The sequence below is a fragment of the Shimia sediminis genome (genome assembly GCF_003990645.1).
Taxonomy (GTDB): Bacteria; Pseudomonadota; Alphaproteobacteria; order Rhodobacterales; family Rhodobacteraceae; genus Shimia; species Shimia sediminis.
Genome location: NZ_RYZK01000015.1, coordinates 1 through 57252 on the forward strand (window position 1 = coordinate 1; position 57252 = coordinate 57252).

Genomic DNA, 57252 nt, shown 5'->3' on the forward strand with positions numbered 1-57252 from the left:
CCATGGTCAACGTGACCGATGGTGCCGATGTTGCAGTGCGGTTTGCTCCGCTCAAACTTTTCCTTAGCCATGTGAGGCGCCTTCCATCTAGAAATTTAGGACCCGATGGGCCCGGACGTATGTCTACCGCGCGCGACATATTGGGTTGCGGGACAAAAATCAAGCGCGACTTGTGCGAAGCGTGGTTATTCGCCGAGGTTGTCGCGACGGGCCTGCGCCAGCCGCTCATCCTTGTTGTCTTTCCAACATTTTGCCAGCTGTTCAGCGGTGGCGTTGTCGGTCAAACAGGCCCGGTTATCATACAGCCAGTCTTCGATCTGTTTGGCGACATTGTAGCTCAGATTCGCCATCTGCTCTTGTGCCGACAACGTATAGCCTGTGCCCACCAGAGAACCGCCCGAGACGGTCTCTAGCACGATGAAGTCCTTAGGTTCTTCGTTGAACTTGCCGCCTGCGCGATCGTCCCAGGCCGTGACCGAGATCCCCAGCACGGACTTGGGCGACATCAACAGTGGTACGCCGGGCTGTGCGAGCACGTAGCCCCCGACGTTCACGCCAAGGTGTACGAGGCGGTCGCCCTCGTAACGTCCCAGCCGTGCATCAATCGCCGCCTTCACCGCCGATTTCCATTGCTCTGCACTGGCTTCGCGCGACAGTGGCCCTTTGACGATTTCAGGCGCCACCACGATATTGTGGCCCAAAACAAAGTCTCCCAAATCCCGCTGCGGATCACTCACTTCGGCCGTTGGCACGGCGCAGGCAACCAGCGCCCATAGGGCAGTCAGCAGAATCGCGATACGGAACATATGCTCGGGTCCTCAAAAACCAGTCTTATCCGGGCAATACCGCATGTTAGGTGCCCCTGCAACGACAACGCGATTTGTCAGCGATTTGTCGGGGCGGCTGCGCCCACCTATGTTGTCAGGGAACGGAGGAAATCATGCACGAGTCATCGCTGCCCGCCTATGTCCCCTTTGCCACCGAGCCCCTGGGAATTCTGGGATCGCTCAAGGCCGCGCGCCGCAACCTTCTGGAGATCCTGCCGGAACTGGCCGTGCGTCAGCCCATGGTCTCGGGCAAGACCGGCATTCGCTGGCATATGGTGATGGATCCCGACGCCATTCGCCGCGTGTTGCTGGAAAAGGTTGACGACTATCCCAAGTCGCGCGCCACCAAGAACATCCTGCGTCCGGCCATCGGCGACAGCCTGTTTGTTGCGGAAGGCGCGCACTGGCGCTGGCAGCGCCGCGCCGCGGCCCCGGTGTTCTCGCATCGCAATGTGCAGGCCCTGGCGCCGATCATGACCGCCGCCGCGGAACGCAGTGTGGAGCGGATCGCATCGGCTGGTGATCGTGCCATTGATGTGCTGGACGAAACCGTGCGTACCACGTTTGATGTGATTGCCGAGGTGACCTTTTCCGGAGAGGGGTCATTTGACCCCGATGCGGTGCACCGCGCGATTGATTCCTATATTGCCGCCGCCGGGCGTATTTCGCTGATGGACATGTTGGGGTTTCCCGATTGGCTGCCCCGCCCGTCCCGCATGTTCTCGGGGCCGGTTGTGAAACAGATGAAATCGGTGGCCGATGAAGCCATCGAAGCCCGCCGCCACCGGGGGGCGGGTGATATCCCAGATCTGCTGGATCTCTTGCTGGCAGGCGTTGACCCGGAAACTCAGCGCCGCATGAACACCTCGGAACTGCGCGACAATCTCTTGACCTTTATCGTGGCGGGTCATGAGACCACTGCCCTGACACTGGCCTGGTCGCTCTATCTCTGTGCCTTTGATCAAGATGTGCAGGCACGCGCGCGCGCAGAGATCGCAGCCGTGGCAGGCGATGGCGCGATAACCGGCGAGATGGTGACCCAATTGCCCTACCTGCGCCAGATCGTGGATGAGGCTCTGAGGCTTTATCCCCCCGCCGGTATTTTGTCGCGCACCGCGCAACAAGAGGACCGTCTCTGTGGCCGCGAGATCCGGCGCGGCGACACAGTGATGATCCCGGTCTACGCCCTGCATCGCCACCACCAGCTCTGGGAGGACCCAAACGCCTTTCGGCCCGAACGCTTTGCCAACCGCGATGCGATCAATCGCTATGCTTATCTGCCGTTTGGCGATGGTCCGCGCATCTGCATTGGGGCCAGTTTCGCCATCCAAGAGGCCGTGCTGATTTTGGCGGTACTGCTCAAACGGTTCCGGTTCGACCTTGTCGAGGGGCGCCCGCCTGAGCCCGTGATGATCCTGACCCTGCGCCCCGACACCGGTGTCTGGCTGACGGCTGAGGCGCTTTAGCCCCCTGCCCGCGCGCCTCGCGCGGGCCACGCCCAACCGGGAACATCCCATCTGTGATGGGGTGGTTCCGGGCGGGAGCCCTACCTGTCGCAGATAGTCTGCAGAGCCCGCCATTCCGAAGGGGTCAGAATGTCGACATGGCGAAAATCGCGTGGGGTCGCGGCATGGGCGGCCTCGATGCGTTCGCTCATGCGCGGATGACTGAGGAAATGCGACTTGACCCCCTGGGCATCGCCATAGGCCTGCAACATGCGTTCGAACATGTCGGCGATGGCCGAAGGTGCGATGCCGCTGTCCTGTAAAACCCCATAAGCAAAGGTGTCCGCGTCGGTTTCCGCCTGCTGGCTGTACTGCGCCGCGATCAGCTGTTCGGTCAGGAACAGCACCAGAGCGCCCCCGGCAAAGTCGCCAAACAAAAGCCCCAGAACGCCGATTGATCCGGCGGACCGCAAGGCATGGCGCGTCGGATCACGGCTGACGACGTGACCGATCTCGTGGGCAAAGACCGCTGCGACCTCTTCTGCGCTTTCGGCCTGTTCGATCAGGCCCCGCATGAACACCACATGCCCACCGGGCAACGCAAAGGCATTGATCATCTCGTGATCCAGAACATGCACCTTGAGCGGGACCGGTAAGTCCGTTGCGCGTGACAGTTTTTGCTGCATCTTGCGCAGCGCTGCCATGCCTTCGGGGGCCTCGCAGAACGGCAAGGGGCGCAACCCGCTTTGGTCCAGAGCGGAGCGAATACTATCGAGGGTCGTTTCGCCCAGCGCCTGTTCCCCTTCGGGCGGGATGAACTCGGCCAGCTGGTCCGCCATGAGCGGCACCAACACCAGAATAATCAGGGCAACCGAAGCCACCGCCCCAAACGCCCAGGCCATGAGGTGGGAACGTTTGATGTCGGTGGTACGTTTTTTCAGAGCCGGAAACCGCTGCGCCAGAACACGGTCCTTGGTGAAGAGACGCGCCAGCGGGTCATCACCCCGCCGCAAAACCAACCCTTTTACCCCTGCCTGATCCGGCACCAGTCTGATGACACCCAGAGGCCAGCTCTGCGATACATCTTCACCCGAAATGTGCAGAGCCTCGGTGGTCTCGTCGATCCTGAGTGTCACCGGATGCGCGCGCGCTGTCTCGCCATCAAAGTACCGCCCGTCGGCGTCGGGCGCTTTTTCACGTGGCACCACGGGAATGATCGTCGTCATATTGCGGCCCCCACATCCAGAGCTTCGGCAAATCCTTCGGCCTGCGAAGAGTCATCGCGCGGGCGCTGAGAAATCCCGTCGATGGCATCGGGATCCAGCACGGTCAGGGTCTCGGCAAAGTGCCGCCACAGCGGCATGGTGACAAAGGCGTGCCGCATCGAGGACCAGATCAGGAACATCGAAAAGTAGGACACCACGCCCAGAACGATCAAGGCGCCGCGTGGGATATCGTCAAGCGTAAACGCGTTCAGGCTGATTTCTGGAAAGATCGAAAAGAACCGCGCGAACACCAACCCAATCGGAACCAGCAGGACGGAGGACGCCAATGACGTCAGCCCATATCCCAACGTGTAGATCCAGAACACACGCCAGACCCTGGGCGCGGCCTGAAAGCGAATGGAGCCTGCCTGCTTCAGGCTGGTCAATCTCTGCCAGGTGCGGGCGCGATAAAAGGCCACGGCGTAAACCAGCCAAATCGGAAAGGCGAGAATGGCCAGCCCCGCAGCCTCGACCCCCAACGCGACCAATCCGGCGAGCACACCCCCGGCAAGGGCCAAAAGAAACAGGTGTCGCAGCGGGTGGTACAACGTTGTCCATTTCCCGGATTGCTCGAACTTCTGATCGCCAAACCATGTCCGGTCCGTGCGGTACTTCTCGAGCCAGAACACCATGCGTGGCCAGAGAATGCCAAGGGACAGGATGGACAGCCCCCAATGCACCAATGCACGCCACGCATACCCCCAGGCGCCGGGCTCCAGCCCAAAGCGGATACCACGCCATCGCGTGCGGGCCAGAACATAACGACGCGCCCGGTAAGAGGCATAGAACCACAGCGGCACGACCCCGACAAAGCTGAGCAGATAGGCTGCGAAATTGCCCTGAAACAAGGAAAAGCTGGCAAACATCAGCAAAAGGTTCACCACGCCGATGTAAAAGGCGAGAAACACAACGGCGATCAGGAAGCCCAGCAGCTTCTCCAGCGGATCACCAACATACTCGCCCGGCGTGCCGTCCAAACGCACCGAAGACCAGTACCATCGACGCAGACGTGTCTTCATCCAGAATCGGTATATTCCCAGCGTCAGAATGGTCAGAATACTGGTACGCACCGAGAGCCAGAACACCCGCCCGCGCCGACCGATAAAACCACCCTGCAAAGCCCTGACGCCTTCATCCAGAACGACGTTTTGTGGTGTGTGTGAGCCTGATCTGTTCGGAGAATACGTTTCGACCGCATCCGGATCACGCGCGGCATCCCACGGGTTCGAAGGTACATGCGAGGGTTTAGGGGGCGTGTCGTCAGTCACGTGTCGGTCCAGAACAAAAAAACCGCCCCTCAAATTGGGGGCGGCTTTAGCTTAACACCAAGTCATCGGTCAGGTGAACTTGTGATTGCGCGGGAAACCATAAGGGGGCTTTTTCCCGACCCCGGCGCGCTTGCCAACCCAGTCGGACATATCGGGTTCGTGGCGGGTCTTGCCGCCGCCCATCTCCCATTTCAGCCCCTCTTCGAGGTTGAAGGTGGTGAGATCGGACAACCCGCCATCCAACTCCAGCGTGCCCTGACGGCCACGGGCCATGTTGTATTTCTGGATGCGCACACCCTTGCCGCGTCCCATCTCGGGCAGTTCCGTCACCGGGAACACCAGGAACTTGCCGTTCTCTGACACCACGGCCACGTGGTCTCCGGCGACCGGAATACAGATCTTGGCCTTGTTGCCGTCTTTGACGTTCAACACCTGTTTGCCGTTGCGGGTCTGGGCAATCACGTCTTTTTCCGGAACCACAAAACCATCGCCCGCCGTCGAGGCGACAAGCAATCTGCGTTCAGGATCGTGGATCAGAATATCGATAATTTCGGCCTCGTTCGGCAGGTCCACCATCAGGCGCAGCGGCTCGCCCATGCCCCGCCCGCCGGGCAAGTTGGCCGCGCTGAGCGTGTAGAACCGGCCATTGGTCCCAAAGACCAGCAGGCGGTCTGTGGTCTCGGCATGGAAGACAAAGCGCGGGCCATCGCCGTCCTTGAACTTTAGCTCGCGGGTCAGGTCGATATGGCCCGACATGGCGCGAATCCAACCCATTTGCGAGCAGACAACCGTGATCGGTTCCTTGTCGATCATCGCCTCGAGCGGCACGTCTTCGACCTCGCCAGCTTCGGCAAACACAGTACGGCGAGCGCCGCCTTCGTAGTCTTTGCCAAACAGCTTTTTGGCTTCTTTCAACTGGTCGCCAATGCGATCCCATTGAAGGTCTTCGCTTTCCAGCAGATCTTCGAGTTCGGCGCGTTCGGCCATCAACTCTTCCTGCTCGCGGATCAGTTCCAGTTCCTCAAGACGACGCAAAGACCGCAAACGCATGTTGAGGATGGCTTCGGCTTGAACCTCGGTCAGCTCTCCGGCGCCTTCGGCGGCAGGCAGAGGCGAGCGATAGTCATGTTCCGACGTCGCGCGCACATGGTCGCGGCCCCAGTCTTCGGCCATCAAAGCCTGTTTCGGAGCGTCATCGTAGCGGATGATATCAATCACGCGGTCGAGGTTCAGAAAGGCAATGATAAAGCCTTCGAGCACCTCAAGACGGTGGTCGATCTTTTCCATGCGGTGCATGGAGCGGCGGATCAACACCTCGCGACGGAAATCGAGGAAGGCGCGCAGCACCTCTTTCATGCTGCAAACCTTGGGCGTCACCCCGTCGATCAGCACGTTCATGTTCAGGCTGAACCGTACTTCGAGATCGCTGTTGCGATACATCATGCCCATCAGAACCTCGGGATCGACGTTCTTTGAGCGCGGCTCAAGCACCATGCGAATGTCATCGGCGCTTTCGTCGCGGATGTCGGCAAGGATCGGGATTTTCTTGGTCTGGATCAGCTCCGCGATCTTTTCGATCAGCTTGGATTTCTGAACCTGATAGGGAATTTCGGTCACGACGATCTGCCATTGGCCGCGGCCGAGATCCTCGATCTCGTACTTGCAGCGCAGCCGGAAACCGCCTTTTCCCGTGCGATAGGCCTGAGCGATCTGCTCCCTGGGTTCCACGATGACACCACCCGTGGGAAAATCCGGGCCGGGGACGTAATTCAAGAGCGTGTCGTCGCGCACGTCCGGCGTCTTGATCATGTGCAGGCAGGCGTCACACAGCTCCGAGATATTGTGCGGCGGGATATTCGTCGCCATGCCCACCGCGATACCGCTGGCGCCATTGGCCAAGAGGTTCGGGAACGACGCCGGCATGACCACAGGCTCGGTCAGGGTGCCATCATAGTTCTCGCGAAAATCGACCGCGTTTTCATTCAACCCTTCGAGCAGGGCTTCGGCAACCGGGGTCATGCGAGCCTCGGTATATCGGGCCGCCGCCGGGTTATCGCCGTCGATGTTGCCAAAATTGCCCTGGCCGTCGACGAGCGGATAGCGGACGTTAAAGTCCTGCGCCAGACGCGCCATCGCATCATAGATCGCGGCATCCCCGTGCGGGTGATAGTTGCCCATCACGTCACCGGAAATCTTGGCCGATTTTCGGAAGCCGCCATTCGAGGCCAGTTTCAACTCGCGCATGGCATACAAGATGCGCCGGTGCACGGGCTTTAACCCGTCGCGGGCATCGGGCAGCGCACGGTGCATGATCGTGGAGAGCGCATAGGTCAGATAGCGGTCGCCAATGGCGCGACGCAGCGGTTCAGTCACTTCTCCGAGGGGGGTGTCGTCATCGATCAGGTCAGTCATGCGCTTGGTGTATCCAATGGACAGGGAACGGTAAAGCGAGCGAGGGGGAAAAGGGGCGGATTTTTTCCATTAAGCAATTTGAGCCGATTTGTGATAAGTTAACAGCGTATTTTTGGAACCTTTGATACGTGCGTGTTGTGTGAACGGGAGTTTTCCCAATGAAGAAGTTTGTGCTGCTAAGCCTTATTTTCATGGGCTGGGCCTTTTACGAGATGAGCGGCGGCAAGGATTTTGCCCCCGAAGAACCCGCCAGAATCGCCAAGTACCAGGCGCTGGAAGCCGAACGGCAAGCAGCCGTGCGCGAGGCCGAACGCGCCCGAAAAGCCGAAATCGCCGAAAAAGCCCGCCAACGCGAAGCAGAACGGGCTGCGATGCAGGTCGCTTCGCTCGATCTGGCGGCAACCGGGGCTGCATTAGAGCAGGCCTCGTTCACCACGACTCCGGCTTTGGCGCGACGTCAAAGCTTGTTTTCTACCCCAACGCCAACCCCGAATGCAGAACGCGCGGCAATTGGGCCTGACCCGTCTTCTGTCGACGTACAAGCCGCTGCCGCCGTTGCCACACCCGAGCCCCCGAAAGACCTGCGGACCGTGCGCGGCAGCCGCGTCAACATGCGCGGTGGTCCGGGGACAAACTATAGCGTCCTGGCAAGGCTAAAGCGCGGTGACGAAGTGATGGTTCTGCGCGATCCCGGTAATGGGTGGGTCAAGCTGCAGGTCATCGAAAGTGGCAGGATCGGCTGGATGTCTGCCCGGTTGCTGATCAAGGCCGAATAACACACCAAAGTCAGCGTTGCCCTGCCGCGTATTTCGCCCTAGCTAAGGAACCGGGGCAAAAAGGGCGCACAAATGGCAGGCAAAACTCTCCTTATCACCGGATGTTCTTCGGGCATCGGATATGACGCCGCGCATGGCATGCGCGCCCGTGGCTGGCGGGTGTTTGCCTCTTGCCGTCAGGAAGAGGATTGCGTCCGCCTGCGCGCCGAAGGTTTTGAAAGCCCACGCATAGATTATGCGGATTCCGACAGCATCCATGCGGGCCTGGCCGAGGTGCTCGCGGCCACGGGCGGAACGCTGGATGCGCTGTTCAACAATGGAGCCCACGGATTGCCGGGGGCGGTCGAAGACCTGCCGACCAACGGCCTGCGCGAAATCTTTGAAAGCAATGTCTTTGGCTGGCACGAGCTTACCCGCGCCGTGATCCCCGTGATGCGGGCACAAGGACACGGCAGGATCGTTCAGAACTCATCTGTCCTGGGGTTTGTCACCTACCCCTGGCGTGGGGCTTATGTGGCCACAAAACACGCCATCGAAGGGCTGACGGATACACTGCGAATCGAGATGCGTGACACCCCGATCAAGGTGATCCTGATCCAACCGGGACCGATCGGGACAAAGATCAGGATCAATTCGATCCCGCATTTCGAACGCTGGATCGACTGGGAGAATTCAGCGCGGGCCGAACAATACCGCGGCGGGCTGCTCAAGCGTCTCTACGACACACCCAAGGGGCCCGATCCCTTTGAGCTGAGGCCCGAAGCGGTGACCAACAAGCTCGCGCATGCACTGGAGTCGCGGAACCCGCACCCAAGATACTTTGTGACAACCCCAACCTACATCTCGAACCTGGCCCGCCGCCTGTTTTCCACAAGAATTCTGGACTGGTTCATTGCCAAAGGCTGAATCGCTGTTATTTCCCCTGCAAGCGGCCTAAACACACAGACATGACGCCAATCGGAGACGAATCATGAATCCTTCCGGTCTTGCCAATGACCCTTTGTTCTGGGTCGTCGCTGCTGTCACGCTGGGCGTGGCGGCCATTTTGATGGTCGGAATTGGCGGTTTTGCCAAGGGTGGTGACTTTAACCGCAAACATGCCAACAAAATCATGCGCTGGCGGATCGCAGCACAGGCTGTGGCCGTGGCCCTGATCCTGCTGTTTGTCTGGCTGCGTCGCGGAGGATAATCACGTGGTTGTTTTGAACAAGATCTATACCCGTACCGGCGACAAGGGCACCACGGCGCTGGGTAACGGGGACCGTGTTGCGAAACACGACGCGCGCGTCAACGCCTATGGAACTTCTGACGAGCTGAACGCCACGGTCGGCGTCGCGCGCCTGCATGCTTCGGGCGATATGGACGTGTGGCTTTCTGCCATACAGAACGATCTGTTTGATCTTGGCGCTGACCTCTGTCGGCCCGACCTTAGCAAGGATGCCACATCAGAATACCCCCCGCTCCGCATGGTTGAGAGCCAGGTAAAGCGCCTGGAAACCGAGATTGACGCCATGAACGCCGATCTCGAGCCGTTGCGCAGTTTCATTCTGCCCGGTGGGTCGGCCCTGGCGGCGCACCTTCACGTGTGCCGCACCGTTGCACGGCGGGCCGAACGGCTGGCGACAGAGCTTGCCGGAGTGGCTGAGGTGAACGTCCACGCGGTGACCTATCTCAACCGGCTGTCCGACTGGTTCTTTGTCGCGGCGCGGGTGGCCAATGACGGCGGTAAGGCGGATGTTTTGTGGGTGCCCGGCGCGAATCGATAGTGCGGCGACCTATTTGTACCGCGCAAATTCGTCCCTCAGCGCGACAGGCTCAATTGTCCCGCCAGAGCGCAAAAACTTGCGGCGGCGCCAGAGCGCGTTTGGGTAGCGATCTGTCAGGCGCACCTGAACAAGGCGTTTGATCTTGAACCACCAGGGTTCCATCTCGAACCGTTCTTTGTGGCCCGGATCCTGTTTACGCTGACCGCCGATTACTGATTTTGGCAAGCCTGCCCGGTCGGCATTGCACAGGAACATGCCCTGTACGCAGATCGCAGGAAACAACTGCCACATGCGCCAGCCCTTGCGCGGCGTGAACATCTCCAGGTCAAGGCCCATGTTGTAGCTTTTGGACTCGTCCAGCAGCCGTTTGGCACCCTTTCTGGACAGCAGGTATGCTGCAGAACTGTAGGAGACATTGTTGATGCTTTTCAGGGTGAGCGCACCACAGGGCTGTGCCGGACCAAGACGTTGGCGTGAGGGAATTCCATCAAGCTTGATCAGGTCAAAGTCCTTGGCATGCGCACAGACCTCATCCAGCACCTCTTTGAAATCCGGAGAGAAAACCACGTCGTCTTCGAAAATGACCGCGTGCTCAAGATCGCAGTCGAGCATGTGTTGCCAGGCCTTCCTGTGGCTTTCCCAACAGGCGATTTCTGTAGGGTCCAAGGCGTAGCACAACGAGGACGGCCCGCGTTTGAAACCGTTGCGAATACTGTCCGTTCTGGAATCCAACGCCGGCACGCGTTCAGTTGTGTCGGCTAGCCCCGCTTTTTCAAGGCAGGCCCACATATAGGCCGCCCGATCCTTGGCCCGATCCAGGTTGATGAAAAAGATATATGGGCCGCTCATGACAAGATGCCTTTTGCACAGGTGTCAGGCCTGCTGGTGTAGCAGACCCGGGGCCGGTACGAAAACACCTGAATGGGCGGATATCAGCGGCCTTTGAACACCGGCTTTTGCTTTGTCAGAAAGGCGGCAATCGCGTTTCCGGAATCTTCGGAATTGGCGCATTTCATCTGAAATTCGCTTTCCAGCAAGGCGATCTGATCGTGGCTCGAGGTATGAGCCGCCCGCATGATCTGTTTGCTGTAAGCCAGGCTCAGAGGCGCGCGCTCGGCAAGTGTCGCTGCCCAGGTCTGCGCCTCGGCCAAAACTGTCTCATCCGGGGCAAGCCTGTTGACGATGCCCAGATCAAGACTGGTCGCGGCGTCAATGTGCTCGGCTTCGGCAATGGCTGCAAAGGCCCGTTTCGACCCCATATGCTGCAACAAAAGCCAGCTCAGGCCACCGTCCGGCACCAAGCCAATGTTGGTAAAGGGCACAAAGCACGTCGCGCCCTCTGCCATGATCGCAAGGTCACAGGTCAGGGCAATTGACAGGCCAACGCCGCCCGCGACGCCATTGATCGCGGCGATGTAGATTTTGTCGCTTTTTGAAATACCATCAAGGATCGGTTTGTAGTCGCGGACCGAAATGTCGAACATGCCCTTTTTGGTCACGAAATCGCCGAGCTCTTTCAGGTCTGTGCCAGACGTAAAGGAATTGCCCGAACCAGTCAGGACCACAACCCGTACGGCACTGTCCTGCTCGGCTTTGGCCTGCGCGTCTCGGATGGCCATGCGCAAGGCGTGGTTCATGGCATTCATGGCTTTGGCACGGTTCAACTGGATCGTCGCGACATGGCCATCGACAGAATAGTTCACCAGGGCTTCGTCAGTCATATCGGTCTCCTGTTTTCTGAAGTGCCATAAAACACTGCAAAACCCTGCCCCGCCTAGCCCCCAGTCGGCACGACGTTGGGGAACTTACGCCTGCCCTGACGTCAGTTAAATTTCCCCTGCGGCAACATTCCTGCAAAATTTTGTCCTCAAATCCTGAAACGCGACGTCGCCAGACTGTGACGTGACGATTTTGCGCTGTTTTACGAGCGCGCAAGAATATATCACGTGCGGGAGAGCAAATCGCCGAGTCGTTTCACGGCTCATCCATATTAAGGAGTCTAACGCTTATGAAGGTACTTGTGCCTGTGAAGCGCGTGATTGACTACAACGTGAAGGTCCGGGTTAAGGCGGACGGGAGCGGAGTTGATCTCGCCAACGTGAAAATGTCGATGAACCCGTTCGACGAGATTGCCGTCGAAGAAGCCATCCGCCTGAAGGAAGCCGGCAAGGCTGATGAGGTTGTTGCGGTTTCGATCGGTGTGAAGCAAGCCCAGGAGACCCTGCGTACGGCGCTGGCGATGGGGGCGGACCGCGCCATTCTGGTTGTGGCGGCGGACGACGTGCACACTGACATCGAGCCTCTGGCGGTTGCCAAGATCCTGGCCAAGATTGTCGAAGAAGAAGAGCCCGGCATCGTTCTGGCGGGCAAGCAGGCGATCGACAACGACATGAACGCCACCGGTCAGATGCTGTCGGCGCTCCTGGGCTGGTCGCAGGGCACCTTTGCCTCTGAGCTGGACATCGATGGCGACAAGGCCGTTGTGACCCGCGAAGTGGACGGCGGTCTGCAGACCATCAACGTGACGATGCCGACCATCATCACCGTCGATTTGCGCCTGAACGAGCCGCGGTATGCGTCGCTGCCGAACATCATGAAGGCCAAGAAAAAGCCGCTGGATGAGAAGACCGCCGCCGATTACGGCGTCGACGTCACCCCGCGTCTGGAAATCGTTTCGACCACGGAACCCGAAGCCCGCGCTGCGGGCATCGTGGTTGGGTCGGTCGACGAGCTGGTAGAGAAACTCAAAGAAGCGGGGGCTGTGTAATGGCTGTTCTTCTTCTCGCAGAAGTCAACAACGGCGAACTGGCGATGGACGCCACCGCCAAGGCTGTCACCGCCGCGAAATCGCTGGGTGATGTGACTGTTCTGGCCGCGGGTGGCTCTGCCGCCGCCGCCGGTGAGGCCGCCGCACAGATCGACGGCGTGGCCCGCGTTCTGGTTGCCGAGGATGACTCGCTGGGTCATCGCCTCGCGGAATCAACCGCCGCGCTGATCGTCAGCCTGGCAGGGGATTATGAACATATCGTTGCCCCCGCCACCACCGACGCCAAGAACGTGATGCCCCGCGTCGCGGCGCTGTTGGACGTGATGGTGATCTCGGACGCCACCGCGGTTGTCGATGGCAACACCTTCGAGCGCCCGATCTACGCCGGCAACGCCAACCAGACCGTGCGCTCATCGGATGCGAAAAAGGTCATCACCTTCCGCACCTCGACCTTTGACGCGGCGGGGACCGGTGGCTCGGCCTCGGTTGAGACCGTCTCGGCAGCCGCCAACCCCGGCCTGTCAAGCTGGGTCGAAGACAAGGTTGCCGCAAGCGACCGGCCCGAGCTGACCTCGGCTGGCGTTGTTGTGTCCGGTGGTCGTGGCGTCGGCTCGGAAGAGGACTTCAAACTGATCGAAACCCTGGCCGACAAGCTGGGTGCCGCCGTTGGCGCCTCGCGCGCGGCCGTCGACTCGGGCTATGCGCCGAACGACTGGCAGGTGGGTCAGACCGGTAAGGTTGTTGCACCAGACCTCTACATCGCTGTCGGCATCTCGGGTGCAATCCAGCACCTGGCGGGCATGAAGGACTCCAAGGTCATCGTCGCGATCAACAAGGACGAAGAAGCCCCGATCTTCCAGGTCGCAGACTTCGGCCTCGTCGCCGACCTCTTCGCAGCCGTGCCAGAACTGACCGAAAAACTCGGCTAATCGCACCCTGCATTCCAAAATTGAAAAGGCCCGCCAACCGGCGGGCCTTTTTTATTGCAACCTCTTGATCAGGACATCCGCTGCCTCTTGATGTGCAGCCGCCCCCAACAGCCGGCGGGCGGCCACCTTTTCCATGTCGGAGAACACCATGCCGTCGGTGCCTTTCTCCAGGGCGTCAGGGCTGACCACAACCTCGATCACATCTTCGACCAGGGGTTGCAGCACATCAAGCATGGCACGATCCACAAAGACCGGATCGGGCCCAAGCCCAAGAAATCCGGGGTCTCCGCCAGGGGCTTGTGTTGAGAACCACAGGAGATAGGTGCGCCCTGGGATGCTGTTCAGCAACAGGCGCATCCGGGCGACCCAGGCTTGCTTCAGCTCATCTCGTAACATCGAGTAACGGTCTGGCGCGCGGGCACACAGGGTACCCAGCATATGACGCGTGAAATGAAACTCGGTGAAATCGATGTCCCGAAACACTGTCTTCATAACCGAACTGGCGTCCAGAAACCGGTCGTTTCGGCGCGGATGCACGCGATAGAACCGGTTCGACATATTGTGTGCGCCCATCACCTGAATGACCACTGTCTTGGCATTGCGCATAATCTCTAGTGATGTCGCGTCGCTTAAGAAGGCGTCAACACCCGCATTGATACACCCATAGTTCACACAGGTTGTGCCAGTCGCCTCTTCCACAAGCGCGGGAAAGGGGCTGAGTAGAAATTTGCCATAGGTCTCGGTCCCGCCGACAAACAGCGTGTAATCGCCGTCAAGGTCACGCTCAGGACCCCGAAAGATCAAACGGGAGTCTCCGTATCTGCACGGCATGTAGTCTAGGGCGCCGTTCCCCATTTTTTCATAGGACATGTTTCCCACCATCAATGTCTCACCCAAAGAGAGATTCGCCGAAATCTCTTTCAAAACCGTCAATGTTCGACCTTGTCTCAAGTTTTCAACGTCTGCGCCCCTTGCGGCCCCGTAACGCGCAGGCCTATTGTCGGACGACAGACAAAGGGACGAACCATGGAAATCAAAACGGTTGGAGTTGTGGGTGCAGGCCAGATGGGCAACGGGATTGCGCATGTTATGGCGCTTGCCGGGTATGATGTACTGCTGAACGACATCGACCAGGATGCACTGAACGCAGCCGTTACACGCATCGACAAGAACATGGCCCGGCAAGTGTCACGCGACCTGATTTCAGAGGCCGAGAAGTCCGATGCTTTGGCCCGGATCAAATCCACATTGCAGCTGCCTGACCTGGGGGGCACGGATTTGGTGATCGAGGCGGCCACCGAACGTGAAGAAATCAAGCACAAGATTTTTGATGCGCTTCTGCCCCACCTTCAGCCCCATACGATCTTGACCTCGAACACCTCCTCTATCTCGATCACGCGTCTGGCCAGCCGTACAGACCGTCCCGAACGGTTCATGGGGTTTCACTTCATGAACCCTGTGCCTTTGATGAAACTGGTTGAGCTGATCCGCGGCATTGCCACGGATGAAGAGACCTACCAGACTTGCCATAGCATTGTGGATCGCTTGAACAAAACCGCGGCCAGCGCCGAAGATTACCCTGCCTTTATCGTCAACCGCATCCTGATCCCGATGATCAACGAAGCCTGTTACGCGCTTTACGAAGGCGTTGGCAATGTGGCGTCGATTGACAACGCGATGAAGCTGGGCGCCAACCATCCTATGGGGCCACTGGAACTGGGCGATTTCATTGGGTTGGACACCTGCCTTGCGATCATGCACGTGCTGCACGACGGGCTTGCCGATACCAAGTATCGCCCCTGCCCGCTGCTCACGAAATATGTCGAGGCCGGATGGCTGGGACGCAAGACCAAGCGTGGCTTTTACGACTATCGCGGCGAAACGCCTGTACCGACCCGGTGATCACGAGCGCAGACCTTCTTGGCGCCAAAGGGCCAACATGCTTTTGGTTTTTTAGTTAGTTGATTGGCTCAGGCTTTTTGCCCGAGGCCAAGTGTGTGCTCCCGCAGCCAGGCCATAAAGCCACGCGGATCTTTGGCCAATGGGGCCATTTGTTCGTCCGTCAGCGGCTTACCGACGACTGGTGCCTGCGGCTTGTTGCAGGAGCGCACGATTTCATGCAGCAACAGGCCCTGGCGCAGGATCGGCGAAATCTGACAGGCAATCTGATAAGCCCGAGAGTTGCGCCCAGGGAAAAATATCGGAACAACCCGTGCCCCGGATTTGCGGATCATCTTGGCGGTGAAAACATTCCACTCGCGTTCGATCGGATCCCCCCACCAGCTGTCCGACGACATCACCACGCCCGAAGGGAACAGGGCAACAACGCCACCCTCGGCCAGATGAGTCATCGCGTTTGATCGCATTTCCACCATCTTGCGCTGAGCTTCGGGGTCATGTGGAAACGGCACCGGAATCATGAATGAGGTTGCCGCTTCATCCAATCCGGTGAGGACGGACCGGGTCAGAATTCGGTAATCCTGCCGCACGCGTCCAATCAGATCGGCAAAGATCATCCCGTCAACCATGCCATGGGGATGGTTGGCGACAACGATCACCGGACCCTCTTTGGGAATGTTGGCAAGCTGTTCTTCAGGGGTTTGCAACTCAATCCCCATGGTGTTCAGCGCACCACGCCAAAAGCGCTGACCGCGGTAATCTGCGTTGGTCTTTTCGAACTTGTTGACCATGCGCAGAATCGTGATCTTTCCTGTCAGCCATTCAATTGCCTTGATGGCGTTGGCAGTCCAGGGATCGTCAAAGCTGTTTGCATAGGTCAGGGTGCGTCGATCATAGATCTCGCCCTGTTCAACCTTTTCTGGCGATTCTTTTGCCAAAGTCTTCATCCTGACCGGAGCTTTTCGCCCCTCACATGCCTTCGCCAAAGTAGTCGGCTACCAGCGCTTCTATTGCGTCGGCCAGCGGTCCCGCATCGGGTCCGGAAGTCTGTACATCGATCATCGTGCCCTTGGACGCCGCCAGCATCAGCAATCCCATAATACTGTCTCCGCAGGCACTCAACCCATCCCTGCTCACTTCTGCTGTGGCATCAAAGCCTTCAACGACTTCAACCAGCTTGGCCGAGGCACGGGCATGGAGCCCCTTTTCATTAATGATCTTGAGCGAGCGGGTCACCAATTCGGTCATAAGTGTCAATCCGTATTAATATTCTGGCTGTCAATGTACTTGCGGCCCGCATCAAGCGCGGCGCGCACGGCGTCCGGTACGGACATGTGACGGCTCTTGGCCAGCTTGATCAGCATGGGCAGGTTGGCACCATAGACGATGCGGCGGTTTTCCGGACGGCAGGCCCTCAAGGACAGATTTGAAGGGGAGCCACCGAACATGTCGGTCACAACGACAACCCCATCCCCCGTGTCGACCGAATCGGCGGCGGCGCAAATCTCTTCCTGCTTGGCGCTTCGGTCGTGCTCGTTTTCGATTGTGATGGCCTGGATGCCATTCTGGCTGCCCACGACATGTTCAACGGCCGCAAGATACTCTTTGGCCAACCCGCCATGTGCCACAATCACGATACCGATCACTCTTGCGCGTCCTTTTCATCCGCCTGCGGTCCAACCGGCAGTTTCAGCTCTGCCCGACGGTCCAATTCGCGGTGCCTAATTGACACCTGCCAGCCCTGTTGTGCAAGGGCCTCAGACACTCTTTCGGCGCAAAAAACGCTGCGATGCTGCCCGCCGGTGCACCCAAAGCCTATGGAAAAATGCGAACGGCCCTCTTCGACATAGGCAGGCAGCAACGTCAGCACCATATCCAAGAGCCGTTCGTGAAACGGTCGAAAGCGCCGATCCTGCTCAACATACTGCGCGACTTCCGGGTCCAGACCATTCAGATGCCGCAAGTCAGCATTCCAATAAGGGTTTGTCAAAAAACGGCAGTCCAGAACCATGTCCACCCCCAAGGGCACACCACGTTTGTAGCTGAAGGACTGGATGGTCAGGCCCAGTTTCTGGGCGCCTTCCTTGGCAAACCAACGTTCGATCTCAGCCCGCAGGCCATGGGGCGTCAGCTCGGTCGTGTCGATCAGGATATCGGCGCGTGTGCGGATCGGGTGCAACAGATCCAGCTCGCGGGAAATCCCATCGGTCGGCGACTCTCCGGGCGCCATTGGGTGACGGCGGCGCGTCTCGGAATAGCGTCGCAGCAAGACATTGGGCGCGCAGTCGAGGTAAAGAAGCTCTGGTGAGAGCCCAGCCGTGGTTTCCAACATGTCCAGCGCGGACATCAATGCCTGTTGCGAAAAATCCCGGTTACGTACATCCAGCCCCAACGCCAAGGGACGGTCATGCCCGGGACCCGCGATCAGCCGATCCAGCAGACCGAGTGGCAGATTGTCGATTATCTCATAGCCGATGTCTTCCAGCGCTCGCAGGGCCGTTGAACGCCCGGCCCCAGAAGGGCCGGTCACGAGAACCAGCCTTGGCTGCGGTTGATTGAGGTTACGGCTCATGGGCTATGCCTTCCACATGCGAGCATTTGCATCAGGGCTGCTGGGAAATGTGGGGTCGCAACGCCCGCAAGCAAGGGGACCGATTGCCCCAGAACACGAAACAAGCGCTTCTCAGGGAGGCGATCACTCTCATTCTCATCCAGGCTGACCACCAACGCAACCGGCGCCGGCCCAACAGGGTCTGCCCGCAGTATACCAACACCGCGCGCCTCAATCAGCCCCGAAATAGCCTCGGGAACATCGGCAATCACTTGGTGGCCTTCGCGTGTCAGCCGGGTGCGGTCGTCGGCAACCAGCCCCGCGCCCAGCGCCATCAGCTGCAAGGCAAGCGATGACTTTCCACTGCCCGAGGCCCCCAGAATCAAAACCGCGCGGCCCTGATGGGCCACGCAGCTTGCATGCAGGATACAGTCAGCGTCCGGTGTCAATTGCCCAGAGTCGCCCGGATCCGGCACGCCTAGACCGGCAGACCAACGACAAAACGCGCACCCAGAGGATCGGATGTCGGGTCGGCGTCAGTGGGGCGAATGTTTTCAGCCCAGATCACGCCGCCGTGCGCTTCGACAATCTGTTTTGAAATTGCCAGACCCAGACCCGAGTTGTTGCCAAAGTCGTCCTCGGGGCGTTGCGAATAGAAGCGGTTGAAGATTTTGGAGAGTGCCTGATCCGGAATACCCGGACCTGTATCCTCAACCACAACCAAGACCCGGTTCTCACGGCGACGCGCCCAAATGCGGATGGCATCGCCGTCTTCACAGAAGCTGATGGCATTTGTGATAAGGTTCACGAAAACCTGTGCCAGCCGTGCCTCGAGACCCTGAATGTGGATGGCTGATTCCGGCAGATCGGCGATAAAATCAATGCCCTTCGACTTGGCATCCTCACCCAGATACTGGGCCAGATTGCCAATCATCTCGAGCAGGTTAAAGCGTTCTTCTTCTTCCTTCACCAGCTCACTATCAAGCCGGGAAGCGTTGGAGATATCGCTGACCAACCGGTCCAGGCGACGCACATCATGTTCAATCACATCCAGCAGCTTTTCGCGGTGCTCTTCCTTTTTGACCATGCGCAGCGATCCAACCGCGGACCGCAATGAGGCCAGTGGGTTCTTAATCTCATGCGCCACGTCAGCCGCGAACTGTTCGTTGCTGTCGATACGGTCATAAAGCGCCGACACCATGCCTCGCAAAGCGCCCGACAATCTTCCGATTTCGTCAGGGCGCGCCGTAAGGTCAGGAATACGAACCCGGCCAGGGTTCACAGTGCGCTGGTCATTGTCACGCCCAATTTCTGCCGCCGCGGCCAGATCTGACAGCGGGTTGGAAATGGTCGAGGCCAAAACCATCGACAAGCCAATGGAGACCACGGTCGCAATGGCAAACATCTGCAGCACGCGCTCGCGTTCGCTGCGCACCATCTGGTCCAGCTCACCGGCAGCGCTGGTCAGGACCACAACGCCGACGACGGTGCCGTTCTGCTCGAAGGGGGTTGCCACCGCAAACACGGTGCTGTCTTCCGGGCCACGAAGAGTTGTCAGGATTTCTTCGCCTTGTGCGGCTTTGCCAGACAGGATCGTCGCCTGCTCTGCCACGGTGGGCAAGCGCAGTTCAACAAGGTCTTCTTCGCCGGCGACCTTGCCCCAGATCCAGTTCATTGCCCCTGTCAGAGGCGTGCCGTCGGGTCGTTCTGCCAACCGTTTGGCCGCCTCGGCGCTTTCGGTTCCCTGCGCCATGCCCACCAAGGTTTCATTGGCATCAAAGACATACAGGAACGTGCCCTGGTTCATGGGGAGGTGGCCGAGCGTTGTGTCGACATCCACACCATCACCGGTTGCCAGATTGACAGGTGCCCCTGCAGGCATCTGCGCCTCGATGGCGCCCGCGATCAGCCGCGCTTCGGACATCAATCCAGCAGCCCGCTGCACCGCGAGGCTGTCGCGGGCAGAGTTCAGGTACAGGATTCCGGCCACCAGAACGCACAATGCGATCAGGTTGAAGGTGATGATCTTGCGTGTCAGTGGCGACTTAGACAGCGGCAAAAGGCGCCGCCGCTCGCGTCGCCCCCGCATCTCGTTTTCAACATTGGCTTCGGGCGCGACCCAATCGTCGCCCAAAACAACGTCGCCATCCCGCCCTTGGGCCATGTCGCGCACGTCTATCCTTTCGGCCAGAGCCATGTCACCGCTTACTCTTCGTTGTACCTATAGCCGATGCCATACAGCGTCTCAATTGCCGAAAAATTATCGTCGGCTGTGCGCATTTTCTTGCGCAAACGCTTGATGTGGCTGTCGATCGTCCGGTCGTCGACATAGACCTGATCGTCATAAGCGACATCCATCAACTGATCGCGGCTTTTCACGAAACCGGGCCGTTGTGCAAGCGCCTGAAGCAAGAGGAATTCCGTCACAGTCAATGTGACGTCATTGCCCTTCCAACTGACCGAGTGGCGCAGCGGGTCCATGACCAGATCACCGCGCTCCATCACCTTGGCGTCTTCGGTATCGCCAGTGATGGTGCCGTCCATTGCGTCCTGCCGGCGCAGCAGCGCCCGAATACGCTCGACCAGCAAACGCTGTGAGAAGGGTTTCTTGACGTAATCGTCCGCCCCCATGCGCAGGCCAAGCACCTCGTCGATCTCATCATCTTTCGAGGTCAGAAAGATAACCGGCATCGATGTTTTCTGGCGCAGGCGCTGCAGCAGATCCATGCCATCCATACGCGGCATCTTGATATCCAGAACGGCCATATCCGGCAGCTTCTTGTTGAAAGCATCCAGAGCTTGTTGGCCGTCATTGTAAGTCTCGACTTCAAAACCCTCTGCCTCGAGGGTCATGGAAACGGATGTGAGAATATTCCTGTCATCATCCACCAAAGCGATCTTCGACATTGGTATGAGTCCTTATACTGCTCTTATTTTATTGTCTGTTTTTCCGGCCATTATGAGCCTTTTGAGGGATTTAGATCAATCCCAAAGTGCGAATCATGCCTCAAACACCCCTCATTTCAGCCCGAATTCCCTTAGGAATGGCTAAAATGACTCACTCTTCTGCATACATTCCGGCCAATCTTTGCCGTGATGGCGCTAACTTCGACTTGGTTGCGCTAACTGCGCTAAAGCGTCCTGTTCTTTCACAGAAGCGTCATGTTAAGAGCGCCCCATCAGCCATCCGAGTCTGGCTGAAGGGTGCAAAGAACGCGCCCAAGAACAGGAAAACCGCCGCCTCACTGGACGCGGCTACAGGAGTTAGAGCATGACATTTGGACGGGTAAACCCGGAATTCCGCCTCGAAGATCAAGGGATCGATGGGCTGGGCAATGTCTATTATAACCTCATGGAGCCCGCGCTGATCGAAGCCGCGCTCAAGAACGGAGAAGGCACACTGGGCAACGGCGGCGCGTTCCTCGTCTCTACCGGCAAGTTCACTGGCCGGTCGCCCAAGGACAAGCACGTCGTCAAGTCCCCCAGCGTCGAAGACACCATCTGGTGGGACAACAACGCGCCGATGTCTTCAGAAGGCTTTGACAACCTCTATGCCGACATGGTCGAGCATATGAAGGGTAAAGACTATTACGTGCAGGACCTCGTTGGTGGCGCCGATGCGCGCCACTCGATCAACGTACGCTTCGTTCAGGAACTGGCCTGGCATAACCTCTTCATCCGCCACATGATGCGCCGTCCCGACCGCGAAGACCTGAATGATTTTGTGTCTGACTTTACCGTTATCAACTGCCCGTCGTTCCAGGCGAACCCAGAGCGTCATAACTGTCGGACAGAAACTGTGATCGCGATGAATTTCGACAAGAAACTGATCCTGATCGGCGGCACCGAATATGCCGGTGAGAACAAGAAATCGGTCTTCTCGCTCTTGAACTACCTCCTGCCCGAAAAAGGCATCATGCCGATGCACTGCTCGGCCAACCACGCCAAGGGCAATCCCGTCGACACCGCCGTCTTCTTCGGCCTGTCGGGCACCGGCAAGACCACGCTGTCGGCGGATCCCGACCGCGTTCTGATTGGCGACGACGAACATGGCTGGGCTGACAACGGCACATTCAACTTCGAAGGCGGCTGCTATGCCAAGACCATCAATCTGAACCCAGAGGCCGAGCCGGAAATCTACGCCACGACCTCGAAATTCGGCACCGTGATCGAGAACATGGTCTATGACGAAGAGACCAAAGAGCTCGATTTCGACGATGACAGCCTGACCGCCAACATGCGGTGTGCCTATCCGCTGGAATACATCTCGAACGCCTCGTCGACTGCCGTCGGTGGCCACCCCAAGAACATCATCATGCTGACCTGTGACGCGTTTGGTGTGCTGCCTCCGATCGCCCGCCTGACTCCTGCTCAGGCGATGTACCACTTCCTGTCTGGCTTCACGTCCAAAGTGGCCGGCACCGAGCGTGGCGTGACCGAGCCCGAGCCAACCTTTTCGACCTGCTTCGGCGCGCCTTTCATGCCGCGCCGCCCCGAGGTTTACGGCAACTTGCTGCGTGAAAAGATCGCGTCACACGGCGCAACCTGCTGGCTGGTCAACACCGGCTGGACCGGCGGCGCCTACGGCACCGGCTCTCGCATGCCGATCCGCGCCACCCGCGCGCTCTTGACCGCAGCCCTTGATGGCAGCCTCAGCTCGGTTGAGTTCCGCAAAGACGCAAACTTTGGCTTTGAAGTTCCGGTTGACGTGCCTGGCGTGGCCGAAGTGCTGCTTGATCCGCGCCGCACCTGGGACGACGGCGACGCCTATGACCGTCAGGCCGCGAAACTGGTCGAGATGTTCTCGAAGAACTTCGAACAGTATCTGCCCTACATCGACAACGACGTGAAAGCCGCCGCTATCGGCTAAGCGTTTCGCTTGAAGACCTTTCAAAAGCCCCGGTCGTTTTGGCCGGGGCTTTTCGTTACGCGGGCACCCCTGCGGTAACCTCGATCTCGACCACAAACTCTTCGCGCGTGAACCCCGACACGATCACCAGCGTCGAGGCAGGCAGAACGTTCAATCCTGCCAAGTAAGCGTCCCGCGCCGCCATGTACCCTGCCATGTGAGCACGGTCCGTAACAAAGGCATTGAGCCGCAAGATATGCGACCGGTTCAACCCGGCCTCGGCAAGGATCGCGTCGATATTGTCAAAACAAATCTGTGCCTGCGCCTGCGATCCTTCCGGCACCGACCCATCTGCCGCTAACCCCAACTGCCCACTTGTGACGACAACCCGCGAGACAGCGGCGTCTATCCCATGGCTATAGGCCGCAAAAGGCGGGGCGATACGTGCTGGGTTCAGGGCTTTCATAGGCGCGGCCTCCTCTGGACGGGACCAAAGGAAACCGCGCCGGGATGGATGTCAATCTCAGGCAGGCTGTAGCGCCACCGCCACCCCGTTAAAGGCCGCATTGCCGCTGATCGGGTCAATCCGTGCATCATCCGTCAGATCATTGATCGAAATAGTGGGTTGCGCCGACGCCGCATTGATCCGGCCGTTTTTCTGCCCCCATCCCTGCGGGATCGACACGACACCGGGCGCCATGGCTTCGGTCACTTCGGCGGGCATCGTCACCAGCCCCACTCTTGAGCGGATCAGCACGTCCTCGCCGTCTTCAATCCCCAGCCGCGCTGCGTCTTCCGGGTGGATCTCAACCGTGCAGCGATTGCGGCCTTTGACCAACCGTGGGCTGTTCTGGGTCCAGCTGTTGTGGCTGCGCACCTGGCGACGACCGATCATCTGCAAAGGAAAGGCCGCGTCCTGCGCGGGCGCAAAGGCCAAGAGCCGTGGCAGGTCCTCAACAAAGACCTCTGGCGCCAGCTGAATCATGTTGTCCGGCGTCTCAAGCCGCTCGGTGATGTTGGGCACCAGCGGTCCAAGGTCCACACTCTGCCCTGCCTCCAGCAATGCCTCAACACTGATGCTGTCGCCGTGATAGCCCTGTGGCAGCAACATCCCCAGAACCTGTTCCGGCGATGGCCCGATCTGATTGGCCCCGGTCAAACGCGCCGTCAGCCGCGCGATCACTTCCCACTCTTTCGGGTTGCCCTTGGGTGGCGCAAAGATCGCCGGAGCATACGCCGCCGTATTGCGCACCGCAAAGCTGTGGAACACCATGTCATAGATGTCCTCTTCCAGCGCGACAGTGCCCGGCAGGATCAGGTCGGCGTGGCGTGTCGTGTCATTGACGTGAATGTCGATGGCCAGCATGAACTCCAGGCCCTCGATCCCGGCCTCGATGCGGCGTCCATTGGGCGCGGTCAACACTGGGTTACCCGCCACACAGACCAAGGCCTTGATCTGCCCATCACCGGGCGTCTCCATTTCTTCGGCCATCACCGAGATCGGAAACTCTCCGTTATAGAGCGGCTGCCCCGAGACCCGCGAGCGGCGCTCGGGATAGCTGCGCACCCGCCCCTTGCGACTGGTCATGCCCACATAATCCAGCGCAGGCGTGGTGAACATCGCCCCCCCTGCGTGGTCAAAATTGCCAGTTAGGATGTTCAGCACATTGTTGGCCCATTGACACAGCGCCCCAAAGCTCTGGGTCGAGGCCCCCATGCGTGCGTAACAGACGGCCGAAGGGCTGTTTGCGAAATCCCTTGCCAGCTGACGGATCGTTGCCGCCGCAATGCCAGTCCGCTCTGCCGCCAGATCGGGGGTAAAGGGGGCAACCGCCTCTTGCAGCGCCTCCACACCTTTGACCTTGCCTGTGAGCGTACCAAGGTCGACCAGATCGGCATCAAATATCTCGTGGATCAGCGCCAGCATCAGAAACGCGTCGGTTTCCGGGCGAATGAACAGATGCGCGCTGGCCTTCTCGGCCGTTTCCGTTCGGCGCGGATCAACCACGACCACTCGTCCGCCCCGCGCCTTGATCTCCTCCATACGCTTGCCAAACCCCGGCGCGGTCATCATCGAGCCGTTGGACACCACCGGATTGCCGCCGATGATCAGCATGAAATCGGTGCGCTCCACATCCGGCACCGGGATCAGCATCGGATGCCCCAGCATGTGGATCGAGGCCACGTGGTGCGGGATCTGATCCGCCGTGGCCGAGCTGTAACGGTTCCGCGTGCCCAGCGCCTTGACCAGCGCGGGCAGGTTCAGAAGGTTGCCGAACTTATGCGCATTGGGATTGCCCAGATAGACCCCCACCGCGTCGCGCCCGTGCACCTCTTGCACGGCGCGCAACCGTTCGGTGGCGATGTCATAGGCCTCGTCCCAGGTGATGTTCTGAAACACGCCATCCACTTTCAGCATCGGTGCCGTGATCCGGTCGGGATCAGTACGAAAATCCTGCAAAGCCACCGCCTTGGGGCAGATATGCCCGCGTGACAACGGATCATTCACATCCGGCTTGATCGACAGGACGTTTTCTCCGTCATGCTCGACAATCAGCCCGCACATGGCCTCGCAAATGTTGCAGGTCCTGTGTTGTGTCTGCAGGTCTCCCATAGGTCCCCCCCTCCCTCTTCGCGTCCTAAAGCCCACGCTGGCGTAGCAACCAATCTCCGTGGCACTCACCGTCACCAAGATACTCGGCGCAGGCGCGAGCCTTTTTCATGAATAAACCGATGTCCAGCGCATCCGTCATGCCGATACCGCCATGCATCTGCAGCGCCTCCCGCACCGCGAGCGAGGCGGTCTTGCCTGCCTTGGCCTTGGCCACGCGCGACAAGAGCTCCGCGTCATCGCTGCCCTCATCAATCGCGCGCAAGGCCGCAGCAACAGCCGCATCCGTGGTCTGGATCTGCGTATACAGATCCGCCGCGCGGTGCTGCAAAGCCTGAAAATTCGACAGCGCGATGCCAAACTGCTTGCGCTCTTTCAGATAGGCATTGGTGCGCTCGGCCATTTCCTTGGACACCCCGACCATTTCCGCCGAGGCCACTGCGCGACCAACCCGCAGAGCGCCATCCAGCGCCTCTTGTGCGGCATCGCCCATCGCCAAAAGGGCCGCGCCGTCCAGCTGAACGTTGTCAAATCGCAGGTCCGCAGCGTCGCGGCTGTCCACGGTCTTGAGCGCGCGTGATTGAACGCCCTCCAACCCCGGATCAACCAGGAACAGGCCCAACCCGTCTTCGGTCATGGCGGTCACGATCACCCGGTCCGCCCCGGCCCCGTCGCTGACAAAGCGTTTGGCACCGTTCAACACAAAGCCATTGCCGGACTTTTCGGCGGTTGTGGCAATCGCGTCCGGGCGGTGTTTGACCCGCTCGTCAATGGCCATCGCAACCACGGCCTCTCCGCTGGCAAGTTTAGCGGCCCAGTCTGCGCCGCCGGTTGCCCGCAGGACAACGGCGGACATCACCCCCGACGACAGGAAGGGCGAGGCCGACAACCGACGGCCCATTTCTTCGGCCACCAAACCGGCAGCCTCGGCGCCCATATCGACGCCCCCGGACTCTTCGTCCAGCAACATGCCGAACCAGCCCATGTCTGCCATCTCGCCCATCAGGGCGCGGTCATATCCGCCGCCGCTGTCGCGCTGCTTGCGCAGGGCATCCACCGGAGCCTTTTCGTCCAGAAACCCCGCCGCCATGTCGCGGATCATCGTTTGTTCTTCGCTCATCAATCGCATGGTCTTATCCCAACTCCAGAGCCGCTTTGGACAGGATCGACAGCATCACTTCGGATGTGCCACCCTCGATCGAGTTGCCTTTGGAGCGCAGCCAGAGTGACGCTTTTTCGTCCCCCGCCGCATCCGCAAAGTCCCACTCCAGCGCGGCCAGCCCACCAGCGGCCATAATCAACTCCTGGCGGCGCTTGTTCAGCTCGGTCCCCGTGTATTTCAACGTCGCACTTTCCGCGCCCAATTGCTTGCCAGCCCTGATCCACGACTTCGCCCGCGCCAGCTCTGCGTCAAAGGCAATCTCGTCGATCAGGAAGTCCGCGATCCGCCCGCGCAGGATCGGATCGTCCAACCGCCCCTGATCATCCACGCCCAGCGCATCCCGCGCCACTTCGACCAGATCATCACTGCCAAACAACGCAGAATCTGTGGCCCCGATCATTTCGCGCTCATGGGTCAACAGGTACTTGGCGATGGTCCAGCCCGTGCCACGCTCTCCTACGATCTGATCTTTTGGCACCTTCACGCTGTCAAAGAACGTCTCGCAGAACGGCGAAGACCCCGAGATCAACTGGATCGGGCTCGTCGACACCCCCGGCGAGGTCATGTCGAACAACAGGAAGCTGATACCTTTGTGTTTCGCGGCCTCCGGCTCTGTCCGTACAAGGCAGAAAATCCAATCGGCCTTGTCCGCATACGAGGTCCAGATCTTCTGCCCCGACACCTCAAAGTATTCACCGCAATCCACACCTTTGGTCTGCAAAGAGGCCAGATCAGACCCGGCACCGGGCTCGGAATACCCCTGGCACCAGCGCACCTCACCCCGTGCAATCTGCGGCAGGTAATGACGTTTTTGCTCTTCACTGCCGAACTCCAGCAGCGCCGGCCCAAGCATCCAGATACCAAAGCTTTGCAAGGGTGGGCGTGCAGAGATACGCGCCATCTCTTCTTTCAGAACACGGTCTTCGTCCCCGCTCAACCCCGCACCGCCATAAGCTTCAGGCCATGTCGGCACGGTCCAGCCGCGCGCGGCCATGCGTTCCAGCCATTGCTCTTGCGCTTTTGACTGAAACACCCAGTTCCGCCCGCCCCAACACACATCCGCCTCGGACATCGGCTGGCGCATTTCCTTTGGGCAATTCTCTTCCAGCCACGCCCGTGTCTCGGCGCGGAACTCCTGCAAATCCGTCATTTTGTCACCTGAAGTTTTTGGTTGGCGGGCGCCGACGCGGGCGCCCGCCAAATGAAGATTACTCTTCGTGGACCTTCGCCCAGTTGCCGTCTTTCACGACCGATACATAGACCGAGTTCGCACCCTGGTGGTCATCGGGGCCATAGTCGATGTGGTTGCCGACCAGCTCATCGGTAAAGTCCAGCGTTTCCATCGCCGCGATAAAGCTTTCCTGCGTCAGTTCGGGACCTGCCGCTTCCAGAGCACGCACCACGAGGCTTGCTGCGCTGTAGCCCAGCATCGAGAACCCTACCGGGTCTTCACCTGTGGCCTCTTTGTACTCAGCAATAAAGGCCGCCGGAGCAGGGTCAGAGGCACGCGCCCAGAGGTCCTGCCAGCTGGCCGCCGCATAGAAGCCTTCGGTCACACCACCCGGAACCTTGGCAACCACCGTCAGGAAGCTGGCCGAAGTGCCGAGGAATTTCATGTCGGTCAGGCCCATCTTCTTGGCCGTGCCCTGAATGGTGATCGCCTGACGGACAGGAACGCCAACCGCGATGACCTGGCAGCCTGCTTCCTTCAGTTTCGACAGCGAACCGACGAAATCACTTTCGTCCGGCTTGTGCGTGGTTTCCGCGACAAACTCGATGCCCGCCTCTTCGGCCCCCATCTTGGCACCTTCCAGGATTTCCTTGCCAAAGTCGTTCGGCAGATACATGGCGCAGGCCTTGGTGCCGCCAAATTCAGAGGCAAGGTACTTTACGCCCACACGCGCCTGATCGACATAGGTCGAGAACGAGGTGAACTTGTTGTGCATCGGGTCTTGCAGCATCTGGCGTGCCGCGGTCAGCGGCGCAACGTTCGGAATGCCTTTGGGGTCAAGCAGCTTGAAACCGGCCATGTTCATGGGCGTTCCCAGCGATTGCATCATCGCGAACACCTTGTCGCGGTTCAGCAGCTTGTTATAGCCCTGCATCGCGCGCGGCATCTGGTAGCCGTGGTCCTCGGTGATGAACCGAATGGTGCGGCCATGCACACCGCCCGCGGCATTCACCTTGTCAAAATAGAGGTTCGCGCCCTTGGTCGCGGGCACCCCTACGGCGGCAAAAACGCCAGACAGGTCATTCACGGAACCGATGACGATTTCGGTGTCCGTAACGCCCTGCGCCTCGGCCGAAGCCATGGTCGCTGCCGCGGTCAGACCCGCCGCCAGCGATAGTTTTCTTACCAATGTTTTCATTGTTTTCCTCCCGTTGGTAAATTCGATCTTCTTTGCGCTTCCGTATTGTCTTTCCTAGTACATGTCCTCGATCAGATGCGCGTGGCGCTTCTCGACATAGGACCGCTTCAGTTTCATCGTCGCCGTCAGCTCTTCGTCTTCCGCCGTCAACAACACATCGATCAGGCGGAAATCCTTGATCTGTTCGACCCGCGCGAACTCTTTGTTCACAGCGCGCACTTCAGCGTCGATCAGATCCTTGACCTCTTTCGCCGCACAGAGCGATGCAAAGTTCGAGAACGGCACCTTGTTGTCCTGAGCGTATTTCTCGACGTTCTCCTGATCAATCATAATCAGAGCGCTCAGGAATTTACGTCGGTCCCCGATGATGACTGCATCAGAGATATAGTGCGAAAACTTCAAACGGCTCTCAATTTCCGCAGGGGTGATGTTCTTGCCGCCTGCAGTGATGATGATGTCCTTGAGACGCCCGGTGATCGTGACAAAGCCGCTTTCATCCACGCGCCCCACATCCCCGGTCCGCAACCAACCGTCATCGGTGAAGGTCTCGGCGGTCTTTTCGTTGTTGCGCCAGTAGCCCTGAAAATTGTTCAGACCCTTGGTCTGGATCTCACCATCCTCGGCAATGCGCAGATCATAGCCGGGGATCGGTTTGCCGATGGTGCCCACGGTGTTTTCATGCCGCGTGTTCATCGTCGCCAGACCCGCCGTCTCGGTCATGCCATAGCCTTCGACCAGGGGCACGCCGATGGACCAGTACCACTTCAGCAATTCTGGCGAGATCGGGGCCGCGCCGGTGCCCCCCCGGCGCATGTTGTCAAAGCCCAGCATCCGGCGCAGGTTGCGCAGGACCAGCCGGTCCCACAGCCAATAGTTCGCCGCCACGCCGGCTGGCACGGGTTTGCCCGCCAGCATGTAGTCTGCGCGCTTCGCCCCGGCCTTCATAGCCATGGCATAGGCCGCACGACCCGAAGGTGTTGCCTCCTGAACCATAATGAGCACGGAAGAATAGATTTTCTCCCAAACCCGCGGCACGGCCGTAAAGGTATCGGGCGACACCTCTTGCAGGTTGTTGAACACTGTCTCCGGGCTCTCGGCAAAGTTCACGACACATTTCGCCGCGAGCGGGAAATAGATCGACACGTCGCGTTCCAGGATGTGACAGAGCGGCAGAAAGCACAGCTGGTTGTCGGTCTCCAGACATTGCAGCCTGCGCGCGCCAGCCTCGATCGCGGCCATGATGTTCTCATTCGACAACATCGCGCCCTTGGGCATGCCGGTCGTGCCTGAGGTATAGATCAAAAGCGCCGTGTCACCGGGCTGGGTCTTGTCGATCTCGTCTTCGAAGGCCCCCGGCGCTTCGGCGTCCGCGGCCTTGCCGATCTCGTAAAGCTCGTCGATCAGCATGCAGCGTGGATGATCGAGGTCGTGCAGGCCCTCATCCTCAAGGATGATAACCTTGGTCAGCCCCGGCATCTCCGCCTCGTTGGACAGGAACTTGTCCAGCTGCTCTTCGTTTTCGACAACCAGAAACCGGCTGTCGCTGTCATTCACCAGATAGGTCAGCTGCGAGCCGCTGTCGGTGGTGTAGACGCCCGAGGCAATGCCCCCGACCGACTGGATGCCCATATCGAAATAGGCCCACTCTTTGCGGTCCTCCGATAGGATGGACACCACTTCGCCGCGCTTCATGCCCAGCTTGCGCAGCCCCATGCCAATCCACTTGGCGCGGGTCCAATAGTCTTCCCAGCTATAGGCCTTCCAGATCCCGAGGTCTTTTTCCCGGTGAACGGTCCGCGTACCCAGTTCCGAGCAACGTTTCTTGAACAGACCCGGAATGGTGATGCAGCCATCCACCTGAACGGGGCGCTGCCCGGCATCTGCGTTATAGGTCACACCGTTGATCACGGCAGACTTCAGAGGGGTTTGCACGTTCATTTGCCTACCTCCATGTTTTCTTGCGTTTCCAGCGGCGCTGTTCGCGCGCGCCTTCTTCCTGAACACCCAGGTAAAAGTTCTGGATGTCTTCGGACTTGAGCAGTTCTTCGGCGGTGCCATCCATCACGATACGCCCCACTTCCATCACATAGCCATCATGCGCCAGCTCCAGCGCGGCACTGGCGTTTTGCTCTACCAGCATCATGGTCATGTTCTGCTCTTCGTTCAGGCGCTTCAGGATCGAAAAGATTTCCTGCACCAGCAATGGCGACAACCCCAGCGACGGCTCGTCCAAGAGCATCACCTTGGGTTTGCCCATCAGGCCCCGACCAATCGCCAGCATCTGCTGCTGACCCCCTGACAGGGTTCCGGCCTCTTGCTTGCGGCGCTCTTTCAGGATCGGGAAGTAGTCAAAGACCATCTCACGATCCCGCTCGATGCCTTTTGAATCACTGCGGGTATAGGCCCCCAGTGCCAGGTTTTCCTCGACCGTCAGCAGCGGAAACACCTCGCGCCCCTCGGGCACATGCACGATACCGTCATGCACGATCTTGTGCGGCTCGCGCCCCTGGATCTCGATCCCTTCAAAGATGATCTGCCCCTTTTCCGGGTCCATGACCCCCGAAACAGTCTTCATCAGGGTTGTCTTGCCAGCACCATTGGCGCCCAGGATCGACACGATGCGCCCCTGATGCACGTCCAGCGACACACCCCTTATGGCCATGATCGGGCCATAGAAGCTTTCGACATTGCGGATTTTCAGAATGGGTTCACTCATGCCACATGCCCCAGGTAGGCTTCGATCACGGCCGGATCGGATTGTACTTCTTGCGGTGTGCCCAGCGCCAGTTTCGCGCCATCCGCCATTGCCAGAACGCGGTCGGAAACACCGGACACCAGCCCCATGTCATGTTCGACCATGAGAACCGTGATCCCCATCTGGCGCCGGATGTCGTCGATCCACCAACGCATGTCCGTGGTCTCTTCCACCGACAGTCCCGAGGCTGGCTCGTCCAGCAGCAAAAGCTTTGGATCGGTCGCCAGCGCACGCGCCACCTCGACCACCTTGCGCACACCATAAGGCAACCCGGCGATGCGTTTCTCGCGGTAGGCCTGCAGGTCGAGGAAATCGATGATCTCTTCAACGAAATGGCGGCTCTGCAACTCTTGCTTCTTTACGGACGGTGTAAAGAACAGCTCGCTGACAAAGTTCGTGCCACGATGGCGATGCCGTCCCACCAGCAGGTTCTCCAACACGGTCGCCTGATCGAACAACTCGATGTTCTGAAAGGTCCGCGCCACGCCAAAGGTTGCAACCTCGCTGGCCTTTGACTTCAAAAGGTCATGGCCATCGAACACGATAGACCCGGCAATAGGATCGTAGAACCGCGAAATCAGGTTAAAGACCGTCGATTTGCCCGCCCCGTTGGGGCCAACAATGGCAAACACTTCGCCCTCTTCGACGCTGAACGACAGGTTGTCCACCGCCGTCACACCGCCAAACTTGAGCGTCGTGTCTTTGACTTCAAGAAAGCTCATCTCAGACGCTCCGTTTTCAGATAGGATTTCTGACGCTTGAACATGTCTTTCCGGTAGAAGGGGAACAGTTCGATGAAAGTGCGGATCTTGAGCCAGCGGCCATAGATGCCCATCGGCTCGAACAGGATGAACAGGATCAGGATAAACCCGAAGACACCAAACTCGAGACCCGGAATAGCAACCGAAGACCCACCAAACAGCGCCCCGACCCACTCTTTCGAGATCGAAAGGAACTGTGGCAGGAAGCCTATGACAATGGCCCCCAGAAACGCGCCGTGAATAGAGCCAAGGCCGCCGATCACGATCATCATCAACAATTCAATCGAGATGATCACGCTAAAGGTCTCGTTGTTGAACGCGCCAGCGAACAACCCCATCAGCGCACCAGCCAATCCGGTGACCGCACAGGACAATCCGAATGACATTGCCTTGGTCCGTGCTATGTCGACGCCCATCGCCTGTGCCGACACTTCCGAGTCACGCACCGCGATAAAGCTGCGCCCCAAAGGTGCGCGCATCAGGTTGATGTAGCCAAGCGTCACGATCACCACGACACCCAGCACGAGATAATAAAACTCTTTCGGGGTGCCCCAGCGGTCGATGTCGAAGCCAAAGACATTTACGGGCGGCGCATATTTGCCGCTGACACCGCCGGTCCAGGTTTCGGTCAGGACGATGATGTCATCGGTCAGGATCGACATCGCCAACGTTGCAATAGCGAGGTAGATGCCGTGCAAACGCAGCGCCGGAATGGCAATGATGACGCCGACCAACCCGGTCAACAAACCCGCCAAAGGAAAGGCCACCATAAACGGGACGCCCTGCTCCATCATGATGATGTTGGCGTAGCACCCAAAGGCCAGAAAGGCCGCGTGGCCAAGGCTGGCTTGCCCAGTGTGACCGGTCAGCACCATCAGCCCCATGCCCGCCAACGCCCAGATCAGCACATTGGTCAGCTCGCCAAGGTAGAAGTCGTCAATCAACATCGGCGCCGCGATAACCACAGCCAGCAAGATCATGTACAGCATCAGCTGATAGGTGTCTTTCCAGGGCCGAATGTCCTGCATGTAGTCGGTTTTGAAAACAATACGCATCGTCTTACACCTTCTTCACACGAACTTGGCTGAACAGACCATGTGGACGGAAGATCAGAACCGCCAGCAACAGCGCATAAGGCGCAACCTGACTGTATCCGGCGGCAATGTAGCGGCTGGCAAAGGGTTCAATCACACCCACAATCAATCCGCCAGCCAAGGCCCCCGGCAAGCTGCCAAAGCCTCCGATCACCGCCGCGGCAAAGGCCTTGATGCCCATCAGACCCGTGCTTGGATCGACAGCGCCCTTGGCGGCAAACAGGATGCCCGCGATACAAGCCACGGCACCTGCCAGCGCCCAGATGAACCCCTGCACGCGCTTGACCGGAACACCCATGTAATAGGCTGCCAGCTGGTTTTGCGACGCCCCCTGCATGGCAAGCCCCATCTTGGTGCGGTTGAAGAACTCATAAAGCCCCCAGGTCAGCAGGATCGTGACAACGATCACCGCCACATCCTCCATGCCCAGCACCAACTCGCCCAGGCGCAGCTCTTTGCCGGCCAGCGGGTTTTCCAGCGATTGCGGCTCGTGGCCCCAGATCATGCCCGCCACAAAGCGGATCACAAAGCCCAGGGCGATGGTCAGGATGACAACCGCTGTCTGGCTTTGCCCAAACATCAACCGGATGACGAACCGGTCCAGCAGGTACCCCATCAATGCCATGATCGAGATTGAGATCGGCACCGCCAGCCAGAATGGAATACCCATGTAACCTGCGTTTGTCAGACCAATCGTGACAAAGGCCCCAAGCATCATGAAATCACCCTGGGCGAAGTTCACGGCCTCGGTCGCCTTGTAAATCAGCACAAAGCCAAGCGCGATCAGGCCATAGACACAGCCATTCGCCAGCCCGCTTATCAAGAGCTGCAAAATATCCAAATTTTCCTCCCCGCGCCGGTTTTCCAGCGACACATTTCGGCTCGGCAGGGCTCCTCTTCCCCGCCGGCCATTGATCTCACTATGGCGTAATCATCACCTTACCGTCAGTCTTTTTCGTTGCATCTGCCAAACCTGACACAACGTCACGTAGCGGAAGATGTACCGAAACGTCGGTTTTCCATCGACCATCTGCAAATCTGGCCTGCACTTCACCAATCACGCGAATCTGATCCTCTGGCGGCGTATTGCGCATCCAGTTTGTCAGCCAGAAACCTTCGATCTTTTTGTCCATGAAAATAAACTGCCCCATCTGCGTCAGCTTGGGCAGCTCGGCAGACAGTTTGCCATAGCTGATCCAGCGCGCCCGGTTGGGCATGGCGGCAAAGACCTGCTCGGACAATTGATCCGACACCGCGTCCAGGAAGACGCGTGGCTTCAGCTCTTTGGAAACCGCGGCAAAATTCTTTACGATATCCGGATCTGTCGTCACCAGCACTTCGGTCGCGCCAAGGTCTTTCAACGGCCGCACCGCGTCTTCGCGGCGCACCAGCGCAATGGTCTTCAAACCCAGATCCCGACCCAGCGACACCATCAGCTTGCCAAGTTGGCTGGTCGCCGCAGACACGACAAAAGCATCTCCTGCCTGCTTGGCAATATCCACCATCGCCATCGCAGTCAGAGGGTTCACGATCTGCGCCGCGCCATCCTCATCCGACACATCCGGACGCAGGGGAATACAGCTCATGGCATCGGTGGTTGCATACTCGGCCCAGGCCCCGGAACACCCCAGCGCCACCGCAAAGCTGACCCGCTTGCCAACAAGACCTTCGGCGCCTTTGCCAGCGGCCACAACGTCACCACACCCTTCAAATCCGGCCGGGTTGCCCTTTTTGCGGGGCTGCCCGTATTCGCCCTTGATAAAGTGCAGGTCAGACGGATTCACCGATGCAACCCGCACTTTCAAAAGAACCTGCCCGGGACCGGGTGTCGGCACCGGTACCTCGCCAGCCTCCAAGTAGTCCGAGGCATCGTCAATGATCGGCCCTGTTGCTTTCCCGGAATATCCCTCTCCGGTCTGCAAAACCGCAAACATGGTGTCTGGTAGGTTGCTCACGTCAGGCTCCCCTGCTGATTGTCGAAATAGGCGGCACTGCGTCAATGCCCAGTCCCTTTAGGGCAAACACCACGACTTCTTCTGCAATGGCGTTCAGTTTTTCCTCACCATCGCCCTCACGTGGCCGGTACCAGAATACCGGGCCGTTCAACGCCACCAGGAAACTTTGCAGAGTGACCGACATCGAGCGTACCGCCATCGTTCCCTCGGCCACACCCAGCTCGATCACCTCGCGATACCAGGTTTCGAAGGTGTTGCGCTCGTGCAGGTGTCGCTCCATGGCTTCACGCTGGAATTCCGTTGTCGCGCCGAAACGCTGCATCTGCAATCCATCCAGAAGAACCTGCATATAGGAATGGTGCAGCATCATGCATTTGACATGCCCAAGCGTCATCAAATGCAAACGTTCCACCGGGGATAGCTTGGCGTCATATCCCTCGCGAATCCCGTCAAAGGCCAACTCCATGGCCCGGTCCCTGACAGCATTGAAGAGATCCACCTTGGACGGGAAATAGTGGTATATCCGCCCCTTGGTTGCCCCCAAGTGGCGTGCAACCGTGTCAATCGACGTCGCGGAGAACCCCTGCTTTTGAAAGCACTCGGCAGCCGCAACGAGGATTTCCTCGTAGCGCTTCGGTTTGGCGATCTTGGCGGTGGCAAGCAAAAAGAAACTCCATCTTTGGCTTGCTTCAGGCAAACATACTACTCGGTATGTTGTCAACGCTCCCTCCCGCCAGACGACGTTACGGAACTTCCAGCGGTCTCACCTGGACCCCGAGAGGAAACAAATATTGCCTCCCCCCTGAAATTCCGGCCTTTATGGCCTAGATAGAACAAATCGACACAACAGGGCGCGAGAGAATGACCGAGACCTATACCCCTCCCAAAGTCTGGACATGGGACACCGAAAGCGGTGGCAGATTCGCCAGCATCAACCGTCCCATCGCCGGGCCAACACACGACAAAGAGCTGCCCGTGGGCGACCACCCTTTTCAGCTGTATTCACTGGCAACACCCAATGGCGTCAAAGTTACGGTGATGCTCGAAGAGCTGCTTGCCGCCGGTCACTCTGACGCCGAATACGACGCCTGGCTGATCAACATCGGAGACGGCGATCAATTCGGGTCCGGCTTTGTCGAGGTGAACCCAAACTCAAAGATCCCTGCGCTGATGGACCACAGCGGAGCAACCACAACGCGTGTTTTTGAATCCGGCGCGATCCTTTTGCATCTGGCGGAACGTTTCGGCGCCTTCCTGGGTGCTCAGGAAAACCGCGCCGAGCTGCTTTCGTGGCTGTTCTGGCAGATGGGCAGCGCCCCCTACCTCGGTGGTGGCTTCGGCCATTTCTACGCCTATGCACCCAAAAAATGGCAGTACCCCATCGACCGCTTCGCCATGGAGACCAAGCGCCAGTTGGACGTGTTGAACCGCCATCTTGCCGACAACCGCTACATGGTGGGAGATGACTACACCATCGCCGACATCGCCATATGGTCCTGGTACGGTGCGCTTGCCCTGGGACGGCTCTACGAGGCGGGTGAGTTCCTTGACGTGACCAGCTACGAGCACGTGCAGCGCTGGGCAAACGAGATCAACGACCGTCCAGCTGTGAAGCGTGGCGTCATGGTTAACCGCGCCTGGGGCGACGCTGACAAGCAATTGCGCGAACGCCACGCCGCGAGCGATTTTGACACCCAAACCTGGGACAAGATCGCCCCACCCGAAGCGGACACCCAGTAAAGCTGCTGCCCGTAGGTCGGACAAATTTGTCCGACCTACCCCAGACCCTCTCCCAAAGGGTTCAAGAGATTTCCAAGTCTCTTTTCAGACATCTTCAACGCGTTTCCCACCGCGCGGCCCGTTAATGCTCCGAAACCGCGGACAGAGCACCGACGCGATACCGACGTTGTACCGACACGATACCGACGTGGGTTTGGGCCATTAACCCCTGCAAAAACAGCCGATTCGCCACCAGCGCGCGCTTGCATGCGGCACAGGCCGTTAAGAAACCTTTTACTTTCACGTCCGGATCAGCTGCCCGACAAAATCATCTCAGCAGCTTTTTCACCAATCATGATGGTGGGCGAGTTGGTATTGCCGCTGGTGATGGTCGGCATGATCGACGCATCCGCCACCCGCAACCCCCGCAAACCCTTGAGCCGCAACTGTGGGTCCAACGGGGCAGCGTCATCCGATCCCATCCGCACTGTGCTGACCGGGTGGAAAATCGTCGTCCCTACGTCGCCCGCAGCCTGTGCCAGCTCGGCATCATCCTGCGCGGTCAACCCGGGCTTCATCTCTTCCGGTCGGTACTTTGCCATGGGTGCTTGGCCCATGATCTCGCGGGCCTGCCGGATCGCCGCCACGGCCACGGCCCGATCTCCTTCGGTCGACAGGTAATTCGGGGAAATCACCGGCGCGTCCTTGGGGTTGGCCGAGGCGATCCGCACATGCCCCCGGCTCTCCGGTCGCAGGTTGCACACGCTCGCCGTCATGCCCGGAAAGTCATGCAACGGCTGGCCAAACGCTTCCAGCGTCAGGGGCTGCACATGATACTCCAGATCCGCGGTCTCCAGATCCGGTCGCGACTTGGTAAAGGCCCCAAGCTGCGAGGGCGCCATGGACATCGGCCCACTGCGCCGCAGGACGTACTCCAACCCGATCTTGGCCTTGCCAATCCACGAATTCGCCATGGTATTCAGCGTCTTGGCCCCTTCCAGCTTCCACGCGCAGCGCAGCTGCAAATGGTCCTGCAGGTTTTCTCCAACCTGCGGCGCATCCAGCGCCACTGGAATCCCATGTTCCCGCAACAGGTCTCCGGACCCAATCCCCGACAGCTGCAGGATCTGCGGGCTGTTCACCGCCCCTGCAGACAACACCACCTCGGCCTCACAGCGGGCCTGCTTCAAGGCGCCGTTTTGCTCGTACTCAACACCAACAACCCGGCCCTCTTCGATCAGCAGACGGGTGGTGTGCGCGTGGGTTTCAACCTTGAGCCTGGTCTCTTTCACCGGCCGCAGGAACGCCCGCGCCGTATTCAGCCGCCAGCCCTTGTTCTGGTTGACTTTGAAATACCCGACACCCTCGTTGTCCCCCGCATTGAAGTCATCCGTGCGACGAATTCCAGCCGCTTCCGCAGCCGCCATCCAGTCGTCCAGAACCTCCCAGTGCAGGCGCTGATTGTCGACGTGCCACTCGCCCCCGACCCCGTGTATCTCTGACGGGCCGTCCATGTAATCCTCAACCCGTTTGAACAATGGCAGCACGTCCTCCCAACCCCAGCCGGGATTGCCCATCTGCCGCCAACCGTCATAGTCTGCAGCCTGCCCGCGCAAGTACAGCATGCCGTTGATCGAAGAACAGCCGCCCAGCACCTTGCCACGCGGATACAAGAGCGAACGCCCGTTCAACCCCTTGTCAGGAGCGGTCCTGTATAACCAGTCGGTTCTGGGGTTGCCGATGCAATAGAGGTAGCCCATCGGAACATGGATCCAATGGTAATTGTCACGCCCTCCGGCCTCCAACAGCAGCACTTTGTGTCCGGCCCGCGACAAACGGTTCGCAACAACACAGCCCGCGCTGCCCGCGCCAACAACGATGTAATCCCAAGTCACGGACGGTCCCCATTGATCAGCATTTGGGTCAACAAGCTGTCCGGCTCAGCCAACCCGTCAATCACGTTGAAATGATGCAAGCCCTCTTCCACCACATGCCCGCACTCCCAGGCCTCGGCCAGCCACTGCGCCTGATCCAGAAACGCCGGGCGCTCATCGCTGCCCACCCAGGCCGTCACCGGCACGTTCAACCGCCGTTTCAGCACCGGGCTTTCGGCCTCGGCTGTTGCCATATCCATTCGGAAATCATCGTTCATGCTGGTCTGCAGCAAGGGCCGCAGGTCCGACAAGGGAGAGATTGGCACAACATGCTTCAACCGCCGCGCCACGTTCGACGGCAGTACGTTTTCGCAGGCCATGCGCGCCACCAGATGCCCGCCGGCAGAATGCCCTGCCAACAGGATAGGGCCCTCGACCCGCGCCGCGGCCTCGGTCACCGCCCGCAGGATTTGCAGGGTGATGTCCGCGATCCGCACATCCGGGCACAGATCATAAGATGGCATCGCCACGGCCCAGCCCCTGGCCAAAGGCCCCGACGCCAGATGCGACCAGGACGACTTGTCAAACGCCCGCCAATATCCGCCATGCACAAAGACACACAGGCCCTCGGGCGCTGTCTCTGGCTTCATCAGGTCCAACCGCTCGCGTGCGCCTTCACCATAGGGGATGTCCGCCTGCAAACGCCCTGCCTCGGCCAGGGTTTCCCGAAAAGTCGCGGCCTCTTGGGCCCAACGCGGCGGATAACCTGCGGCATCGGGGATATACGCGCCATTGGCATATGCATCGTCCAGCGGGTGTTGACTCATTTAGTTGCCTTGTTAATTATCTGAACAGAACAATTGCGTCGCCACCCTAGCCACATCTAGAGTGCCGATGCCATCATATTTCGGAGAATTCTCGATGCTCGACACCCTCACCGACCTCAAGTCCCTGCTCAAGGACCCGAGCCTGCTGGAAACCCGCGCCTATATCGGCGGCCAATGGGTCGATGGGGACAACGGCACCTTTGACGTGACCAACCCGGCCCGCGGCGATGTCGTGGCCCAGGTGGCCGACCTCAGCCGCGCACAGGTCGCTGGCGCCATTGCCCAGGCCGAGACCGCTCAGAAAGAATGGGCGCAATGGACTGGCAAGGAACGCGCCAATGTCCTGCGCAAGTGGTTCGACCTGATGATGGAGAACCAGCAAGACCTCGGCATCATCCTGACCGCCGAAATGGGCAAACCCCTGGCCGAAGCAGTGGGTGAGATCGCCTATGGTGCTTCGTTCATTGAGTTTTTTGCTGAAGAGGCCAAGCGCATCTACGGCGAAACCATCCCGGGCCACCAACGTGACAAGCGTATCACGGTCATCAAGCAGCCTATCGGCGTGGCGGCCTCGATCACGCCATGGAATTTCCCCAACGCGATGATCACCCGCAAGGCCGGCCCGGCGCTCGCCGCTGGCTGTTCCTTTGTCGCCCGTCCTGCCGCAGAAACCCCGCTTTCCGCCATCGTGCTGGGCGTGCTCGCCGAACGCGCAGGCATCCCGGCAGGCGTGCTGAACATTGTACCCTCGTCGCGCTCGTCCGAGGTGGGCAAAGAGTTCTGCGAAAACGACGCTGTGCGCAAACTGACCTTTACAGGCTCGACCGAAGTTGGGCGCATTCTTCTGCGCCAGGCCGCTGACAGTATCATGAAATGCTCGATGGAACTGGGCGGCAACGCGCCTTTCATCGTGTTTGATGACGCCGACCTCGACGCCGCCGTCGAAGGCGCGATCATGTGCAAGTTCCGTAACAACGGTCAGACCTGCGTCTGCGCCAATCGCATCTACGTGCAATCCGGTGTCTACGACGCCTTCGCCGCCAAATTGAAAGCTCGCATTGAGACCATGAAGGTCGGCGACGGCCTTGACGAGGGCACCATTTTTGGCCCGCTGATCAACGCCGATGCGGTTGTGAAGGTTGAAGAACACATCGCCGACGCCAAAGCCAAGGGCGGCGAGATCATCCTGGGTGGCAATCCCTCCGAACTGGGCGGCACCTTCTTCCAGCCGACCATTGTGACCGGCGCCACTCCGGACATGCTGTTCTCGACGGATGAGACCTTTGGCCCCCTCGCCCCGCTCTTCAAATTCGAAAACGAAGACGAGGTCATCGCGATGGCCAATGACACAATCTTTGGCCTAGCCTCTTACTTCTATGCCAAGGATCTCAGCCGGGTTTACAAAGTGGCCGAAGCGCTGGAGTACGGCATCGTCGGCGTTAACACCGGCATCATCTCGACCGAGGTTGCCCCCTTTGGTGGCGTCAAACAATCCGGCCTGGGACGCGAAGGCAGCCACCACGGCATCGAAGATTACCTCGAGATGAAATACATCTGCATGTCGGTCTAAACCGGCATCTCTTCGGCCATGCAGTCAAACAGAACCTGCATGGCCTGACGCCAGGCTTGGGCGGTATCCGGTGTGAACTGGTCTCCGCCCACCTCTGCCAAGGCATCAATCAACGCTTCACCCGCACAATCAAACTGTTCGCGACTTACATGGAAACGTGCATGCGCATGCGCCAATTTTCTGGCCACACCCCGCATCGCTTCTGACTGGTTCAGCAACTTGACGATCATCACAAGGATGCTGGCAAACATCTGTCTTTGCACATGCATGTCCTCATGAAACATCTCACGCGCTTCGGGCATTGCCGCAAACAGATTTTCATAAAACAACGTCGAAATCTTGGCCTTGTCTCGATAGGCGCGTTCAAAACTCGATTGAATCAAGTCGATTTGCTGACGATCCATCTGGCGTTCCGATCCTTACTGGCTGCTCCCCGCCAATCTAACGCCCTCAGGTTAAAGTTTTCCTCACAACCAAAGCACTTACCCAGCAAAAAAGACACCACAAACACCCTGTTCCTGACCGCAAGACCGCCATGGCGTTCCCCGCTGCCACTTCCCTTTTGACCTTGCGCACTTCTCACGGCAAAGTTTTTTCCAAGGATTGCCAAACGGCGCGCGTCCTACAGGTAACATGCGGATGGAAACAAGCGACGAAAGACTGGCGGGACAGGCCGCAGACGGCGATGGCGAAGCCTTTGCCAGCCTTCTCGCGCGCCACTATGACCGTGTCTTTGCGCTGTGTTTCCGACTGACAGGCGCGCAAGCCGAGGCCGAAGACCTGACCCAGGACATCTGTGCCGCCCTACCCGCCAAGCTGACGCGTTTTGACGCGCGCGCGCGGTTCACGACATGGCTGTATCGTGTTGTCGTCAACGCCGCCCACGATCGCCGTCGCAAACAGGCCAGCCACGCCAGGGCGGCGGACGGTTGGGGCGACTGGGAACTGGCACGACAGGCTGAAAACGCCGAAACAACGGACCGCATCGACTGGCTGACCCGCGCTATGCGCGCCCTGTCCGAGGACCTGCGCGATACGCTCGCGCTGGTCCTGGACGACATGACACACGCCGAGGTGGGCGAGGTGCTTGGGATATCCGAAGGCACCGTAAGCTGGCGGATATCCGAAGCCAAAAAACACCTCAAAGCGCTGAAAGAAAAGGAGGAAAGCGCATGAGCGACGACCTCGATCTCAACGACCTCAAATCAGCAATGACCTCTGCCACCCCTGCGCCGGATACGACGCGCAAGGCTGAAAACCTCGCGTTGGCGCAAAAAAACTTTGCCGATCTCCAAGGATCGCGTGATGGTGCGCGTCTCACCTCTGATGCCTCGAAACCGGGGCGCTTCAGAGGACTATTCGACATGCTGAAATCTTTCCCGGCCAAAGCCACGCTGACAGCCACCACCGCCCTTGTTGCAGTTGGGCTGGTCGTCTACCTGCCCGACCTGCCCCGAGTTCGCGATGCAGGAGACGTATTGAAGCCGCGACAGGAGCCTGCCGTTCAACAAGAAACCACGATGGGACAGGACTCTGTCGCACATGCCATTCCGCAACCGGCGCCTGCCCCCGTTCTAACCGAACAGCGCAAGATGACCAGAGAACTGGCCCCGCTCAGCCTGGATGACGTGACCAACATGGGTAATTCTCAGCCCGAGGTGTCACCCGGCTATTCCTACATCTCGCCCCCACAGGTTTTCCTGCCGCAAGCCGAACCCAATACAGAAGCTTATCCCGACGCCGAAACCAACCCTTTGAAGATCACCGCAGAAGAGCCGGTGTCGACCTTTTCCATTGACGTCGACACCGCCTCATATGGCGTGGTGCGCAATTCGATCCTGAGCGGCTACCTGCCCAACCCCGATGCGGTGCGCATCGAGGAGATGGTGAACTATTTCCCCTATGCCTACGACGCCCCCACCACGGGTGAAGCCCCCTTTTATACTCATATCACCAGCTTCCAGACCCCCTGGAATGCCAACACCCAGATTGTGCACATCGGCCTCCAGGGCCAGCTTCCGGCAGTTGAAGGTCGCCCGGCCCTGAACCTCGTCTTTCTGATCGACACCTCGGGCAGCATGAATGATCCTGACAAGCTGCCCCTGCTGAAACAAAGCTTCGCGCTGATGCTGTCGCAACTCGAGCCGGAAGACAGCGTCGCCATCGTGGCTTATGCAGGGTCTGCCGGGCAGGTTCTCGCCCCGACACCTGCAAGCGACAAAAAGGCCATTCTTGCCGCACTGAACCAATTGGGCGCAGGCGGCTCGACGGCGGGTCAGGAGGGGTTGCAACAGGCCTATGCCGTGGCCGCGTCCATGCAGGAAGACGGCGAAGTCAGCCGCGTGATCCTGGCCACGGATGGCGACTTTAACGTCGGTCTCTCGGACCCCGAGGCCCTGAAAGACTACATCGCCAAGAAACGTGACAGCGGCACGTATCTGTCCGTGTTGGGCTTTGGTCGCGGCAATCTGGATGACGCGACGATGCAGGCCCTGGCGCAGAACGGGAATGGGCAGGCAGCCTATATCGACACCCTCAATGAAGCACAAAAAGTGCTCGTTGATCAGCTGACCGGCGCGCTCTTCCCGATCGCCAACGACGTCAAGATCCAGGTCGAGTTCAACCCGGCGCAGGTGGCTGAATACCGTCTGATCGGCTATGAAACCCGCCTCTTGAACCGCGAGGATTTCAACAACGACAAGGTGGACGCTGGCGAGATTGGCGCGGGCCACTCGGTTACCGCCCTCTACGAGATCACCCCGGTCGACTCAGCGGCGCGCCTGACCGATCCCCTGCGTTATGGGTCGAAACCCGAACCCGGCACTTCGGACGAACTGGGATACCTCAAACTGCGCTACAAGCAACCCGGAGAAGACACCAGTCAATTGATCGAAACCCCGATCTCAGTCTCTGGCACGGCCAGTGCCGAGATGCGATTTGCCACCGCCATTGCCGGGTTTGGTCAGCTGCTCAAAGACGACCGCTACCTCGGCGATTGGAGCTGGGGGGACGCCATCGCACTGGCCAACGGCGCGCGCGGCAGCGACAACTACGGATATCGCGCAGAGGCAGTGCAACTGATGCGGCTGGCCCAAAGCCTCGCCGCACAGGAATAGGCTCGGACCTCACTCAGCCAGAGCCTTACGCGCCCGGCCCCTGATCCGTGAGCAGACCTGGGCCGGGCGCACCAAAGTGCGTGTGTTTTTCATCGCACCACGTAGGTCGGACAAATATGTCCGACCTACCTTTGTCCCAGGATATAGGCAAAGTACCCAGCCAAACCGATACTGGCTGTCGTACCCGCCCAAAACAGCGTATCCGCATAGCCGATCACATCTGCCGTGACACCTAAAACGCCCGCGCCGAGCGCTGACCCGCCCGCGGCAACAACCGCCCAAAGGCTCATGACCCGCCCCCGCATGTCGTCCTCCAGAACCAACTGGATCGCGGTCTGCATCGAGATCGCTGTCAGCGTGGTGACAAAGGCCATCGCGGCCACGGTCACCAGCGCCAGCTCCCAGACCTCCACTTGCCCCAACACAGGCACCAGTGCCAATCCGACCAGGACAAATCCCAGCGACAATTTGGGGATCTGACCCGGCTCTTGTGCTGGCAGGAACCCTTTGAACACGCCTCCGATCAGGGCGCCGATTCCCGTAGCAGACAACAGGACGCCCAAGCCTTCCGCCCCTCGCTGAAAAACACCATCGGCCAAAGGCGGCAGGATTTCCAGCGTTCCTCTGGCAATCACCGACAGCACGCCCGCCGTCACCATCGCCCGCCAGATCACAGGCGTGCGCCAGACATGCCGAAACCCCGAGGTCAGCGCCTTGGAAAAGGGCTCACCGGCAGATCCGCTGTCCCGTCGGGGTCGCAGGGTCAGCCGGGTCAGAACAATCAGAAATGGCACATATAGCGCAGCTTGTACGAACAGGGTGGTCGCGACGCCAAACAGGCCAATCAACAGGCCGCCCAACGCGGGGCCCACCAGCCGTGCCACATTGAAATTGATCGCGACGATGGTCACCACCGACCCAATCAGCTCGCGCTTGACCAACCTTGGGGTCAGCGACATCCGCACCGGATGGCTCGCCGCCGCCGTGATCCCCGCAACGGTGGTCAAACCCACCAGCAGCACCGGACTGAGCCAGCCCAAGGCAAATACAATCCAGAAACTCAACGATACGAGAAAGTTCAACGACTGCACCGTGATCGCCGAGCGCTTTATGTCCAACCTGTCGGCCCACACACCAAACAGAGGTGACAAAACGATGGCAGGCGCGAATTGAACCAGCGCGATCAAGCCAACGAAACTGGCCGAGCCGGTCAGATCCCACGCCAGCCAACCACTGGTTACACGATGCATCCACAAGGACAGCAGACCCATCAGGCTGCCACTCACATAGGTGCGGAAATTCGGGGATTTCAGGGCTGCAAAATTCACGCGCGTCTTCCGGTCAGACAATGCGCGGACTGTGGGTTACCCCGCACCAGAAGGCAAGACACAGCAAAACCCCCGGCTGGGAACCAACCGGGGGCGACTTCTAGCGAAACAAACGTTTTCCGCGTCAGTTGACGGCCTTGGCCTCAACCACGTCTTTTTCAATCTGCGCGCCACTGGCAATCTCAATCCGGCGCGGCTTGAGTGCCTCGGGGATTTCGCGTTCCAGATCAATGTGCAGCATACCGTCAGCATGGCTCGCACCGGTCACGCGCACATGGTCCGCGAGGTGAAAGCGGCGCTCAAACGCGCGGGTGGCGATGCCGCGATGCAAATAGGTCTTTTCTTCGGTCTCATCCGCTTTACGCGCGGTTACAACCAACGCGTTCTGTTTGACCTCGATCCCGAGGTCCTCGGCGGAAAAACCGGCCACCGCAATGGAGATGCGATAGGCATCTTCCGCGGTTTTTTCGATGTTATAGGGGGGGTAGCTGTTCTGGCTGCCTTCATTGGACAGCACGCGGTCCATCATGTTGGCAATTTGGTCGAAACCAACCGACGACCGATAAAGAGGGGCAAAATCAAAACTTCTCATGGGTTATCCTCCATCATGAGCGACAACAGATTACGCCTTCCCAAGGGACAGGCAGTGCGTTGCGGAACCCGAATTCGGCGTCCCGACACAGTCTAGGTGTGTGTGCTCAAAGGTGATTTCAAGAGGTTTTTGTGCTTAGTCCACTCGCACGAATTTCGCGCCAGACCCGGCTTTGTCTCCGCCCTGCCCCAGGCGCCGCATGACCGGCTTTGCTCTGGTCCGCAACTCGGCCATCAGCTGCTCCAGCGGGCCGTTCAGTGCCACGCCCAGCGCTACGGGTTGGTTTTCATAATGCGCCTTGGCCGAAACCACCGACACAATCCGCACCTGCCCATGATCAAAGGAAAAAACCGGAGCGCCGCTGCTGCCGTAATTCACGTCGCAAGACATCACATAGATGCCACGCTCTTCGCCCAAAACGGTGCACATCTTTTGAAACGACGGCGCTTCGGCGCGGTCTTCGGCGTATGAGACAACGCCAACCTCAGATCCACGCCCCAACCGGGCGGTGGTCTCGAACGGCACCACGCGGGTATTGCGGATCGGATGGTAGAGTTCCAACACGGCCAGATCATTCATCACGCGCTCGGCCCCTTTTGAGGCCCGGAACACATAGTCCGGATGTTGAACGGCCCGGCGCACTTCGCGGTAAGCCTCGGCGCGGCCATTGCGCCACCCGGCCCTAAATTCGATCTGATCCACACGCAGACGATTGCCGGTGGACTTGTCATAAAGACAATGCGCCGCCGTCAGCACCAGGTCGGGCGCAATCAACGCCCCGGTACAAAAACCACGCCCATTCAGCTCTAAACGCCCCACAGCCTCCCAGCCCTGCGCCTGATCTCCGGTATCCATTCGGCGCAGATCCGAGTCACCCGCATGGGCGCTCGCTGCCAGAAACAGCGCAAATACCAGTTTTGAAAGCATGCGGACCATGGGCGCCCCTTGTCTTGGTCCGCTCCGGATAACAGGCGGACAAGGCAGGAATAGGGCAGGAATAGGGGCGGATCAGGTCCGCCCCAATACTTACCGCAAAATCGGGATCTGAGGCTTGCGCTTACCTTCGGCCGTCAATGCGGGCGGCTGCGGCCCACCGGTCGCCCAGTCCAGCAACTCAACGGTGTGTACAATCGGCACGTCGGTGCCGCCGCCTATCTGCATCATGCAGCCAATGTTACCCGCCGCGATAATATCCGGGTTCCTGGCCTCTAACGTGGTGACCTTGCGCTCTTTCAACTGCTTGGAAATCTCCGGCTGCATCAGGTTGTAAGTCCCGGCTGAACCGCAACACAAATGGCTGTCCGCAGGCTCCACGACCTTGTAGCCTGCCCGCTTTAGCAGATCCTTGGGGTATGTCTTGATCTGCTGTCCGTGCTGCAACGAGCAGGCCGCGTGATAGGCCACGGTCGTGCCCTTGTCTGCGCCTTCCGGCAGATCGAGCGTCATCAACACCTCCGAGACGTCCTTGGCGATGTTACTCACCCGCTTGGCATCCTCTGCCAGAGGCTCATTGCGGAACATGAAGCCGTAATCCTTGACGGTGGTGCCACACCCTGACGTGTTGATGACAATCGCGTCCAGCCCCTCGCCGTCCATCTCTTTCACCCAGGCGCGGATGTTCTTGGCGGCCGTGCCGTGGCTCTCTTTTGTCTTGCCCATGTGATGTGTCAGCGCCCCGCAACAGCCCGCACCTTCGGCCACCACAACTTCGCACCCCAACCGCGTCAGCAATCGGATCGTCGCGTCGTTGATGTCGGTGTTCAGCGCCTTTTGCGCACAGCCCGTCATCAGCGCCACCCGCTTTTTGCGTGCCCCCTCCGGAGCAAAGCTCTGAGGATCATCATTGCGGCTGACCGGCGGGATATGCCTTGGCGCCATCTCCAGCATCGCCTTGAGCCGCGCATCCGGCATCAGAAAGGCAAATGGACGTCCGATCTTAGCCCCCAAGAGCGCCAAGCGAAACCGCGTCGGATAGGGCAAAATACGCGCAAGCGTCCAGCGTAGCATGCGATCCATAAAGGGCCGCTTGTACTTACCCTCGATGTATTCCCGCGCGTGATCCACCAGATGCATGTAGTGCACCCCCGACGGGCAGGTCGTCATACAGGCCAGACACGACAGGCAGCGATCAATGTGCAGCACCGTTTTCGGGTCCGGATCACGCTCGTTCTCCAGCATGTCCTTGATCTGATAGATGCGCCCGCGTGGTGAATCCAGCTCATCTCCCAAAACCTGATAGGTCGGGCAAGTCGCCGTGCAAAACCCGCAGTGCACACAAGACCGCAGTATCTCATTGGCCCGCTGTGTGCCCGGATCCTGCAACTGCTTTTCGGTAAACGTCGTCTGCATCGGCCCTACCCCATCAGTCCCGGATTAAGAATGCCGCGCGGATCAAACTTATCACGCAGGCCTTGTGCAATTGCTGCCACAGGCGCTGGCTCTGGATGGAATACCGGCATTGCCGCCCGCAAACTTTCTGACCCGCGCACCAAAGTCGCATGACCGGCAAACTCAACGGTCCGCGGATCAACCCCTTCCGGGGCTTCGATCCACACCAGACCACCGCCCCAATCGTAGAGCACTTTGAGGTCGCCAGACACCTCGCGCAGCGCAGCAACTATGGCAGGCGCATCCGAGGGTTTGACTGACAACCGCCACACCGCACTTGTACCGCCGTGCATCGGCGCCACATCCCGCAGCCAACGCCACCCTTCGGTTACCTTGGCCGGGTCGCGCTCTACATGAATCTCTGCGCCGCTGTTGGCAAACAGGGCCTTCAACTTATCGGCGCGATAGGAAACCGAAGCATCCAGCCCCTCAATCCGGATCATTGTCACCGGATGACCGTCTACACCCACCGGCGCATGTCCCGCGCCCGAAATGTCATAGGGCGAACCCAGCGCTGCGCTCATCGCCGAAACCGCCGCCACCTCATCCAGCCCGTAAAGCAGCACGCAGCCTGTCGTTTCCGGGATCGCCTGTACTTTCAACGACACTTCGCTGAGTACCCCCAACGTGCCCCAGCTCCCCGCCATCAACTTTACCAGATCATAGCCTGTGACGTTCTTCATCACGCGGCCACCATTTTTTAGAACCCGACCAGCGCCGTCCACAAACCGCACGCCAAGCAACGAATCCCGGCAGGCCCCAACCTGGATGCGGCGCGGCCCCGAGACGTTGCCCGCCACCACACCGCCAATTGTTGGCTCACCCTGAGTGCCCAACAGCCCACGATGATCCATCGGCTCAAAGGCCAAACGCTGCCCCTCTTGGGCCAGCACATCCTCGATCTCGGCCACGGGGGTACCAGCCCCTGCAACGAGAGTAAGCGCGCCCGGCTCATACAGAGTCACACCGCTCAAACCCGCAGCTGACAGGGTCTCGCCCACAACCGGCGCACCGATGTTGCGCGTCCCGCCACCGATAACCCGCAACGGCCCCTTGGCGCCCTTTACCATCTCGGCCAGGGCCGTCTCATTTTCAGGTTTCATCATCTTCTTACTGGTCCTAAATACCCAATAAAGTCAGTCGCTTATTCCGCTGCAATCCGGCGTTCTTCACTCGACGCGAGAGGGAACACCTTGGCCGGGTTGAGCAACCATCTGGGGTCAAACACGTCCTTCACGGCCATCTGAATATCCAGGTCCTGCGGCGCATATTGATCCACCATGAGGTCGCGTTTCTCAATCCCAACCCCGTGCTCGCCGGTCAGACATCCGCCCACCTCGACACAGAGTTTCAGGATGTCCGCGCCAAAGGCTTCGCACAGCTCCAGATCCCCCGGTTTGTTGGCATCAAACAGGATCAGCGGATGCATGTTTCCGTCTCCGGCGTGGAACACATTGCCCACGTCCAGCCCGTACTCTTTGCTCATCTCGCCAATGCGTTTCAGCACATGCGGCAGTTGGGAAACCGGGATCGTGCCATCTAAGCACATGTAATCATTGATTTGCCCCATGGCCCCAAAGGCCGATTTCCGGCCCAGCCAGATCTTGGCGCTCTCTTCGGCCGAGCCGCTTTCACGCAGTTCGACCGGGTTGTGCGTCCGTGCAATCGCGATGATGCGCTCCAGTTGCGCGCTGATCTCTTCTGCGCTGCCTTCGACCTCGACGATCAGCAGGGCCTCGCAATCGGGATAGCCCGCGCCCGCAAACGCCTCGGTTGCGCGGATGCAGGGGCGGTCCATGAACTCAATCGCCACAGGCAGAATACCCGCCTTGATGATGTCGCTAACACATTGTCCTGCAACGACAATATCATCAAACCCGATCAGAACCGGGCGCGCCCCTTCGGGCTTGCGCAGGATACGAAGCGTCGCCTCGGTCACGACGCCCAACTGTCCTTCGGAACCGCAGATCAGACCCAACAGATCGAGCCCACCCGCGTCCAGATGCGCGCCGCCGATCTCGACGATCTCCCCGTCCATCATGACCATGGTAACACCCATGAGGTTGTTGGTCGTGACGCCGTATTTCAGACAATGCGCACCGCCCGAATTCATCGCAATATTGCCCGCGATGGCGCAGGCCAACTGCGAAGATGGGTCCGGCGCGTAGAAGAAATCTTCTTCTTCAACCGCCCCGGAAACGCTGAGATTTGTGCGTCCGGACTGAACCCGGATAAACCGATTTTCATAATCTGTTTCAAGGACTTCCGTCATCCGTGACACCCCAAGGATAACCGAATCCGCCGTAGGCAAAGCCCCGCCAGCCAACGACGTCCCCGCCCCGCGCGGCACCACGGGCACGCCCTCGTCATGGCAGATCTTCAGAACGGCCGAAACCTCTTCGGTCGAGGCCGGTAAAACCGCGACCAGCGGAGGGCAGCGATAGGCGGTTAGGGCGTCGCATTCGTAGGCTCGGGTTTCGACCTCATCTTCGATAACCGCTTGTTTTGGCAGTATTTTTTGCAAACGCTCGACGATGCGGGCTTTGCGGGCGAGGATCGAGGGGTCCGGGGCGGGCATCTCCACGGCGAGTCTCCTTCATAAGATTGGTAAGGAAATATAACCAAAATTCACATCTGGCAAGCCTCTTCTTCCTGCGCTAGGGTAAGATATGACCTGGACGGAACGCTTTGACCTGTTTTCCACGCTTGATCTGACAGCTGTTGGACTGTTGCTGATCTGTTGGCTGGGGATTGGGTATCTCATTGAAAATGCACCAAAATCAAAACCAAGCCTGTCGACGATCATGGTCAGATACCGGCGGGAATGGATGGTGCATCTGGTTGACCGGACCCCACGTGTGTTCGATGCGCAGATCCTTGCAAACCTGCGTCAGGGCACCTCGTTTTTTGCCTCGGCAACAATGATTGCCATCGGGGGTGGGCTGGCGTTGGTTGGTAATCCTGACCAATTGTCGGGCGTTGCCAGTGAATTCGCAATGATGAAGGCACCGACCTTTGTCATCGAGATCAAGCTGATCCTTGTGATCCTGTTGATTTCAAACGCTTTTCTTAAGTTCGTCTGGGCCCACCGGCTGTTTGGTTACTGTTCCGTTGTCATGTCCGCCGTGCCCAATGACCCGAATGACCCCGCGGCCCTGCCGAGGGCGGAAAAAGCCAGTGAAATCAACATCACAGCGGCCAAAAGCTTTAACCGCGCCATGCGCTCGGTTTATTTCAGCCTGGCCGCAAGCGCCTGGCTGTTTGGAGCTATCCCATTGATTCTGGCGTCTCTTTTGACGCTCTTTGTGCTGTGGCGACGCGAATTCGCCTCGCACTCGCGGGCTGTCATGCTGAACCCCACTGACGGGATGGGCGGGTAATCTTTATCAAGATCGGGTTAATTTTGCGGCGAAATGGCAAAATGACCATTTTGTACAACATTTTTGAGGGTGACTCTCCATTTTGTACAAAAGATTATGTTAAGAAACACGGGTCCTTTTTAACGATTTCTTCAACATCAACCGTCCCGAGGGTTGCACTCGATGTTTTGTGTCTGCTCGTGAGAGTTTCGAGGTCTGCGATGCGGACAGAGCTGCCATTTACAGTTTGGATGCTGGCTCAGTCAGCCTCCTGAACATCAATGGCCCATTCTGGATTCCAAACAGGCTGTTAACCTAGGACTGTTAACGACCTTTGCGAGATTTCCTATCAGTGGATCATTCATGATCAAGCACTTCAGCATCAACTTACTTTCCGCCGGGATCGTTATGTGTTTTGCATACCGCTTCTCGTAAATGTTCGCGAATTGGGATCTGTTATCTTCACCTTCAATGACAGGCAGTAAGGAGTTGTTCCGCCAATCCGAAATTAGGGAAACATAAACCTCTCCTCGTTGGTGATCTTTGCTACGGGTAAAAAATTGAATTGCGTTTTGCAAAGCCATATCGGCTTGGGAAAATGCCTCAATAACTCGCCCGTCATTTGATGCCTTGAATGCAAAATACAAAGACACCGGATAGGTGTCTTCACCCATATGTTCGCGAAAATTAGATACGGTTTGGGGAAATTCCGTTGAAAGGAGCAGCACTTGCTCCATGAGTATGCAATCTTCCAAACCATCATAATCTAATTCTGCTTGGCCCTCATTTTCTAGGCGCGCTTCCATTGCGGCACACAAGTTGAGAGCTTGCAGGCTTTCAGCAGACGCTGGAGTAACAAGCTGCGCCTGCGTAAACGACAAACAGATCAAATAACAAATTGTCTTTAGATAGAAACAGGCATCCCATTCAAACCTACGGCATTGTTCTGACGGCAAGACGAAAATCCTTTTCTAAAAAGTATGTTCATATCACTGTAAATTCTTGGGCGGTCCCTATTCTGAGAGTGGAGAATGTCCAATACCCAAAGACATTTCAACGTCGAAGTGGGCTCAAACCGGACATTCGTCATGTCACGCAGGTCGCGCGATTGCCGGACTGCGGTCTGGGACACGCGCGGCGGCCTGCGGCCTTGTCTCCGCGCAAGGGTGGAACAAAGCCCCGTCACACCCGATGATACGGTGCCCCGGCCAGGATCGACGCTGCGCGGTAGAGTTGTTCCGACAGCATCACGCGGGCGAGCATGTGGGGCCAGACCATCTTGCCAAAGGACAGTTTGGCGTCGGCCTGTGCGCGCAAGGTGGGGTCAATGCCATCCGCGCCGCCGATGACAAAGGCGAGGTCGCCGCGCCCCGCGTCGCGCCAGCCGCCCAGCATGGTGGCAAAATCGGGTGAGGACATCAGTTTGCCGCGTTCATCCAGCGCGCAGATCACCGCGCCCTTGGGGATGACGCCGGACAGAAGCGTTGCCTCGGTGGCCATGCCGCCGCCTTTCTTGTCCTCGACCTCGTGCACGGAGACCGGGCCAAGGCCAAGGGCCCGCCCGGTGCGGTCAAACCGTGTCAGATAATCGTCGAGGAGGTCGCGCTCGGGACCGGACCGTAACCGGCCCACGGCGCAGATATGCACACGTAACGGCATTACTATCTCCGGGCGTGTCGCCCGTTGTCAGGCTCAGGCGGAGCCGCCTGGCATCCACATCTTCTCGAGCTGATAGAACTCGCGGACCTCGGGACGGAACACGTGAACGATCACGTCGCCGGTGTCGATCAGCACCCAGTCGCCGGTCTCTTTGCCTTCGATCTTGGACAGGCGACCAAATTCGGTTTTCAGCCGGTCGACCAGCTTTTCCGAAATTGACACCACCTGACGGGAAGACCGGCCGGTGCAGATCACCATGGCATCGCCAATAGCGGAAATGCCGCGCAGGTCGATCTGCACGATGTCTTCGGCTTTGTCTTCTTCGAGTGAAGTTAAGATACGCGCCAGCAGTTCTTCGCTGGTTGCGTCGGTCCGGGCCCCGTTTCCTACGGGATCGGAAGTGGCCTGAGCCACGTCGGTGTTAAGAGACAGAGATCTGCCCTCCTTTCTGCGCGCCGCAAAGCCCCGGCGCCGGGCGTAGGGTCAAGATAGCATCGGACATGCGAATTCTCAATGCGGCCCCGGACATCCGCCGGAAAAGGATGGCGGATATGCGCCTTTGTGCAACAGCGACGCAGGCGCGCAAAGCTTGCAATGTGGCATCGTCTTGATAACGTTAACAAATGCGAATTGCGCAGATCGGGGGTTTCATGAAATCACGTCTTGTTGTGGCCATTGTCACGTGTCTTGCCCTGCCATTGCTGGCGCTGGTCGCCCCGGCGCAGGCGCAAGAGGAGGTCTGGGTCGCGCCGACCTGGGGGGATGGCAACTTTGATGAGAATTTCCCGATTGCCTATGTCATCACTCCCAAGGGCGAGATCATCGTTCAGATGAGCGCAGAGACGTTGCAATGGAAAACCACCATTATCGTGCCCAGCGCCCGTCGTGACATTCAACTGATCAACGTTCTGTCCCATGCGGATGGCAGCGTCGACAAGCTGGACACCGGCACGCTTGCCGGGGGCATCCTGCAGGACCCGCATGACAGCGGCGGGCTGATCACCACTTTCCGGCTGGACCAGGCCTTTGTCGACAGGGCCAAGGCTGCGGACAGCTGGACGGTGCATGTGGGGCTGGACCGCTTTGTGTTTCCGATGACGGGATCGCGGGCGGCCCTGGATCATGTGGAAACCGTCGGTTACGAGAGCAACCACGCGTTTGTGCAGGAAGAGTCGGACATGGAGCAGGCGCTGATGCATTGCGCGGCGGCCGTGGCGCATCCCCGCGACCCCGAGAGCAGTTTTGCCGGAGTGGCGTGGGGTGACATTGATGCAAGCGAGGCCGTGGCGCGCTGTGAGTGGGCGCGCGAGATGCTGCCGGACAATGGGCAGGTGCTGTACTTGTTGGGACGCGCCTATGACAAGGCCGGGGACCGGCGCGTGCTTGAAGCCTTGGGCGCGGCGGCGGACCTGGGGTATGGCATGGCGTTCAACCATCTGGGCATCATTTACAGAGACGGTGAATACGGCACCGATGATATGGGCCACGCCGGTGATCTGTTCCGGCAAGGGGCCGAGGCGGGCAACATCCTGGCGCAATATGCCTATGCCGAGTTTCTGGCCGAGTTCGGCGATGGCGCGGGCGACCATGTCACCGCGTTAGAGTATATGTCAGCCGCCGCAATAGCGGATTACGACGATGCGGCGTTGATCGTGGCCCGGTGGTATCGGGACGGTTATGTGGCAGAACAGGACGGCCGGGCAGCGCGCGAGTTTTACGAGATAGCGATTGAGGCCGACCACGCAGCGGCGGCCTGGGAGCTTGCCGGGATGTATCGCGACGGCGTGGCGGTGACCAAGGACCCCGAGGCCTATCTGACGTATCTGAAGGTGGCCGCGCGCATGGGGCATGACGATGCCAGAACGGCGCTGGCCTACGACTGAGGCGCGGGCGTGTCGCCCCCCTCGTCCCCGAGCATGCGGAGTTCGCGCTGTGGGAAGGGGATCGAGATACCATGTTCCTGGAAGGCATCCCAGAGGGCCAGATAGACATTGCCCCGGATGTTGGTGAGGCCTCCGGTCGGGTCCTCGATCCAGAAGCGCAGGATATAGTCGACACTGCTGTCGCCAAAGCCGACGATATGGCAGACCGGCGTGTTGGGATAGGTCAGCACGCGTTTGACGGATTTGGCCGCATCAATGGCAATCTTGCGCACCTTGTGGGGGTCATCATCATAGGCCGTGCCAAAGTAGATATCGAGCCGTACATATGAGTTGGTGTGGGACCAGTTCACCACCTGCCCCGTAATCAGGTCTTCGTTGGGGATCAGGAACTCTTTGCCGTCACGGGTGACGACGCTGACATAACGGGCGCCAAGCGAGTTGATCCAGCCAAAGGTGTCCCCCAGAGAAATCACGTCGCCGGGTTTAATCGAGCGATCCAGGAGGATGATGATGCCCGAGACCAGGTTGGAGACCACCTTTTGCAGGCCAAAGCCAAGGCCGACACCGATAAAGCCCGAGAGCACCGCAAGGCCGCGCAGATCAAAGCCCAGCGTGCGCAGGCCGATGATGAAGGCAAGGCCATAGAGGATGACCTGAAGCGTCTTGACCACCAGCACCTGCATGGTTGGCGAAACGCTGTCATTGCTCTGGATCGTGGTGGCGGTCTTGCGTGACAGGACGCGCACCACGGCAATGGTGAGCCCCAGCATGAGCACCGCCTTGGCCGCGACCCAGGCCGAGATGCGGGCATCGCCCAACTCAATCGCGGCGCTGTCCATGAGCTGCATGGTCTCGTCCGACAGCCCGAGGATCGACACCGTGACCCAGACCCATGCCCCATAGCGCAACACCGCGCGCAGGAATGCGTTGTTGACCAGCCGCAGAACCACCACGACCACCAGCCATGCGGTCGACAGGTTGGCAAGAATGGCGAGCAGATACGAGCGGCTGGGCCATGTCACCTCGCGCATGATCAGGACGGTGAGCCAGATCAGCACAAAGAAGAAGATCAGCGCCATGCGCCGGTGCACCATCAGCATGTAGCGATAGCGCCATTTCGGCCAGCCCTCGCGGTCCCGCATCCATTCGTGCAGGCGGGGCTTGAAGATACGGGCCAAGAGCAACGCCAGCGCCAGAAGGATCAGCGCAATGGCAACCTGATAGGCGTTCCATGGGCGGTAGAGCCCTGACAGGAAGGTCTCGGCCTGTGCCCAGATGCCCAGCGCGATTTCCTGCGTATCCGGCTCGGCCACGACTTCGGCAGGCTGCTCGACCGCCTCAAGCGTGGTGGTGGTGGTGTCTTCGGTGGCGGTTGCGTCTTCTTCCATGCGGCCCTTTCCTTGGGGTCAGGTTTGCATGGGGGTCAAGGTGCGGGCAAGGGGGAATGCGGGGAAACAGGCCGTTGGGCTGCGATCG

At 59.1% G+C, this 57252-nt stretch carries 54 protein-coding genes and 1 pseudogene; 15 read left to right on the forward strand and 40 right to left on the reverse strand.

Features of this window, described 5'->3' with window-relative positions:
• Both EK369_RS22020 and EK369_RS19870 read right to left on the reverse strand, forming a co-directional pair.
• Positions 1 to 71: pseudogene (locus tag EK369_RS22020) on the reverse strand (GTP-binding protein); the annotation flags it as partial.
• 114 nt (positions 72 to 185) lie between these two features.
• Positions 186 to 806 carry a hypothetical protein gene (locus EK369_RS19870; protein ID WP_127116022.1) on the reverse strand — a complete coding sequence of 207 codons (621 nt, stop codon included), beginning with the start codon at positions 804 to 806 and terminating at the stop codon, positions 186 to 188.
• A 134-nt stretch (positions 807 to 940) separates the two neighbouring features.
• On the opposite strand from EK369_RS19870, the gene EK369_RS19875 reads away from it, so the two are divergent.
• Positions 941 to 2293 (forward strand): cytochrome P450, encoded by a 1353-nt coding sequence (locus tag EK369_RS19875; protein ID WP_127116023.1) that lies wholly within the window; start codon positions 941 to 943, stop codon positions 2291 to 2293.
• An 80-nt stretch (positions 2294 to 2373) separates the two neighbouring features.
• Here EK369_RS19875 and EK369_RS19880 read toward each other — a convergent pair whose 3' ends face one another.
• From EK369_RS19880 to EK369_RS19890, 3 genes are all read right to left on the reverse strand, one after another.
• Positions 2374 to 3498, reverse strand: coding sequence for a M48 family metallopeptidase (locus EK369_RS19880; protein ID WP_127116024.1), 1125 nt, complete (start codon positions 3496 to 3498; stop codon positions 2374 to 2376).
• Positions 3495 to 4805 carry a YjgN family protein gene (locus tag EK369_RS19885; RefSeq protein WP_235871497.1) on the reverse strand — a complete coding sequence of 437 codons (1311 nt, stop codon included), beginning with the start codon at positions 4803 to 4805 and terminating at the stop codon, positions 3495 to 3497. Before EK369_RS19885 ends, EK369_RS19880 begins: the two co-directional genes overlap by 4 nt.
• Positions 4806 to 4874: 69 nt before the next feature.
• A complete protein-coding gene (locus EK369_RS19890) occupies positions 4875 to 7217 on the reverse strand; it encodes a DNA topoisomerase IV subunit A (protein WP_127116025.1) in 2343 nt (780 codons plus the stop codon).
• A gap of 158 nt (positions 7218 to 7375) precedes the next feature.
• Here EK369_RS19890 and EK369_RS19895 point away from each other — a divergent pair, with 158 nt between their 5' ends.
• From EK369_RS19895 to EK369_RS19910, 4 genes are all read left to right on the forward strand, one after another.
• A complete protein-coding gene (locus tag EK369_RS19895; RefSeq protein ID WP_127116026.1) occupies positions 7376 to 7993 on the forward strand; it encodes an SH3 domain-containing protein in 618 nt (205 codons plus the stop codon).
• A 72-nt stretch (positions 7994 to 8065) separates the two neighbouring features.
• Positions 8066 to 8899 carry an SDR family NAD(P)-dependent oxidoreductase gene (locus EK369_RS19900; protein WP_127116027.1) on the forward strand — a complete coding sequence of 278 codons (834 nt, stop codon included), beginning with the start codon at positions 8066 to 8068 and terminating at the stop codon, positions 8897 to 8899.
• Positions 8900 to 8963: 64 nt separating this feature from the next.
• Positions 8964 to 9182, forward strand: coding sequence for a twin transmembrane helix small protein (locus tag EK369_RS19905; protein WP_127116028.1), 219 nt, complete (start codon positions 8964 to 8966; stop codon positions 9180 to 9182).
• Positions 9183 to 9186: 4 nt separating this feature from the next.
• Positions 9187 to 9759: a cob(I)yrinic acid a,c-diamide adenosyltransferase gene (locus tag EK369_RS19910; protein WP_127116029.1), complete on the forward strand. Its 573-nt coding sequence runs from the start codon at positions 9187 to 9189 to the stop codon at positions 9757 to 9759.
• Positions 9760 to 9768: 9 nt separating this feature from the next.
• On the opposite strand, the gene EK369_RS19915 is transcribed toward EK369_RS19910, so the two are convergent.
• Entirely contained in the window at positions 9769 to 10608 is an 840-nt protein-coding gene (locus EK369_RS19915) for a glycosyltransferase family 25 protein (protein WP_127116030.1), read from the reverse strand.
• An 83-nt stretch (positions 10609 to 10691) separates the two neighbouring features.
• Positions 10692 to 11480 (reverse strand): enoyl-CoA hydratase/isomerase family protein, encoded by a 789-nt coding sequence (locus tag EK369_RS19920; protein ID WP_127116031.1) that lies wholly within the window; start codon positions 11478 to 11480, stop codon positions 10692 to 10694.
• 287 nt (positions 11481 to 11767) lie between these two features.
• On the opposite strand from EK369_RS19920, the gene EK369_RS19925 reads away from it, so the two are divergent.
• Together EK369_RS19925 and EK369_RS19930 are read left to right on the forward strand one after the other, a co-directional pair.
• Entirely contained in the window at positions 11768 to 12526 is a 759-nt protein-coding gene (locus EK369_RS19925) for an electron transfer flavoprotein subunit beta/FixA family protein (protein ID WP_127116032.1), read from the forward strand.
• Positions 12526 to 13455 carry an electron transfer flavoprotein subunit alpha/FixB family protein gene (locus EK369_RS19930; protein ID WP_127116033.1) on the forward strand — a complete coding sequence of 310 codons (930 nt, stop codon included), beginning with the start codon at positions 12526 to 12528 and terminating at the stop codon, positions 13453 to 13455. Before EK369_RS19925 ends, EK369_RS19930 begins: the two co-directional genes overlap by 1 nt.
• Positions 13456 to 13506: 51 nt before the next feature.
• On the opposite strand, the gene EK369_RS19935 is transcribed toward EK369_RS19930, so the two are convergent.
• On the reverse strand, positions 13507 to 14325 hold the full coding sequence (locus EK369_RS19935) for a DUF6473 family protein (protein ID WP_127116034.1): 819 nt from the start codon (positions 14323 to 14325) through the stop codon (positions 13507 to 13509).
• 156 nt (positions 14326 to 14481) lie between these two features.
• Here EK369_RS19935 and EK369_RS19940 point away from each other — a divergent pair, with 156 nt between their 5' ends.
• Positions 14482 to 15357, forward strand: coding sequence for a 3-hydroxybutyryl-CoA dehydrogenase (locus tag EK369_RS19940; protein WP_127116035.1), 876 nt, complete (start codon positions 14482 to 14484; stop codon positions 15355 to 15357).
• Positions 15358 to 15425: 68 nt separating this feature from the next.
• On the opposite strand, the gene EK369_RS19945 is transcribed toward EK369_RS19940, so the two are convergent.
• The 7 genes from EK369_RS19945 to EK369_RS19975 are packed head-to-tail and all read right to left on the reverse strand — an operon-like array spanning position 15426 to position 20812.
• The gene (locus EK369_RS19945) at positions 15426 to 16301 is read right to left on the reverse strand and encodes a lysophospholipid acyltransferase family protein (protein ID WP_127116036.1); all 876 of its coding nucleotides are present in this window, start codon (positions 16299 to 16301) and stop codon (positions 15426 to 15428) included.
• A 22-nt stretch (positions 16302 to 16323) separates the two neighbouring features.
• Positions 16324 to 16602, reverse strand: a complete 279-nt coding sequence (locus EK369_RS19950) for an HPr family phosphocarrier protein (protein WP_438672170.1) — start codon at positions 16600 to 16602, stop codon at positions 16324 to 16326.
• 5 nt (positions 16603 to 16607) lie between these two features.
• Positions 16608 to 17000 (reverse strand): PTS sugar transporter subunit IIA, encoded by a 393-nt coding sequence (locus tag EK369_RS19955; RefSeq protein ID WP_127116037.1) that lies wholly within the window; start codon positions 16998 to 17000, stop codon positions 16608 to 16610.
• A complete protein-coding gene (gene rapZ, locus EK369_RS19960; protein WP_127116038.1) occupies positions 16997 to 17926 on the reverse strand; it encodes an RNase adapter RapZ in 930 nt (309 codons plus the stop codon). Before rapZ ends, EK369_RS19955 begins: the two co-directional genes overlap by 4 nt.
• Positions 17923 to 18354, reverse strand: a complete 432-nt coding sequence (locus EK369_RS19965) for an HPr kinase/phosphorylase (protein ID WP_127116039.1) — start codon at positions 18352 to 18354, stop codon at positions 17923 to 17925. Before EK369_RS19965 ends, rapZ begins: the two co-directional genes overlap by 4 nt.
• 29 nt (positions 18355 to 18383) lie before the next feature.
• Complete coding sequence (locus tag EK369_RS19970; protein ID WP_127116040.1) at positions 18384 to 20102, reverse strand: sensor histidine kinase; 1719 nt, start codon at positions 20100 to 20102, stop codon at positions 18384 to 18386.
• An 8-nt stretch (positions 20103 to 20110) separates the two neighbouring features.
• Positions 20111 to 20812, reverse strand: a complete 702-nt coding sequence (locus tag EK369_RS19975; protein WP_127116041.1) for a response regulator transcription factor — start codon at positions 20810 to 20812, stop codon at positions 20111 to 20113.
• 364 nt (positions 20813 to 21176) lie between these two features.
• Here EK369_RS19975 and EK369_RS19980 point away from each other — a divergent pair, with 364 nt between their 5' ends.
• Positions 21177 to 22775 carry a phosphoenolpyruvate carboxykinase gene (locus EK369_RS19980; protein ID WP_127116042.1) on the forward strand — a complete coding sequence of 533 codons (1599 nt, stop codon included), beginning with the start codon at positions 21177 to 21179 and terminating at the stop codon, positions 22773 to 22775.
• A gap of 55 nt (positions 22776 to 22830) precedes the next feature.
• Here EK369_RS19980 and EK369_RS19985 read toward each other — a convergent pair whose 3' ends face one another.
• From EK369_RS19985 to EK369_RS20040, 12 genes are all read right to left on the reverse strand, one after another.
• Positions 22831 to 23220: a RidA family protein gene (locus tag EK369_RS19985; protein ID WP_127116043.1), complete on the reverse strand. Its 390-nt coding sequence runs from the start codon at positions 23218 to 23220 to the stop codon at positions 22831 to 22833.
• Positions 23221 to 23277: 57 nt separating this feature from the next.
• Complete coding sequence (locus EK369_RS19990; protein ID WP_127116044.1) at positions 23278 to 25368, reverse strand: molybdopterin oxidoreductase family protein; 2091 nt, start codon at positions 25366 to 25368, stop codon at positions 23278 to 23280.
• 25 nt (positions 25369 to 25393) lie between these two features.
• Entirely contained in the window at positions 25394 to 26494 is a 1101-nt protein-coding gene (locus EK369_RS19995) for an acyl-CoA dehydrogenase family protein (protein ID WP_127116045.1), read from the reverse strand.
• 4 nt (positions 26495 to 26498) lie between these two features.
• A complete protein-coding gene (locus EK369_RS20000) occupies positions 26499 to 27677 on the reverse strand; it encodes an acyl-CoA dehydrogenase family protein (RefSeq protein ID WP_127116046.1) in 1179 nt (392 codons plus the stop codon).
• A 58-nt stretch (positions 27678 to 27735) separates the two neighbouring features.
• Complete coding sequence (locus EK369_RS20005) at positions 27736 to 28896, reverse strand: ABC transporter substrate-binding protein (RefSeq protein ID WP_127116047.1); 1161 nt, start codon at positions 28894 to 28896, stop codon at positions 27736 to 27738.
• Positions 28897 to 28950: 54 nt separating this feature from the next.
• A complete protein-coding gene (locus EK369_RS20010; RefSeq protein ID WP_127116048.1) occupies positions 28951 to 30834 on the reverse strand; it encodes an AMP-dependent synthetase/ligase in 1884 nt (627 codons plus the stop codon).
• A gap of 4 nt (positions 30835 to 30838) precedes the next feature.
• Complete coding sequence (locus EK369_RS20015; protein ID WP_127116049.1) at positions 30839 to 31612, reverse strand: ABC transporter ATP-binding protein; 774 nt, start codon at positions 31610 to 31612, stop codon at positions 30839 to 30841.
• The gene (locus EK369_RS20020) at positions 31609 to 32373 is read right to left on the reverse strand and encodes an ABC transporter ATP-binding protein (RefSeq protein WP_127116050.1); all 765 of its coding nucleotides are present in this window, start codon (positions 32371 to 32373) and stop codon (positions 31609 to 31611) included. The genes EK369_RS20015 and EK369_RS20020 overlap by 4 nt, the downstream gene beginning before the upstream one ends.
• Complete coding sequence (locus tag EK369_RS20025) at positions 32370 to 33467, reverse strand: branched-chain amino acid ABC transporter permease (protein ID WP_127116051.1); 1098 nt, start codon at positions 33465 to 33467, stop codon at positions 32370 to 32372. Before EK369_RS20025 ends, EK369_RS20020 begins: the two co-directional genes overlap by 4 nt.
• 4 nt (positions 33468 to 33471) lie before the next feature.
• The gene (locus EK369_RS20030) at positions 33472 to 34347 is read right to left on the reverse strand and encodes a branched-chain amino acid ABC transporter permease (protein WP_127116052.1); all 876 of its coding nucleotides are present in this window, start codon (positions 34345 to 34347) and stop codon (positions 33472 to 33474) included.
• A gap of 79 nt (positions 34348 to 34426) precedes the next feature.
• The gene (locus tag EK369_RS20035; protein ID WP_206198128.1) at positions 34427 to 35461 is read right to left on the reverse strand and encodes an alcohol dehydrogenase catalytic domain-containing protein; all 1035 of its coding nucleotides are present in this window, start codon (positions 35459 to 35461) and stop codon (positions 34427 to 34429) included.
• A 1-nt stretch (position 35462) separates the two neighbouring features.
• On the reverse strand, positions 35463 to 36125 hold the full coding sequence (locus EK369_RS20040) for a TetR/AcrR family transcriptional regulator (protein WP_164727060.1): 663 nt from the start codon (positions 36123 to 36125) through the stop codon (positions 35463 to 35465).
• A 197-nt stretch (positions 36126 to 36322) separates the two neighbouring features.
• Between EK369_RS20040 and yghU the strand changes: the two genes are divergently transcribed.
• Positions 36323 to 37201: a glutathione-dependent disulfide-bond oxidoreductase gene (gene yghU / locus EK369_RS20045; RefSeq protein ID WP_127116054.1), complete on the forward strand. Its 879-nt coding sequence runs from the start codon at positions 36323 to 36325 to the stop codon at positions 37199 to 37201.
• A 290-nt stretch (positions 37202 to 37491) separates the two neighbouring features.
• Here the strand turns inward: yghU and EK369_RS20050 are convergent, their stop codons facing one another.
• A complete protein-coding gene (locus EK369_RS20050; RefSeq protein WP_127116055.1) occupies positions 37492 to 39075 on the reverse strand; it encodes a GMC family oxidoreductase in 1584 nt (527 codons plus the stop codon).
• Positions 39072 to 39881: a hormone-sensitive lipase gene (locus tag EK369_RS20055; protein WP_127116056.1), complete on the reverse strand. Its 810-nt coding sequence runs from the start codon at positions 39879 to 39881 to the stop codon at positions 39072 to 39074. Before EK369_RS20055 ends, EK369_RS20050 begins: the two co-directional genes overlap by 4 nt.
• A gap of 94 nt (positions 39882 to 39975) precedes the next feature.
• On the opposite strand from EK369_RS20055, the gene EK369_RS20060 reads away from it, so the two are divergent.
• Positions 39976 to 41451, forward strand: coding sequence for an NAD-dependent succinate-semialdehyde dehydrogenase (locus EK369_RS20060; protein ID WP_127116057.1), 1476 nt, complete (start codon positions 39976 to 39978; stop codon positions 41449 to 41451).
• On the opposite strand, the gene EK369_RS20065 is transcribed toward EK369_RS20060, so the two are convergent.
• Positions 41448 to 41855 carry a globin domain-containing protein gene (locus EK369_RS20065; protein ID WP_127116058.1) on the reverse strand — a complete coding sequence of 136 codons (408 nt, stop codon included), beginning with the start codon at positions 41853 to 41855 and terminating at the stop codon, positions 41448 to 41450. The two genes, EK369_RS20060 and EK369_RS20065, sit on opposite strands and share 4 nt — an antisense overlap.
• Before the next feature lie 235 nt (positions 41856 to 42090).
• Between EK369_RS20065 and EK369_RS20070 the strand changes: the two genes are divergently transcribed.
• Entirely contained in the window at positions 42091 to 42627 is a 537-nt protein-coding gene (locus EK369_RS20070) for an RNA polymerase sigma factor (protein WP_127116085.1), read from the forward strand.
• Entirely contained in the window at positions 42624 to 44567 is a 1944-nt protein-coding gene (locus EK369_RS20075) for a YfbK domain-containing protein (RefSeq protein ID WP_127116059.1), read from the forward strand. The genes EK369_RS20070 and EK369_RS20075 overlap by 4 nt, the downstream gene beginning before the upstream one ends.
• Positions 44568 to 44692: 125 nt before the next feature.
• Here EK369_RS20075 and EK369_RS20080 read toward each other — a convergent pair whose 3' ends face one another.
• The 6 genes from EK369_RS20080 to EK369_RS20105 form a co-directional block, all read right to left on the reverse strand.
• On the reverse strand, positions 44693 to 45916 hold the full coding sequence (locus EK369_RS20080; RefSeq protein WP_127116060.1) for an MFS transporter: 1224 nt from the start codon (positions 45914 to 45916) through the stop codon (positions 44693 to 44695).
• A gap of 103 nt (positions 45917 to 46019) precedes the next feature.
• The gene (locus tag EK369_RS20085) at positions 46020 to 46487 is read right to left on the reverse strand and encodes an Hsp20 family protein (protein WP_127116061.1); all 468 of its coding nucleotides are present in this window, start codon (positions 46485 to 46487) and stop codon (positions 46020 to 46022) included.
• 135 nt (positions 46488 to 46622) lie between these two features.
• Entirely contained in the window at positions 46623 to 47423 is an 801-nt protein-coding gene (locus EK369_RS20090; RefSeq protein WP_127116062.1) for a trypsin-like serine peptidase, read from the reverse strand.
• Between the two features lie 90 nt (positions 47424 to 47513).
• Positions 47514 to 48836: a glycolate oxidase subunit GlcF gene (gene glcF / locus EK369_RS20095; RefSeq protein WP_127116063.1), complete on the reverse strand. Its 1323-nt coding sequence runs from the start codon at positions 48834 to 48836 to the stop codon at positions 47514 to 47516.
• Positions 48837 to 48841: 5 nt separating this feature from the next.
• Positions 48842 to 49978, reverse strand: coding sequence for an FAD-binding protein (locus EK369_RS20100; protein ID WP_127116086.1), 1137 nt, complete (start codon positions 49976 to 49978; stop codon positions 48842 to 48844).
• 41 nt (positions 49979 to 50019) lie between these two features.
• On the reverse strand, positions 50020 to 51459 hold the full coding sequence (locus EK369_RS20105; protein WP_127116064.1) for an FAD-linked oxidase C-terminal domain-containing protein: 1440 nt from the start codon (positions 51457 to 51459) through the stop codon (positions 50020 to 50022).
• Between the two features lie 85 nt (positions 51460 to 51544).
• Between EK369_RS20105 and EK369_RS20110 the strand changes: the two genes are divergently transcribed.
• Entirely contained in the window at positions 51545 to 52255 is a 711-nt protein-coding gene (locus tag EK369_RS20110; protein ID WP_127116065.1) for a DUF599 domain-containing protein, read from the forward strand.
• 257 nt (positions 52256 to 52512) lie between these two features.
• Here EK369_RS20110 and EK369_RS20115 read toward each other — a convergent pair whose 3' ends face one another.
• From EK369_RS20115 to rsfS, 3 genes are all read right to left on the reverse strand, one after another.
• Positions 52513 to 53115: a hypothetical protein gene (locus EK369_RS20115; RefSeq protein WP_127116066.1), complete on the reverse strand. Its 603-nt coding sequence runs from the start codon at positions 53113 to 53115 to the stop codon at positions 52513 to 52515.
• Between the two features lie 301 nt (positions 53116 to 53416).
• Positions 53417 to 53893 (reverse strand): 23S rRNA (pseudouridine(1915)-N(3))-methyltransferase RlmH, encoded by a 477-nt coding sequence (rlmH, locus tag EK369_RS20120; RefSeq protein WP_127116067.1) that lies wholly within the window; start codon positions 53891 to 53893, stop codon positions 53417 to 53419.
• Positions 53894 to 53926: 33 nt separating this feature from the next.
• On the reverse strand, positions 53927 to 54307 hold the full coding sequence (rsfS, locus tag EK369_RS20125) for a ribosome silencing factor (RefSeq protein ID WP_127116068.1): 381 nt from the start codon (positions 54305 to 54307) through the stop codon (positions 53927 to 53929).
• A gap of 236 nt (positions 54308 to 54543) precedes the next feature.
• Between rsfS and EK369_RS20130 the strand changes: the two genes are divergently transcribed.
• Positions 54544 to 55776: a tetratricopeptide repeat protein gene (locus EK369_RS20130; RefSeq protein ID WP_127116069.1), complete on the forward strand. Its 1233-nt coding sequence runs from the start codon at positions 54544 to 54546 to the stop codon at positions 55774 to 55776.
• Here the strand turns inward: EK369_RS20130 and EK369_RS20135 are convergent.
• Entirely contained in the window at positions 55767 to 57164 is a 1398-nt protein-coding gene (locus EK369_RS20135; RefSeq protein WP_127116070.1) for a mechanosensitive ion channel family protein, read from the reverse strand. The two genes, EK369_RS20130 and EK369_RS20135, sit on opposite strands and share 10 nt — an antisense overlap.
• Positions 57165 to 57252: the final 88 nt, after the last annotated feature.

Bases quoted from the DNA above. Each gene is read 5' to 3' on its own strand.
- EK369_RS19880 (WP_127116024.1), bottom strand. From the start codon at position 3,498: ATGACGACGATCATTCCCGTGGTGCCACGTGAAAAAGCGCCCGACGCC.
- EK369_RS19950 (WP_438672170.1), bottom strand. From the start codon at position 16,602: ATGACCGAATTGGTGACCCGCTCGCTCAAGATCATTAATGAAAAGGGG.
- yghU (WP_127116054.1), top strand. From the start codon at position 36,323: ATGACCGAGACCTATACCCCTCCCAAAGTCTGGACATGGGACACCGAA.
- EK369_RS20055 (WP_127116056.1), bottom strand. From the start codon at position 39,881: ATGAGTCAACACCCGCTGGACGATGCATATGCCAATGGCGCGTATATC.
- EK369_RS19905 (WP_127116028.1), top strand. From the start codon at position 8,964: ATGAATCCTTCCGGTCTTGCCAATGACCCTTTGTTCTGGGTCGTCGCT.
- EK369_RS19985 (WP_127116043.1), bottom strand. From the start codon at position 23,220: ATGAAAGCCCTGAACCCAGCACGTATCGCCCCGCCTTTTGCGGCCTAT.
- rlmH (WP_127116067.1), bottom strand. From the start codon at position 53,893: ATGCCGTTACGTGTGCATATCTGCGCCGTGGGCCGGTTACGGTCCGGT.
- EK369_RS19875 (WP_127116023.1), top strand. From the start codon at position 941: ATGCACGAGTCATCGCTGCCCGCCTATGTCCCCTTTGCCACCGAGCCC.
- EK369_RS19925 (WP_127116032.1), top strand. From the start codon at position 11,768: ATGAAGGTACTTGTGCCTGTGAAGCGCGTGATTGACTACAACGTGAAG.
- EK369_RS19915 (WP_127116030.1), bottom strand. From the start codon at position 10,608: ATGAGCGGCCCATATATCTTTTTCATCAACCTGGATCGGGCCAAGGAT.
- EK369_RS19940 (WP_127116035.1), top strand. From the start codon at position 14,482: ATGGAAATCAAAACGGTTGGAGTTGTGGGTGCAGGCCAGATGGGCAAC.
- EK369_RS19870 (WP_127116022.1), bottom strand. From the start codon at position 806: ATGTTCCGTATCGCGATTCTGCTGACTGCCCTATGGGCGCTGGTTGCC.
- EK369_RS19945 (WP_127116036.1), bottom strand. From the start codon at position 16,301: ATGAAGACTTTGGCAAAAGAATCGCCAGAAAAGGTTGAACAGGGCGAG.
- EK369_RS19975 (WP_127116041.1), bottom strand. From the start codon at position 20,812: ATGTCGAAGATCGCTTTGGTGGATGATGACAGGAATATTCTCACATCC.
- EK369_RS20090 (WP_127116062.1), bottom strand. From the start codon at position 47,423: ATGGTCCGCATGCTTTCAAAACTGGTATTTGCGCTGTTTCTGGCAGCG.
- EK369_RS20065 (WP_127116058.1), bottom strand. From the start codon at position 41,855: ATGGATCGTCAGCAAATCGACTTGATTCAATCGAGTTTTGAACGCGCC.
- EK369_RS19980 (WP_127116042.1), top strand. From the start codon at position 21,177: ATGACATTTGGACGGGTAAACCCGGAATTCCGCCTCGAAGATCAAGGG.
- EK369_RS20135 (WP_127116070.1), bottom strand. From the start codon at position 57,164: ATGGAAGAAGACGCAACCGCCACCGAAGACACCACCACCACCACGCTT.
- EK369_RS19890 (WP_127116025.1), bottom strand. From the start codon at position 7,217: ATGACTGACCTGATCGATGACGACACCCCCCTCGGAGAAGTGACTGAA.
- EK369_RS19920 (WP_127116031.1), bottom strand. From the start codon at position 11,480: ATGACTGACGAAGCCCTGGTGAACTATTCTGTCGATGGCCATGTCGCG.
- EK369_RS19970 (WP_127116040.1), bottom strand. From the start codon at position 20,102: ATGGCTCTGGCCGAAAGGATAGACGTGCGCGACATGGCCCAAGGGCGG.
- glcF (WP_127116063.1), bottom strand. From the start codon at position 48,836: ATGCAGACGACGTTTACCGAAAAGCAGTTGCAGGATCCGGGCACACAG.
- EK369_RS19990 (WP_127116044.1), bottom strand. From the start codon at position 25,368: ATGGGAGACCTGCAGACACAACACAGGACCTGCAACATTTGCGAGGCC.
- EK369_RS20000 (WP_127116046.1), bottom strand. From the start codon at position 27,677: ATGACGGATTTGCAGGAGTTCCGCGCCGAGACACGGGCGTGGCTGGAA.
- EK369_RS20130 (WP_127116069.1), top strand. From the start codon at position 54,544: ATGAAATCACGTCTTGTTGTGGCCATTGTCACGTGTCTTGCCCTGCCA.
- EK369_RS19995 (WP_127116045.1), bottom strand. From the start codon at position 26,494: ATGCGATTGATGAGCGAAGAACAAACGATGATCCGCGACATGGCGGCG.
- EK369_RS20085 (WP_127116061.1), bottom strand. From the start codon at position 46,487: ATGAGAAGTTTTGATTTTGCCCCTCTTTATCGGTCGTCGGTTGGTTTC.
- EK369_RS20005 (WP_127116047.1), bottom strand. From the start codon at position 28,896: ATGAAAACATTGGTAAGAAAACTATCGCTGGCGGCGGGTCTGACCGCG.
- EK369_RS20015 (WP_127116049.1), bottom strand. From the start codon at position 31,612: ATGAGTGAACCCATTCTGAAAATCCGCAATGTCGAAAGCTTCTATGGC.
- EK369_RS20070 (WP_127116085.1), top strand. From the start codon at position 42,091: ATGGAAACAAGCGACGAAAGACTGGCGGGACAGGCCGCAGACGGCGAT.
- EK369_RS20010 (WP_127116048.1), bottom strand. From the start codon at position 30,834: ATGAACGTGCAAACCCCTCTGAAGTCTGCCGTGATCAACGGTGTGACC.
- rapZ (WP_127116038.1), bottom strand. From the start codon at position 17,926: ATGAGCCGTAACCTCAATCAACCGCAGCCAAGGCTGGTTCTCGTGACC.
- EK369_RS19930 (WP_127116033.1), top strand. From the start codon at position 12,526: ATGGCTGTTCTTCTTCTCGCAGAAGTCAACAACGGCGAACTGGCGATG.
- EK369_RS20060 (WP_127116057.1), top strand. From the start codon at position 39,976: ATGCTCGACACCCTCACCGACCTCAAGTCCCTGCTCAAGGACCCGAGC.
- EK369_RS19900 (WP_127116027.1), top strand. From the start codon at position 8,066: ATGGCAGGCAAAACTCTCCTTATCACCGGATGTTCTTCGGGCATCGGA.
- EK369_RS20100 (WP_127116086.1), bottom strand. From the start codon at position 49,978: ATGAAACCTGAAAATGAGACGGCCCTGGCCGAGATGGTAAAGGGCGCC.
- EK369_RS19935 (WP_127116034.1), bottom strand. From the start codon at position 14,325: ATGTCCTATGAAAAAATGGGGAACGGCGCCCTAGACTACATGCCGTGC.
- EK369_RS20025 (WP_127116051.1), bottom strand. From the start codon at position 33,467: ATGCGTATTGTTTTCAAAACCGACTACATGCAGGACATTCGGCCCTGG.
- EK369_RS19895 (WP_127116026.1), top strand. From the start codon at position 7,376: ATGAAGAAGTTTGTGCTGCTAAGCCTTATTTTCATGGGCTGGGCCTTT.
- EK369_RS20075 (WP_127116059.1), top strand. From the start codon at position 42,624: ATGAGCGACGACCTCGATCTCAACGACCTCAAATCAGCAATGACCTCT.
- EK369_RS20110 (WP_127116065.1), top strand. From the start codon at position 51,545: ATGACCTGGACGGAACGCTTTGACCTGTTTTCCACGCTTGATCTGACA.
- EK369_RS20020 (WP_127116050.1), bottom strand. From the start codon at position 32,373: ATGAGCTTTCTTGAAGTCAAAGACACGACGCTCAAGTTTGGCGGTGTG.